Origin of the sequence: Candidatus Brocadia sp., assembly GCA_021646415.1 — a bacterium.
GTDB lineage: Bacteria > Planctomycetota > Brocadiia > Brocadiales > Brocadiaceae > Brocadia.
In genome coordinates this window covers 1-57,671 of record SOEU01000014.1, presented here as the reverse complement: position 1 = coordinate 57,671, position 57,671 = coordinate 1, and the positions used below count along the sequence as shown (strand labels likewise).

Sequence of the window (57,671 nt, the reverse complement as noted above, 5' to 3'; positions counted from 1 at the left end):
CACGAATGGTAAGTTCTTGTTCTATATCAGTCATATGGAAAAGAGTCTTGTTTGTTTTGAAGAAGCGGATTGCGATCTCTTTAGCATCAGCATCAATCTTTTCACTCAATTTACCAGCTACTCGAACCGGAACACCTGTTTTATTATCCCATCGAATTTTAATCGTTGGATCAAGCTGCTTTAATTGATTGATCACGGCTTGTTGCCGGTCTGTTTGGGCATATAAATGAGGAACAGATGTATCGGCCCAGAGGCACAAGACAAAAAATATTGCAATTACAATTGCCATCGAAGTAAAATTTTTCATACATGGTCCTCCTTGCAAAATACTCAAAATATTTTGAACATCACATAAAGCAAAAAAGCCTTGCTGCAAAGATATTTGTTAAAACATCTTCGGCAGTAAGGCTGTCTCATAGGCGGTTCAAACTGTTTAAACCGCTTAAAACGGCTAGCAAGACCCTTTACTTTGCGTCCCCAGATGACTCTGGGGTTGCCTTTATCGATATGTTTTAAAAACTACGTTGTTAGACCACTCGACTATTGAAAAAATGGCTTTTTCTGAAATATATTTTTGTTCATTTCAGTAAATCCCGGTAAAGGCAGAGTTTTATCTGTCATTCCGATAGGAATGCCCTGCACGTTAAGACACTTTGCTTCCACCCAGGGTGACAGGGAAGGGTGTTATGTAATCTGCTGAATGTATGTACAATTTAGGCGCAAATTCGATTCCATAGCAGGTAGGGAAAAGTTTATCTCCTCAATTTGCCAATAAACTAGGGGTTCTCGTCTCTATGGGGTTCTTCATCCATCCACTGCCAAATGAAAAGTGTAACAGGAAAATGTTACACTTTTTCAGATAACAAAGAGGTAACTGGATGCATAAATAAAACTGAAAAACCGGGAGGTCTCATAAAATCAATGGATTAGCTATTACGGCAGGGAGTTCGCGAGAAGCGCTATATTGTTACACTTTTTGCAACATCTCTGTAACATCAATCTATGAAATGTTACATCTTCCTGATTTCCCATGACATAAGCCTCTCTCTACCAACATTCGAATTTTTGTAATTCTGCATTCCCGGACTACCTGTTAAGATGGGCGACACTTTAGTCCTTCCTGCCGGTATTTCTCTCCTTAGGATTTATCTTTCTGGTATCCCTGATTCATGCACCTTGTCTTCCTGTCATTCCGTCTCCAACCACCCGTTGCTCCCTATCATCGCTTTATCACGCTACCCCTCAGCTTGATAGGCTTCCTCTTTGATAGGTCTAGAGGTCTGGGCTTCGCCTTTCCCTAGCAGGCTCGCCGTTACAACAGACCGAATCGAGTTCGTTAACCTACGGACTAGCTCTTCACCGCCCGTTGCTCCCCACCACACCTCACGGTGTCGCAGTTACGGTCGGTTACAGGGCAAAAAGCGTTTTCCCTGAAAGGGACTTTCACCCTTCCGGCATTGTGCACTTTCGGGCGCGCTAGTGGCAATTCATGAATTGCCACTACAGGCAGTATTAACAAGGGGATTTTTGCACAGACTCTAAAGGGTTGCCCTGCAAAGAAAATCCTGACTGCAAGATAATCCGTGAGATTTATATTATCAAGTTATGAGTAGGGTGGATTAAGGCGTTGGTTTTTACGCCAAATCCACCACTACTATTTCCGAAAAGGTTAATTCGCTATCACTTAATCCACCCTACCACTACCTGCTTAAATAAAATGAAAATTCCTATACAACCAAGGTATGGTCGCATGGATTATCCAGGTTAACCAAACACCTTACACTTGAGGAGCGCGAGCCAACCCGGCACCAATGTCAAAAGGATCTAATCCACTTAGGCCATCGGTAATTGCTGTGCCGATCAGCCGGGAGGTCAGGTGCAAAGAGGTAAGCACTCCAGTTTTCTTAATCTTCTCCGCCCATAGTGCAGCCACACCGGCAACATGGGGAGTAGCCATACTGGTTCCGCTCTTCGAACTTAACCCACCTCCAAGCTTAGCAGAAAGAACTCCAACACCCGGGGCAGAGACATTGGCGCCGGTATTCGAGAATGCCGCAACTGTGAAGCCATTGTCTCCCTGGCCAAGGGCAGCGACTGAGATGATGCCCTCGGCTACAGCAGGCGGACTGACCGCAATCTCGAAGTCTGGATTTTCATCCCTTCGACTCTCATTGCCTGCGGCTGCGATGATGATAGTCGCCTGTAAAAAAGCCCCCTGGGCTCGTATAAGCGAAGCGAGTCGTTCGAACAATTGCACGTTTTCCCTGTAGCCCTCCAGTGCTCGGGAGGTTGCCAATTCAGAGGGAAAACCTTGTGTTTCCTTTAACCACTCAACATAGCCCGGAAAGTCCATACCCAGGGACATGGAAATCACATTGGCGCCATTCTCTACGGCCCATTGGATAGCGCTGACGATCTGTTCACTCGATCCACCTTCTGCACCAAGCACCTTACCAATCAGTGCCTTCTTCACCCCCGGTGCAACCCCTATCCGTACGTCATCGACTGTTCTGCCAAAAATGGTGCCGGCACAATGCGTACCATGCCCATGCTGATCACCGTTGCCTTCGGCTGTAAAGTCCTTCTGAACGATGTTCACGCCTGAAAATGCCGGATGTGAACCATCGATTCCCGTATCAAGCACAGCAACTACGACCCCATCGCCGGTAAAAGGCGATGTATCCGCCCCTACGGCTTGTATACCCCAGGCAATTTCACCGGCGGCAGGCCTTGTGGTGGCTTGATCCTCAAAGGGGGTGATTAGCTTCATCGGGAATGAGGGAGCAACAGCGAGGACATCGGCATTGCGAGTTAATGCTAAGATTTTGCCTCGGTCAATCTCCTCGACCTCGACGGACAATCCTGCGGGGATTGATTCGACTCCCCGTGGTTGCGAGAATGGTCCAAGGAATACGTCACGAGTAGCTTCACGAGTGGTCCGTAAGACAATGTGTTTCTCTTTCATAATATTTCTCCTTTCCTTATCTAAAGTGTTTGAAATTTTTCACAACATCGTATTAGACCAAAACTTTAATAAAAGACTTTTGTTTTGAAAAAATTGCGATAAAAACTGACATTAAATTTAGAGACATTTTGTTCTAGGAATTAAGGTCCAGCTTGAACTTTAATTGTATATGCGCCCACACCGGTCGATGAATAATGCCTGATTTCTACAAAATAGTTACCGGGTGTGAGAGTTTTACTGATCCGTGAATTTAAATTGTTTCCTCCAATATGATCATTTCTGCAATCAGGGCTGTTCTGTTATCAGGGCCGAACAGAGACATACGGGTATCTGTTTTTCCTCCTGTCTCTATCGTGTATTGCCCATTGGTAACTACCGTAAACCTGAAGACATCTTTTTCGCCGTTATCTCATAGCGAATAGACCTTGTATGTTCACCGTACGTATCGATTTCGACTCCTACATGTACCTGCACAGAAGCACCTTCGTCGCATAATTCCTGAATATCTTCAAGTCCTGCATTACTAAGATTATTATCTCCTGCAATATAAGCTAAAAAAGCCCAACGTTTTTCCGGGGCACACTTGCCAACCATACTTTGACCTCCTCTTATAATCATCCTTAAATACTCGATCTTTACAAAAGTTGGAGGAATATCATATCCCTCCAACTTCTTGGGCAATATTTAAGTAACAATGCCGTCTACCGCCTCGGATATTTCCATAACTTGCTCAAAACCTACTGTTTTTACATTAGCCAGCTTATTCTGGAAGTCCCGAATAACACTAATTGAAAAATTTTTCCATTGGCTTTCGTTGAGAAGATAGATATCGCCTCTATAATGCAGATGGGCTATCTTGATTCCTCCAGGCCATTGCCAGGAGCGTAAACGGGCCTTTTCTTGTTCTCCTGACACAATATCTCGTGGAGTAAAAGGATTTTCTGCCATGAGTGACTCGATGGGCACAGGTTTGAGTTTATATTCCTCTATAGTTTTTCCTATCAGATCAATGTTTTTAAGCCAAAGAGGTGCCGGTATCCCATATATCCATCGCCTTACCAGGAAAGGATTTATTCCATCCATTGTTTTACCCTCCATAAAGTATATCGCTTACTGAATACAGAAAGAGAAATTATAAATTATGTAATGCCTTTTGACTCTTATTTGCTTATAGATAAACAGATATTGCACTTCCCAATCGTTGGGGGAGGGCGGCCCTTTTTCATACTGTTTCCATCTACCAGAAAATGATTCATTCCATTTAGGGAATTCATCGTTATAAACCCTTTCAGGTGTTTGATGCTTTTTACAGAAGCGTGATGTAAATTCTCATTCTATTCTCCAATCATACAGTTTGCAGTATGTACTTCTATTAGATTGTTAAAAAAGACTGATCCAAGTTTTTCCTCAAGGGTTCGGAAGGTATTAAATGCAGTAATAATCGCAGTTCTTTCTGAAGCGCATAAGAACGGACTTACCCGGTTATAATACCCGGATGAAAAATAATTTGAGCAGCCGCACCAATTCATGCAGTAATCCTTCAGACTACACGATATGCATTCGGTGTTAATTTCTTTGTCAGGGTCTGTTTTGCAAAACATTCGCTCTCTGTTTAACCCATCAGTGATATTGCCAATACAGTGTCCATTTCCCGTGTCTGCGCCGATAAGTCTCTCGCAGGGATAAATATTTCCAGAAGGTGTGAAGGCAAACTCTCCGGTTCCCATTCTGCAGCGTTCAAGCGGTTTGTATCCTTCGCGCAAAATAGCGGCTATCTTGCTGTCAATTAAGCTGATAAAATGGGGATTTTGCTGAAGATAATAATCAATATACTGTCTTGAAATCTGACCATAAATTTCAGGAAGTAATTCAGCTTCTTTTTTCGACCAAGGCGCTGAAAAATCAGGGTTTAAATAGATCCGCTTTAGTCCAAGGGAAGCAAGATATTCCACAACTTGAGGTAAATATTGAAAAGTCTCAGGATGATAAACCGCATTAACAAGAACGGAGGAGAGAACCTCTTTTGCGCGTCTTATCGTGTTCGTGACAACAGTTGAACTTCCCTTACCATTTGGGAAGTACCTAAACGTATCCTGTATAAATGGAGGACCATCGCAACTTAAGCAGAATCCTATATTGTGTTCATTCAAAAAATCAGCTATTTCATCAGAAAAAATTGTCCCATTCGTTACAACGGTAAGCTCTACCAATGTATTATTAAACGATGGATGATTTTCTATCAATTCAGTTATTTTTTTCATGAGTTCAAATTCAAGAAGCGGTTCGCCACCGAAGAAACCGATATCAATCTTTTCTTCAGAAGGGGTATTTTTAAAAACAAAATCAATAATCTTTTTTGCGATGGATAGAGACAGCGTCGTTTCCTTTTTGTCGATGTAACAATAATCGCATCGCATATTACATCGTTGCGTAATGCATAGTGTATATTTCATTGTAAATTCCCTTCCCTGTTGCCAGGTAATTACACGTTATTCAAATGAAAATAAAAAAGCTTTCCTGCAAAGATATTCATTAAAACATCTTCGGCAGTAAGGCTATCTTTTTACCGTGTGCGGTAAGGCCGTCTTTTGTAGCTACGTCCCTGTATATTCAAAAAGACCCTAAGACACTTCGCTGCCGCCCAGAGTGATAGGGAAGGGTGTTATTGTATCTACTGAATGTGTGTACAATATAAAGCGCAAATTCGATTCCATAGCAGGTTGAGAAAAGTTTACCTCCTCAATTTGCCAATAAATAAAGGGTTCTCGTCTCCATAGGGATACTTCCGTCCATCCGCTGCCAGATGGAAGGTGTAACAGGAAATGTTACACTTTTTCAGATAAAAAAGAGGTAACCGGATGAATAAATAAAACTGAAATGCCGGGAGGACTTATAAAATCAATGGATTAGCCATTACGGGAAGGGGTTCGCAAGACGCACTATATTGTTACACTTTTTGCAACATCTCTGTAACATCAATCTGTAAAATGTTATATCTTCCTGATTTTTCAAATACGTATAAATAGAAATATTTTTGAAACTTAACCGATAGCTCGATGGCCGTACCAAGCTCTGCACCTCTTATATTACTTATCTCACCAAATACAACCCTCTCTTCCTCACTCCTTGCAGCAACTATCGCCTCCTCGTAATCTAGTCCATCAGGAAGGAATATAAGCCTTTTGTTATCCCTCTTTTCATCTCTGCCCGCCTGGATGTGCCTTGCTCGCACCTCCCACCACATCTTAAGCAGGTGATAGGGTCGCGTGGCATCCCCCGCATGGGTTGCATCGTCCCAAATCCCCCTCCCTTCGTGCATGGCCGCTCTTTCGGCCTCCAGAAAAGCGTCATGGTAACCACGTGCATAGCCATACTTTTGAAAGTAAGGGCTGTATCCCCATCGAACCGCCTCTAAGTTATAGTTTTCATTTTCCGTAATCACATAAGTCAAAGGACGATTAAAGAAATCGATGATTTTATAATCAGCCTCATATTCAAGCTTTGCTCTATTCCCTCTATCCTGAAACCATTTTCTTGTCCATTCAACTGTTTTGGCACCAAAACGGGTTACAGGCTTTAAGGGTTTACTGTTTTTGGTCTCTTCAGTATCAGTACAGGGAGTTCTCAGGCTGGTAAGACTTCTATCAAGTTTTACCTTCACTGTATCTCCGTCTATTACCTCAATGACTTCATAATTGCCACTCAGTTTTAATCCCATCGTAAAAAACCTCCTTCTATTCAAAATGACAACAAAGTCTTTCCAAAAACGCACGGTGTATGCGTTCGCATATATATTGAACTGCTTGCATATTGTTCAAGGTTCTACTTTCCCGCCTTATCCATCAACCAACACATTAAGCTCCATTGAAAGGCACTCAGCCAAGCAATTATTATTGCAGTGAAAAAGTAATCCATCAGCCACCATGACTCAAAGAGTCCAGGCCGATAGATTGCAACTAATGCAAATGCAACCCAGTGACCAAAGCAGTATCCACAGGATATCAACTCTCCGAAAAAGGCATTTCTCCTTTTTACCCATTCCCGCAACGGCAAAAAGAGCTTTGTCTCCGTTATCGTAAAAGAGATCGAGGCGGTAATAAATGATAAATAAATTACCTTTTCTATCATGGACTCTTGTTCTTCAATTCACAAGAAAACGAGAGGTTGAACAATTGCGAAGTTGTAAAAATAAAATTGTCAATTCTCCTCTTCTCAGTTTCTCATGCTCTGGGTTTTTCTCTGCGTGCGCTGCGCCTTTGCGGTGAACTATTATTTTGACAAGCACCCGCTTCTACAATGAACCACAGGTCTCAACATATACTTTTTCAACCAAATGTTGATTATCATAATTCTCCTCCATAATTACAATTTTTCTTTATACTCTGTGTGAACGATTATCTCTTATAAATATCTTACCAATAAACCACAAGCAACCAACTATTATCAAAGCTCCAAATATATAAGCGCCTATGAATATATTCCTCCTCATAACATCAACTTCGTTGCCGGTCAGTGGTTTAAATAAATCAGGTTCTTCGATAATGAGTAAAGAAGCACGTATGAAGATACCTATAATGATAACTACGCAGAATCCCAATACGAAGGGCTGAAAAATACTTGAATACGGAGGCAGATACCAGCAATCAGCATGTTGCCAAAAAACCCGATAATCAGCCTTGCTATTATTCTTTGTAAATTCCTCCCAGAGTGAGGTGTACAAACCATTGCTCTTTTGAAGAGCAGTCGTAACAGTCACCATCAAGCCTACCATAAGGATAGGAAATAACTTGATGAGATCTGGCAGATCAGCAGGAATCCGTCCAAACGGCGATTCAAGCGAACTAAGTCTGGAATCTAATTTATCTTTGCTAGCTTGCAATTTTGTCATATCATTATTCATCTTATCCAATTCTTCTTTTTGCACTCTTACGGCCTCTTTTAGCCTTTCAACAAGCATGTTAATCTTATTTTCCAGCAACCCAAATGACTTTTTTACTTCATTTTGAAGTTCTTGGGCTACATCTAACTTACCTCGTGGGCCTGAATAATTACGCCAAAAATTCGGGTTTTCTTTTTCAACTCTATCGATATACTTTTGAATATCCTCAATTCCTTGCTGGGTTATATTCTGCAAATCAATATCTCCAACCATGTCAGATGTTATTTTTGCTTGCTTGATTGGTTCCTCGATTTCTTCCCTAATGTTATTGAGCAAATTATTAAACCACATCTCAATATACCAGTGTACACCGTCATTAAATGTAGTAATATCAGATGGCAAGAAAAAATCCCCAATCTTTATAGATCCAGACTGCTGTACATTAGGTGGCATATTAGCAATAGGTTGCTGGATAATAAATGATTGTTGTACAGAGGCTGACTGCTGGATGTGTGTTGATCGATTAGATGTGTTAGAAGATGACTCAGAATGAAAGACATTCCAGAGATCTGACAATATTCCTCTCAGATGTTGAGGAAAATCCTTTATTTTATTTTCAATATGAGCATGATTTGTCTTGATATTTTGGCTCAGGTTTGTAATACGCTCAGACTGGCCTGATAATTGATCAAACTGTATTTTCTTATTGTCTAATGATTTTTTTAATCTGGGCTCTTGCTTTTTGTATTCAAAATAAGGTTCCACTACATAGAAATGGGCAATGAGGGCAAACAGGAGACCCGCACCAAGAAGGCGGTTTACCTTGTTCTTACTCGACCTCAAATCATCCAATAGTACATCATACAATTGTGGCATAGCTTATTCTCTTGATCGAGACACTTCACGAGTTCCATTTAATGGATTCACCTGCACTGAATCTGCCGTCCCAATTTCCCTTCTATAAAGAGAGGACTTCGTCGTGAGCGCTCTGTCGAACGATCAAGGGGTGTGTAACCTTTGTTTTCCCTCAAAATCCTCAATAAGTCGCGCAGCACGTGCTCACTATGGTATCCAACCACCACTCTAAAAGACTATCGTCCAACCCTGCCGCGCCACCTGTTCCCTGGTATAGGAAACGCCGTCGATCTTGAGTCCTTGATTATCGAGCAACGTAATAATACCGCCGGCATTCGACAATTGTGCGCCTTCGCCAGATAGCATGACAAGCGTAGTGGCGCCGGGATTAAGCTCCTGGGCGGCAAGAATAGTCTTACGCTTATTCTTGTCGGCAATTGACCAGTCCTTAAGGTCAATCGTATCTGGAGTTGTGTTCAACAGCGTCACCCGTTCGCGACCCACCTCATCTCCCTTGGGGTTAACCATCGCCGCCACAATACGAATGCGCCCGTCGGGTTCCTCTTCAATCGGCGGGACAGGCGTGAGCCGATGACCGGTAACATCGTCCGTATGCCATGCTTGCGACTGGAAGGCCAGGAATACCCCCACCCACTGCTCCGGGAACAACAATTCTCCGCCGCTCCCAATCATGGCAGGAAAATGCAAGAGTAACCCACCGTCCTGCCACACACCGTCCTGCTCAATGAAACTACCGACGTTACCCTGATTCATGTGAATATCATGTATGCCGTTTCCTGGCAAAAAACCGAAATACCGGTCGCGCTGGTTGTTTTCGGGTCCCCAACGTTCACCGAAGGCGTAGACGGTTGCGTCTTCATCGTCAATCGCACGCTGAATATAGGCATCGAGCTTTTCGTTGAGATCGTTGTCGGGGCCTGGCACGCTATACGGCAAAGGGCGCATCTGCGTGCGATGAAATAGGTTGCCGCGAATGAAATCCAGCGCAATTCCTCCTGGTCGGCGCGGAATTTCGGAAAATCCGTGACTCAGCTCCGATAAGCCAACCATGAGAGGATGTCGAAAATCTTCTACAATCAGGTACAGGAGCTCGGATGGCGCCAATTGCGACTTGACGTTTACGGCAACGCGATACTGTGTCGCTCCCGCCACAACGTTGATCTGATAGTGCGGACTCGGTCCGGTTCCGGGGCGACTGTCGATCACCCGCCCTTTCATTACACCGTAGTTCTTGAGTGGCATTTTTACGTCTCCTATTGGTTAATTTGGTGTTAAAACCAAGACTATAACAAAGAAAGTTCGCTGAATAAACACTCAAATCTTTTATTCATTTCATCCTCTTTGAATAGCTTTAATTTCATGATAGTTACCCTTCGGCTTATGGATGAATAACCGAGGCTAAACAAATCACCAATTTCTTTATTCGTATACCATCCGGTACTCCATAAAAGATAGATCAATAAGTCGCGATTAAACTTATTTGAATCACTTATCCTTGGTGATTGTAAAAAATCATTTACATCACATTTTAATACCTTTGCAGCTTTATTGAGAATGGTTTTGGGGTTCTTTCCCCTGAGAACTTGCCGCTTTTCCGCTCCTGGACCAAAATCCTCTTCCCTTGGACTCTGAAGAGAAGCCACAAAGGATATATAAATATCAGTTGCTCTTTGAAACAGTTTCTCAGCGAAGCGGCCGAACGATTAGGATAAGCCGCCTCCAAAAGTGTTGGCGCTTTTGGAGGTCAATCTTCACTAATTCTTTATAACTTTTCATTGTCTTTTTTTTGAACTCGCAACCCGCAACCCGTACCCCGCAACCCGCAACTATCTTTAATTTTAATATTTACACCCTCACAATCTGCGCCCATCTGTGAAAATCGGCGTCTAATTAATTACATTTTCCCAGTATAAGCCTTCTGATTACTCTGATTAATCTGCTCATTTAGATCGGGATTCAGGACTTTTCTATTATAATCCGCCCACACCTTCCATCTTTTATCGTCTTTACAATCAAACCCGCGACAGGGTACAGGACGATGTTCATGAACCGAACAATGGAAGGTCTCCTTATCTAAATGAACACAGTAGCCATCGGTATCATGGGCGATCAGATAGGGACGGCCGAATTCCCAACGGACAACCCTCTCCTCAACATCCTGCCTGGACAGGGCAAAGGGCAGTTTGCAGCAGTTCGCTTTACAGATGTCAAGCCTGCCCTGGCAATCGGCACGCGCCTCATGTTCAAAACTATATTTATCACATTCAGAGGCTTGATACATCAGGCCCATACCGCTTTCAGTAAACTTTCGTACGAGTCGTTCGGCTATCTGCTTTTTCCGTTCATCCAGTTCCTCAATTGAGAGCAACCCTTTTTCATTGAGGAGTTCAATCAGGGCGTAAAGGAAAGATGTGGATTCCAGGGTCTTCTTTGTATTATCGTTGATGCGGATATGGGTATACAGGAGGCCCGCTGAGAGTTCTTCGGTTATTTTTGATAGGAACTCCATTAATTTCCCATTTGATGATTCCATTTTTCAACTTTTATCCTTTCTTTTAGACAGGATTCGCAGGATTTCTACAGATCAATAATCTCTTCCAAAACACTTTAGCATACCGCAGAGACGCAAAGTTCGCAAAGATTCTTACTAAGAACAAAATACGATCTTTCTCTCTTTTCATTATTCTCTCTGCGTCCTTTGTGCCTTTGTGGTGGACTATTCTCTTAACAAACATCCGCTTCTGCAATGAGCCACCGGCCTTAACATATACTTCTTTCTCCAGATATTCATTACCATCATTTACCTCCTTATTTAGCACATTGTTTTTTGAGCAGTTTTGAAATGTAGCAAGACTTGTCCTCACACCGATCCATCTTTTAAACTTAAGATTTAATATACGGCCTCTTGGTCCTTCCTGATTTTAATCTCAGAAGTAACAAAAACTTTAATAATACAAAATTTGATGCAAATTCCGTGTTTATTTTTTTGTTTTGTCATTTTAAAAGATTTGACCCTCATCCCTTCGACCCTCATCCCTTCTATTCTTCCCTGCCACACCTCCATAGAAAGCTTTAAGACACAGCAGAGTCCCTTCGCTCCGGCAAGGTTGTGTTGTCCTTGCCATCTCCACTACTATACGGACTCATCCGTCACCCTCTTGTCTGTCTGCCCATTTCGCCGTGGGACTTATAGGGCTTACCTTCGTTCCTGATATTTCTATCAGGGACAAGGAGGGTTTCCCCAGTTGCTACTGCTCCTTTCTATCCGTGTCGCCGCTGATACCCCGCCATCGTTCTTTTCGCTATTAGCCAATGTTGGTAAGAGAATTCTGTCTTCACCTAATATTAACAGGCTCGACCAATGGAGTTACACTTTTCCGAGGCTACATCTACGTTCGCGTAAGTTACGACCCGGATATTCGCTCACCGGCCTTACGCCGACTTTGTCGATGGGCTTCAGAAGGCAATGTTTCCATCGCCCCCTGCCATCCAAGCTACATGGCTCTGGCTTTTACCATGACGGGTCTTTCACCCGTTAGAAAGCAGTACCCTTCCCTGGGCACGCTAATTTTTAAGATGCGACCCCTTTGCCATCCTTTGCAGCGGAGTCTCCGCAAGTACTAATACTTGATACGTTCTATCGAACCAAAGTACGGTCAGATGGATCCGCTGTCCAAAGGTCACTGAACAGGCCTTGTCTGCTTGAGGTAACTACCCGATTATTTACAAAGACGCGATCGCTTGGAAATCTGCTGTCCGACAGCCCAATAGTAACTCTGATACGTGGACCACTACAGTCTATAACGCCACCGATGGTATGCCAGATGAAAACTGAAGTGCGGGGAGCAACCAATTGAAACGCGGGTTCCGCTGCAGCATGAGGTCTTCCTTTTGCAAACCAGCCAAACGCAAAGGTGCTCGGCCCAACTCTTCTGGCAATTATGCTTGATGTTATCAGCGGTGGCGGCTGGAGAGGTCCTTCTTTACCAGCATCGGTGTCCAGTGCAGAGGATACCACGCGAACTAAACTGCCATCCTGACATGTCACCGTAAACGTGCGTTCGGAAAAAAGTCGATAACCCTTATCCTTCTTATCATTTCGTGGGTTCTCGCTAAATGCAGCGTCTGTGACTCTGGCTAGACCAGCTAGTCTAAGTTGACAAGCCAGAGCAGCCGAAGGCAAAAGTGTTAAACAAGGGGCAGGGATGCCAATGCGCGTCCCGATGGGTGCAATGAAGCTTTTGACAACAACCTTTATATCTTGAGTAACTGGTGTTGGTTTCGGCCTTACGGGGGGAGGAGCTTCCGCTACGCGGATATCGACGGCACGAAGCGTGGCATCACCCGGCGAACCTATGCCACCTGTGGCTCGCACTGATCGGATGTTACGCCCAAGACCTTTCTCCCGGAGGACTGACGCACCGGCAGAGGCGCGGAGACACGAAAGGGTCTCGTTGAATGCAGGATCGCCATCCGAGCTCGCTAGGCCAAGCACATCGATGGTAGCGTTAGACGGGATTTTTGTTGCAACCTCCTCCAATCTATCCTTCTCACCTAGTGCGAATTCATCACAATCAACGTTAAATAAGAACCGGGCACCCTTCGGTTCATCCGAGACAAGCGTGCAGGCCGCTGGCGGGGTCGTGCCGATCGCGGTCTTTCCGCAGGTACGTTGGAGGTGACCGTCGCGACGGGCTTGCCGCTGCTGAATGACATGAGTCAATTCGTGCGCAAGCAACCGTTGCCCCACGCTCGGCCCCGGTGCATACTGCCCCGCCCCAAACACGACGCTATTGCCCACCGTGAAGGCACGCGCATTCACGGCTTGCGCAACGCTTGCCGCTCGTGCACCGGTGTGAAGCATAACCTGGCTAAAGTCATAGCCGAAACGCGGCTCGAAGAAGGCGCGTACCGACTCTGGCAACGGCTGCCCGCTGCCCCTTAAGGCGTTAAGGTTCGTTTCAATATCAGGGGTAACTCCAGATGTGCTGTTGGAAGGCCTTTTAGTCTGAAGTAGTTCCCCCTTTTCCTCTACTTGACGTTGAATCAAAGGTGTTATCTTGAAAGGAAGAGGTTTTGCTTGAATAAGTTCTTCTTCCCTACACGAGGGACCCTGTGAGAAGGGTCAGCCAGGCTTTGTTTGGATGGATGTAGCGTATGGCATATGGCTTATAGCATATGGCTTATTGCCTATAGCCGAGCATGAATGACCATGAGCTGTAAAGCGAAGCGGGCTATATGCAATATGCTGTTTATCAGGCATCCTCATGACTTGCTCCGCCACGCGGTCAGCTTCCTGCTCGTAAATGTCGTTCGGCTGACCGATTTTGAGCTTTGCCTGAATAACGCCTGATTTGAATAATCTCTGTACCGCCTGATTGCCGATGATTCTTTGGAGAAATATAACTTGGTCAACGGGAGAATTCATAGACGGAGAAACATCGACTTTTCGCGCTTTGGAAACCGAATTTACATGCTTGCTTGCTTCGGGCTTTTTGGCCGCTGTCCGTATACTTTCACTCATTGTTATCTCCTCTCTGTTTCATTCCTTAACCAAATAATTCAAATTTCTGTTTATGATCTTCTTTGCATACAATAGATCAATGCTTCAGGGCATTTCGCACTTCCCTCTTCAACAAGATCACATTGTATAATGACAAACTCTCTCTTTTCCGTATTTATTTTTTTGTTTTGTCATTTTAAAAGAATTGACCCCATTCCCCACCCCTCTAATCAAGGTGTGACCTCAATTTCCCACCCCTGCCTTGCTGACCACTCCAAGGTTTCTTTTGCCAATTCTCACCACAATATTCAAGAAAGACTTTGTCTTCGTCTCATAGTTCACCAAAGTACAAAACGCCATAGACTTCTAAGTCTGCCCGCATCCGAGCCCGAAGCAGGGAGAGTTGACGAATTGAGAGATGGCCTCGTTTCTCGATACGGTTTTCATCAGAGAGCTTCTTCAATATCTCGTAGAGCTTTGAAGGTTTCAAGGCTTCATCTGGACAAATAAGATTGTCTTTCGCGGTCAGATATAATCTCCTGGTATTGTCACCAAGAACCATACCATTCCCATTTTCGTAGTACCATTTTGTGAGGGCCACATAGAGCTTCATCCGTTCATCTTGGGTAAGGGGTCCTTTTAGTTCCTCTGCATGCCATTCTTTAATTCTTGTAGACCGAGCCACTCCAGTTATTTCCCAAAGCTCGGCATATGACCTCATCCGACCATCTGCGGTTTTTTGTTTGACCTGACGCCGGAAGCTATGAGTAAGATAGAATCCCACAAGGCCCAGGAACACTGTGACAATAACATTCAGTAGTCCAACAAATTCTCCAACTGCCATCTTTTCCGCTCCTGGACCAAAATCCTCTTCCCTTGGACTCTGAAGAGAAGCCACAAAGGATATATAAATATCAGTTGCTCTTTGAAACAGTTTCTCAGGGAAGCGGCCGAACGATTAGGATAAGCCGCCTCCAAAAGCGTTGGCGCTTTTGGAGGTCGATCTTCACTAATTCTTTATAACTTTTCATTGTCGCTGTCGCTTTTTTTGAACTCGCAACCCGCAACCCGTACCCCGCAACCCGCAACTATCTTTAATTTTAATATTTACACCCTCACAATCTGCGCCCATCTGCGAAAATCTGCGGCTAATTAATTACATTTTCCCCGTATAAGCCTTCTCATTACTCTGGTTAATCTGCTCATTTAAATCGGGATTCAGGACTTTTCTATTATAATCCGCCCACACCTTCTATCTTTTATCGTCTCTACAATCAAACCCGCGACAGGGTACAGGACGACGTTCATGGACTGTACATTGAAAGGTCTTCTTATCTAAGTGAACACAGTAGCCATCGGTATCATGGGCGATCAGATAGGGCCTACCAAATTCCCAGCGTACGATCCGCTCCTCAACATCCTGCCTGGACAGGGCAAAGGGTAGTTGGCAGCAGGTCGCTTTGCAGACTTCCAATCGGCTCTGGCAATCGATACAGGCCTCGTGTTCAAAACTATATTTATCATACTCAGGGTCCTGATACATCAGGCCCATACCGCTTTCTGTAAACTTTCGTACGAGTCGTTCGGCTATCTGCTTTTTCCGTTCATCCAGTTCCTCGGTTGCGATCAGTCCCTTCTCACTGAGCAATTCGATCAGGGCATAGAGAAATGAACTCGACTCCAGGACCTTCTTCGTGTTGTCGTTAATGCGACAGTGGGTGTAAAGAAGACCAGATGAAAGGTCATCCTCTATTGAAGAGATTATTTGCCAGATATTGTCCACAGATTCCATATGACTCTCGATTCCTCTCAAATGTCGAATTTTGCTGCACAAACTTCTCAGTCGCCCGGATCCCTTGCAAATACCACCACACCGTTTGCCGGAAGGACAACGGTTGCGGATGCAGGCAGATTGTTTACGCCGGGACCGTCTGCAAAAACGCTTCCTCCGTTGCCCGCAACCCAGGGATTGACCCAATTCTCGTACACATCGCTGTTGAAGACTTCAAGCCATTGTCCGGCCTGCGGGAATCCCAGGTTATACGACCAGAAAGTCGACTCATTCAGGCTGCAAACTACAACAACATCGCGCCCCCGCCCTTCTATCCATCGGTGAAAGGCAATGACGCGATCGACCTCGTGGACATAGAACACATTGATCGCCTCGCTGCGGAGCGCCGGATGCTTTCGGCGGAGCCAGACAATCTCTTTCATGAACTGGAAGAAGTCCTTCATCGTCTTTTCGGTCTCGAGCCCCTTCCAGTAGATGAGAAGGCCGGGATGCGCCCCGTCATTGTCGGTCCAGAACTTGTCCTCCAGGAACTCCTGTCCCATGAAGAGCATGGGAATGCCGGGCGAGGTCATCAGTAGACCTGACGCTACCCGGGAGCGGCTTGTCGCAAACCATGAGCGAGCATTGGTTGCATCAGCGAGCGCCGGAATACGGGGCTTCCGGTCGTCATGCTCCACATCCACCGCGTCATGGCTCTCAAGGTACTCCACAACTTGCCAACGAAACGGAAAACCAGAGGGATGATTCCGAAGCGCCGCCGCCAGATCATTAAGCCGTACAGACGCATTTCGGCCCCCCGCAGCCTGGCTGATCATAGCGCGGATTACGTCCCTCAAGCTGTCGTGCCAGTTGGCGTCGAAGCCCAGTCCGGCGGGGGGAGCAAGCACGCTCTTGAAGCGATCCGTATGCCAGAACTCTGAGATATGTGGCCTCCTGGTGTCGACCTCCCGCGCCTTTTCAGCAAGCCTCTGCGCAAAGAACCAGCCTCCGTGCTCGTCAATCACCGTCACCTGATCGTAGCGCAGGCCGTCGACCTTATACTCCTGTAAGAAAAACCTAGCGTTATTGATCAGAAAGCCCTGCACATCCTCATTCCAGAAGGCAAAGACCGGGCCGCCGGCATGCTCTTTATCGATGAAATAGAGGCTGTTGTTGTCATTACCTCTGGGCGCTTCGTCAAAGAACCACAGCCCGCCCGTCTGGCCTTTCACCGCGCCGCCCGCATGATTGTAAACCACATCGAAGATGACCGCCAGACCGTAGAGATGGCAGACGTCGATCAGCGCCTTCAGCTGATCCACCTGTGTCCGTATTTCAGCGAGCGTCAGTTCCTGTGCGTTACGATCTCTCAGCAGCGTGTTGATCTTGTCCAGATAGTGCTGAAGCTCCTGTGGGCTGCTTTCCGCGTAATCCATCTCCGGCGAAAACAGATCGACACCGTCGTATCCCCTGCTTATAGGGCTCGCGAATTCATGGATCGGCAACAGCTCGACCGCGTTGACCCCCAGGTCTCTCAGGTGCGTCACACGGTCAACCACATCCAGGTACTGTCCCCCTCTCGTTCCTCGGCGGTCTCGACCTGCTTGATCCACGGCGAAAAAAGTACCAATATGCAGCTCGTAGATGATAAGGTCGTTGAATGCCGGAGGTCTGAAATCTCCTACACGCCAGTTATAGCTATCCGACCTTCGGATAATGCAGTTGCAGGCCGGATAGGCTAACGTGCCGGGATGTGTGTCGGGGGTGGTCAATTCACGTGCGTATGGGTCACGTTTGAAGTTCTCCCGTCCGGGGCCCCCCACCACATAAAAGAGGTATTGATCGCCCTCCTGCGCTCCTCTGAGAAATCCGGTCCAGTAGCCATTGCCGTCTTTCCGCAGGAGGAGATCCGCATCGGCCTTGTTCCACAGATCGGTAGCGCCAAATCGGCCATTCACATATACCGCCTGCGCCCGGGGCGCCCATACGCGAAATGAGACGCCGTCCGCGACGAGATTGGCGCCCATCATCGTCTCAAGTGAAATATGGTCCTGGGTAATTTTCATCATCATCATTACTCCTCCGTTTTTTGTGTATCTGCAGAAATTTCATTATGTTTAGAGGAATTATTTCTCTTAACCTCAGGCGTTTTTATTGTTAATGTTGATCGACATTTCATAAATAGTCCTGTCCCTATTTATTCGAATTCCAATTCCAGGGTCTTCTTTGTATTATCATTAATACGGGTATGGATATACAGGAGGCCCGAAGAGAGTTCATCGTTTATTTTTGACAGGAACTCCGTTAATTTGCCATTTGATGATTCCATTTTTCAGCTTTTATCCTTTCTTTTAGACAGGATTAACAGGATTTCTATGGATCAACAATTTCTTCGAAACAGTTTAGCTCACCACAGAGACGCAAAGTTCGCAAAGGTTTTTGCTAAGAACAGAACATGATCTTTCTCACTTTTCATTATTCTCTCTGCGTCCTTTGTGCCTTTGCGGTGGACTACTCTCTTAACAAACATCCGCTTCTGCAGTGCGCCACCGGCCGTAACATATACTTCTTTGTCCAGATATTCATTACCATCATTTACCTCCTCATTTCAATCTTTGTTTTTGAGCATTTTGAAATGTAGCAAGACTTACTCTCGACCGGACCCATTAAACTTATTATTTAAGATGCGACCATAAATCTTCTCAGGCGTTTTAGCCGTTATTCTAGCCCTTTCACTCATCTTTTATTTTTATACGTTCCCTATCCCACTTTGTAAAGGAATGAAGTACTATCCTCCCGATTTTTGTGAAAGGAGTTACCTTCGACGTCTAGCAAAATTCGCAATCTAAAGCGCACTCCCATCTGTCTTTCTCTTAGCTCTCCCTTGTTCATGCCTAGGGATTGGGCGGCTTGTAACCCTTAGGCAGATTCAAATTATCCGGTCGCGCACCTTATTTTGTTTCTATATTCGCAGCATCATCAAGAAGGCCTTTTCTCTCCGCAGCAGTAAGTCCCGGAAGGTTCGCGCCGGTTCTTGAGGCTACCGAACAGCTAAAACTCCCGGTTTGGGCATGGCCTAATTCATGGGCAATCACTTGTTTAAGATTAAGAGCGCTGCCCCATTTTCTGACGACCCCATTCTGCGTAACCACCGATTCATGAACCCATATTGTTTTTCTGGTAGGATCCGTCACAGCCCCTCCAACTAATCGGGTTTCCTTTCCCGGATAATACACGCCACCTGTGGGCGTTTCAATAACCGTCGCATCATCACAAAGCCGAATTTTGTATCCCGTTTTTTGACCGCCTAGTTCACCGAAAATGATTTCAATTTGTCGTTGTACCATGGCCTCCACGGCCGCTGCTCCACCTCCTCTAACAGGACCTTTAGGAGGGCCTTTTTTCAGCCACGAACGTATTCCAAAAAGCGCACCGATTATCGATAAAACCCCAAAGGTTCTTCTTTTCCAGCGGTCTTCTTCACTCAGGTTGAGGGGCTTACCTGTTATAAGGGAGCGGTCGGTAAAACTTTCAATGAATTCCCCAATGCTAAGAATATCGAGGATGGAAATGCCTAATTTCTTAAAGAAATCTCCTATACCCGATAATTTTGATTCACCAAACCGGTTAATTAAAGACCTGACAAAACCGGCCACTAATATTGCGGTGCCGATAATTTTAAAAGCAGCCCAGAAGACAGTAGCAAATGCGGCTCCAACTGCAAGCTCGGCCGCACCCGCAATAATTGCACAGACAGCCGCTACGGCTGCAACGGCAGCTAGAGCAATACCTAAAGCTATTAGAATCCCCTTAAGCCATCCCGGCAGTGTGATGGTCTTTAAATCCTCAGGGGCCGATTCCGCTTCCTTTTCGATTGCTGTGGTTAATTGGGGAGTTGGAATGTCTTCCTCCTTTTCCCCTCTACGTTTCTTTTCCTCTTCAAGCTTTTTCCTTATATCAACTTCGCTTCTCAACCGTTCATCCAGTAGTCCGGCCAGATAGCCAACAATATGTTCATATTGCTCCTGGTCGGAAAGGTTAAAACGCAGAAATGCCGGTCCGGTTTTTTCGGTTATCACCTTCAATGAGCAGGGATCCCTCGGATTTTTTGGCTTAAGGATTTCCTTCTCATAGAAATCGGCCGCAAAAAATATTTCAAGTGTTTTTCCACCTACCACCGTCTGGCTCCCGATAATACCGTGTCTCCTGAATAATTCTTCTTTGAACTTTTCGGTTCCGTATTTCCCATCCAACGACCATCGGACGTTACAAAAATCACCGGATAAAGAAATCGCCTTTTTCGGTGAAATGTCCGGGTTTGCACTCAGTTTATCGAAAGGCAAGTATTTGTTGGCCTTAATAATCAGCACAGCTCTGTCGCCAGACACGGTTTGTATCTCAACGCGCCGTTCGTGTTCCAGGATAAATTCATAAGGCAATTTCTCTCTGCCCTTTGGGGTTTGCCTATCATGCACAACTTCGGAAGTCTTAATTATATTTGTTCTCGATTCGATCGAAATTTCCCCTTTGTCCTTAAAGGTGGCTGAATTTTGATATTCGTGAGTAGATATAACTCCAAATTCACCCTTACCGGCCGGTACATTTTTACGGCGGATAATAGGGTGTGAATGATTGTCTTTCTGCTGTACTACATGTGTAAGTTCATGGGCAATCAGCTTTTTCCCGGATTCAGTCTCCGGTGAATACTGCCCCCCACTAAACACCACATCCCGTCCTACCGTATAAACCAATGCATTGACCGCTTTGGCAGATTCTCCGGCATTGGAATCAGTGTGGATTCGTACTTGACTGAAATCCTGTCCAAATCTCGGCTCAAAGAAAGCTCTAACGGACTCAGGTAAAGAGTGACCGCCGCTCCTTATGCTGTTGATTTGGGATTCAGCAGAGGGAGTAACTTCTGGAGTATTGCCAGAAACTCCTTTGGTCTGGAGTAATGTTTCTTCTTCCCCGCACGCGGGGCCTTTGGAAAACGGCCAGCCGGGCTTTGTTTGGATGGATGTAGCGTATGGCGTATAGCTTATAGCATATGGCTTATTGCCTATAGCCGAGCATGAATGACCATAAGCTAAAGAGCGAAGCGGGCTATATGCAATATGCTGTTTTTCCGGCATTCGCATCACTTGCTCCGCAACCCTGTCCGCCTCCTGCTCATAAATATCATTCGGCGGGCCGATTTTCAGCTTTGCCTGGATATGTCCGCCGACTCCTTTTAACAATCTCTGAACCGCCTGATTGCCGATGGTTCTCTGGAGAAAAAAGATTTGGTCAACGGGGGAATTCACAGACGAAGAAACAGCAACTTTTCGCGCTTTGGAAACCGAATTTACATGCTTGCTTGCTTCAGGCTTTTTGGCCGCTGTCCGTATACTTTCACTCATTGTTATCTCCTCTCGGTTTCATTCCTTACTATTATTCATTTGATCTTGTCTTTTTTTTCCCCAATTCTTTTATTTTTTCCTGGAGTTCCTTGACAGTCTTCTCGGTCTCCTGGAGACGAGTAAGAAGTTCTTCTTTTCCCGGAACTTCGGCAGCAGGCACATAAAAGAGAACCTTTCCAGTCCTGTCCGTTACCAGATCGACCTTCATCCCTGGTTCAATTTTTTCGATAGACATAGCCCTTGTTGCAATATCCATGATACGATCAGGGGTCATAGTGATTGTCCGGTTGTAAACAACCTTGTGCTCTGCCAGGACTTTCTTTGCATCTCCTTCACTCATTTTGTGGACTTTGGCCATTTTTGTAAAAGCTTCGGCACGGGGCGATACTCCTTCGCCAATCGCCATTTTAGATAACTGTTCCAACAGTTGGCAAATCACAATAAAGGGATTGTTAAGAAATTCAGCAATAGGTGGATAGAATGAACCCAGATAGTATTGCCAAAACATAGGAGTCTGTACATACCGACGCTCGTCATTGATATTGATCATACCTTGACTGATTGTAGTTATTGCACACTTTGTACTTTCGAAATCAATGCTTCCCAGAACTACGTAAGGTTCACCCTCACAACAGCACGTAGGACATGGATAGGGCTGTCCACAAAAGGAATCCTGTACCTTCTTTATACACGCTACTTTTTGCTCATTGGTCTTATCACCTTGTAAACATCCGACAATATCCTTTACCAGTCCATCCTTTGGAAATACGGCATGACAGGGGGGTGTCTTAAATAACTTTACACAAAAGCCTTCACGAGTCCTGGAATATTCACATACCTTCTCCTCACATCCCCCGCCAGGGGTGTATACCGGAACGGGATCGGTGGGAACCTCGTTGTACTTGATGGCTACGTAATACTTGCATTCCTTATCTTTATCTTTTTTCATCCCGGCACAGGGGTCTTTTTCTGGTGGAGCCAGGCAAATGTCTTCTTTTTTAAGATCTATCTCAAAATTTTCACAAACCACGATTTCATTGCCACAACAATCCAGGGCCATGCCAGGGGTAATAATAATTTTTGATGATTCCGGACTGGTTGCCTGAATCCCCAGCCCACAAACTACTCCCCATCCGTGGAGCATGCGGTTAAGTAACTTCTGCTTCTCATTGTGATATTGCTGTTCTTCCCTGAAGTCCCTGTCGGTCATGAGCATACCGTGAAAATAACGGGTCCGTTTGAAATTATTGTAATCACAATGCTTGTCTTTTAATTTATCTTTGCTCATCTCTTCCTCCTTTGGTATCTTTATTTATTGGCGGGCACAGCCCGCCCTACCTATTGTTTGTCTATATTACGATGCAAGCACAATATATTGGGACTTCGGCAAAATTGTTTATAATCACTTTTATTTTTGACTTTTACTACCGCTTTTTCCCTTTTGCAGCAGTTTCGGTAGGTTTTTGTTTCACTGAAAACCAGCTAACAAAATCGCCACCCTGAGTACCATTTCCTGAAGGGAGCATCCCGCCAATAAAATTTCCATCCAGGGCTTTTTTATTTTCAAAATCCATAATATGGTCGCCGCGGAGTATGACAAAAAATTCTGCACCGGCCTGAATCGTGGAGAATCCTTTGAACACATCGTTAATCCATTTTTCATTCACTCTAAAGATAGCCGTCTTTGAGCAGGAATCGTATGCTATGGACTCAGCAGGAGGTATATATTTACATTCATAATAACCTGTATCTGGATCCACATGTTTGACACAAAATAAAAAAGTTTTATCGTTGAGTGTATCCGCCTTCATATCACGGTCAAAGGTCACCTGCAATCCGTAGTTTTCCATAATATTTTCAAAAGTTGCCCATTCCATTGAACCGTCAAACGGTTTTGGCCAGTTAATCCCGATAATATGAGGCAAGTCTCCATGAAAACAGTTAATCAAGTCGTAAAGCAAGGAGTTATTGTAAACAAGTTTTCTGTGGGAACAGGTATCTGGTTCTCCTAAAAGATTGCCATCTTGATCTACTCTTACGGTCGCCAGGATAATGCAGTGGGTATCAGAACATTCCGGACACCCCTCACGGAGTTTATCACAAATATATTTATGCAATGGCTTTTTCTTTTCTTCTTCTGTTTGCGGACAGAAGGGTGTTCGCGGCTCTTCTTCTTTATATGGGACAACTCTTATCTTAAAACTGTCCCTAATACGGTTAAATTCACCCTTTTCCTTCTGATCACATGATATGGGTGGAAGACTTATCGGCTCTGTCTTGCACTCATAATATTCAAGACAGATAAAAAATTTTTCTTCTGCCCCTTCTGTCTTCGGTTCCTCTTTATGACGCTCTGATTCCTCTGGTTTAAGTGGAACTTCCCGCTCTTCACAAACCAAGATTTCCCTGCCGCAGCAATCTATGGCTAAGCCCGGAGTCACCACTACCTTTTTGTCATCGTATCCTTTGCTAAGGTCGCTCGGATCGATTGGCTTTCGTTTTACATCCAGTCCGCAGACCACTCCCCAACCAAGGATCATCCTGTTGATAAGCCATCTCTTTTCGTTGAAGTAGCACTGCTCTGAGAAAAAATCCCGAACGGTCATTAACTTGCCGTAGTAATAGTTATTCCGCTCAAAATAGGGAATCTCACAGACACTACACCGTTTTTTATCTTCTTTTGCCATATCGGACCCTCCATTCTCTTTTTATTGTTGGGATTAAACAACAGAGACACAGAGGAAAAAACCCACTGCAAATTCTGTGGCTCATTCTTTCTATTGAGCACGGACAAACAAGTTTGTCCGTGTCACCCTTTTATATTGAAATTTCTAACGTCTAAATTAAGCTTTCCGATGGGACTTATTTTTATAAAAATATCGTATTATAGTAACGTAATAAATAAGTATACATGCAAGTGTCATTGCGAGGGCGATAGCTCGAAGCAATCGTTCGACTGAGCTCGCGACGAAGTCTCCAAGGCTTGGATTGCTTCGCGGAGTTTACACTGAGCAAAGCGAATGTGCTCGCAATGACAACTTTCTTTTTGCGTTCACTATAGTAAGGGCAGATGGCAACGTGCCCTGCAGTGGAATTCCCAAGCGTTAAATTAGGCCTTCGGCGACTTCTTTTCATTAACAACAATGTAGTGGCAATTCATGAATTGCCGCTACATTGCAGGTTTGAAATCCCTATACGTTAAATTAGCTCGGTGTCCTTTTCTATTCTTACATGTCGTTCAACTCTTCCACCTTTTTCTCCACCCATTACCACAATGCCCGATCCAACAGTGGCATCGACTCCAATATGTATAGGTTGATAGTCGGCCATCCTGGTACTTATCCCTACATAAGTGCCCACACCTAGTCTCATTTCTTTGATAATACGTAGGTTATAGGCTGTATGTGCAGGTTTTTCTTCTTCTATAATCCGTTTCAAACTTTTTTCGTAACGAATTACCTCTTCAGGGGAAAGATCCAGCACGATGGTAAAACGATGGGCCATTGGCAAAAAGGCGTCTTCTGGTACTTGCACCACAGCTCGAAGAGCTACCCTGCCGAGGATAGAATCGTCTCCCAGGCAAAACCCACGAATAGGAGTTTGGATGAGTAAACTATCGATACCTAATTTAAATACCCCCTTTCTCACTCAAAATCATTGGTTTTCCAATCCTTGAATGTTCTAAAATTAATGGTCTTTTTCCGGTGTATATCTCTATAAGTCTTTCAATGCCAAATGGTGTACCCTTGAGCTTATAAAGTGTAGATGCCTCACGAATGAACTGACGTTTTTTGTCATCAGGCCAATCTTCTTCCATTGCTATGTTTAGCCACGATCCAAGCCATGTAAGGAAGTTCTGTGGTGCAGTATCAGGATCGAAATACCGAAAGATATTATTTATTACCGTCTCACGGTCATAAAATACTGTTTCAAAAATCGACAGGAACCTCTCTAAAAACTCCCGGCTGGATGGGTCTTCCTGGTATACAGCCGGCAGATAACGGAGATATGAGATGCGGGGATAGGAGACCCTCATCTGTGTTACCACCGGCCTAACCTTTTCATCAAAGGTTGATAGGACTAGTTTCAACCAGAGGTATCGTCCTGTTGCTTTCTTGAAAAGCATATCTTTCGGGTTCTTCTCCGGTTTGCTCCAGGTTCCTATTGCAGCATCAATACCCTCTGCTTTTTCTTGTATTGATTTCTTCGAATCAGACAGGAAGCTATCAATTTTTCCTTTTAATTCCGGATCATCCGTTGAATAATAATATATCTCCAGGGTAGACTCAGGTGGTATATCCGCCTCCAGGGCCAATCTATGCCACTGACATCCCTGGATTCCACTATCCAGTGTCTTTGAGTAATAAAATCCTTTCTCCTTTGTAAACATTTGCTGTGTGCTTAATAAGGCAATCCCTTGATTAGTGCTTACATAAAGATTTCCTTTTGAATCAAAAGCAAGTCCGGTAATTTGACCTTTAAAGTCAGGGAGGGAAATTTTCCCTATATAGCTTCCATCAGGGTCAAATTGATGAATCGTACCGGTGTTTTTATCTGTAATACATATATTGCCCTTTCTGTCGATGACAATAATGCAGGGATCAAAATCTTTGGATATGCCCGTAAGGTCTCCAATTGGTCCTGAACATTTTCCCTGTTCTGTAAATATAAAAAAGTCCTTCCGTGCCCTGTCGATTACATAAAGATTATTCTCTTTGCCTGCTGCCAAACCGACAGGGTCTTTCAAACATGATTCGTCAAAATGTTTTTCAACAACTTGTCCATTGCCATCATATGTAAGAATTTTAAAGGTTTGCTTCTCTTTTTTATCAAGGACAGAGAGATGTCCCTGGTCATCCAATCCCATATCAATCGGCCATTCGAGATTGTCTATCATATATTTGATCTGAAAGTTTTCCCTTGAGAAGGCCTGTATCCTCCTATTTCCGGCATCAAGAACCCATAGCGTAAATTTATCAATAATTACTCTTTTGGGGTTTTTAAAACTTCCTGGGTCAGAACCACAGCCACCGATATAAGGGATAGATTCTAACCTCTGAGTCCCAGAATCATAGCGATAAAATCGGCAGGTTTCTCCATCTATAAAATAGACCTGTCCGCATTCATCAACTGCCAGCCCATCTGGATTCTTTATTCCATTTATCCCCTGAATCCACTGGTCAAATGTGAGCATGGAATAAAGGGTTACACCCCCACCTTTTAGCGTATCTAGACGATACAACAGACCGCTTTTCCATTGTTCCCGGGTTTTGAATATCTGCGTCTTGAATTCCTGCACTGCCATCATTTTCCTCTTTAATGATTATCTATAAAATTACCACGTCGTCATTCCCACGAAACCTGTCCTCGTGGAAACGGGGAGTGGGAATCCAGTAAAATCAAAATATTCTGGATTCCTGCTTCCGCAGGAATGACAAACAAAGAGTTTATAATTAGATTCTATTCATATAATTTCCACTTCATGAATACCGGAATATACCAACGCAACCGGAGGAATCTCGATAATGCCCTCGGCTTCCTGATATTGCCCCCCGGCACTAAGGGAAACATCGATTGCGTAATCCACACCTTCTACTTTGTCTATTATCTGGTATATCTCTGATGGATAGACTGAGCGGCCAAAGGGCCATTCATTTTGATCCTGACTCCTTTTTAAAGGATTTAAAAAATCTCTAAGTGCCTTCTGGATACGATTTGATACCTCCGTTGGACTACTTTTTTTCTTTATGCGAACTTTACCTACAACAGAAACCTTTACATATTCTGGTCCGATAACATATACATCGGTTGTTACCAGACGGTGGATATTCAGATGGTTCAAAACAGTTTGAATAAATCCCCCTCCCGGCACAGGAGTAATTGTATCCTCCCTCACGCAGGGAACCACAACGACAGTAACCGAACCCGGGAAATTTGAGATACATGGATAATCAGGGTTATAATTGGGTATCGCCTTTGCTCTTGCTACCCTCAATCCAGGAGTTGAAAGAGCTAACTCTTCATAATCGGCTGAGGTAATAGCACGATAAGGAATCCTAAAATCCTTCTTAGCCCTTGTCTTTGCGTATTCAATGGATTCGGCAGCCTTACCCCCTGTTGCCTCTTTCAAGTTTTCTCCCGTAATCCCCATAAGCCCTACGATCTGAAAATTTTGTCCCTTCGGGATATTCCCTTTTTGGCCCAAAGTAGTTTTATAAGAGGCTCTGATTCTCTGCGATTTGAAGGGAATTCTACCATTTAAGCCATTGCCAAAGATAATCTCCCCTTTTTCTGAATCAAACATGTAGTGCAGGTCATCTGGACCTGAGGACTCAAAATCTTCCACCGCTTTACAATCCTCCCATTCACCATCTTCTCTCTGAACCTGAATTGTTTGACTTCCTTTAGCCACATTGATTTTCTTTAACACTATTTTTTGTTCCGGATTTCCACTACCTGTCCCCAGGTCCTCTTCTTTTACTGTCTCAATCTGAATGGCTGAAATTGTATTAAGGAGTATTTGTTCAATCCGGGGTGATATCTCATAGTGCCCGCTGACAAGTCTGCAGCGTATCCAATAGAGACTATCTTTCTTATCCATAGAAGGTGGCCCAATAAGAACGATTCTTCCACTCCCGGTTAAAGCCAATGTGGTGTCTTTTTTGATACTCAGGGCATCCCATCTTCCACCATCCCAATATTCCCATTTCAGGTCTACTGAGAGAATTATTTTTGATTGTTCATCTCCATGACTTCCCACAGAACAGATACCTTCATCAGGAAGAACAAAAATAATTTGAATCTCTTTTTCTCCCGGAAGAGGATTATTAAATCCTAATTCTAGTGTTGCCCCTTCTACTGGTGTTTCACCGAAGGGAGCGAAATAAATCCCGTCTTTCTTATTTGCCTCAGTATTATCGATGGTCTTTGAATCGTATTTAGTAATTATTGATTTGAGATTTAACTGTATTAATGTGAAATCCTCCTCAGTCTCAAACACTATTTTTTCTTCACTCACCCCGGTAACCACCTGAGTACCTGCTTTAATAGTTTCCTCTTGCGTGATCTTTTCAAATGTAATATCTACTCCGGCTGGCCGGGCAGGAAGTGGTTGAAATCCTACAAGTTTGAGAAATTTTTCATAATTTTTCTCTGTCACCCGGTTCAACTGGTATATCTGCATCTCTGCCAGCCAGGAAAAGAGATCAATAAAGGTAATTCCCGGGTCGTGGACATTGTGGTCGGTCCACTCAGGTGTATATCGGGCTATTAGCGAACGTGCCTCCTGGGCTAATTCATCAAAGGTTTTATCATCCAGATTGGGAATAGGTAGACCCATAATCTCTTTGTCCTCCATGTATTAAAACAAACGTATTAAATATCCTTACATTGTCATTGCGAGCGACTGAAAGGAGCGTGGCAACCTTATTAGATTGCTTCGTCGTCCCGTTAAATCGGGACTTCTCACAATGACACTTTACTTAATACATTTGTGTTAGTTGAATGTTTATCCTGTGTGTTCCAGTAGCTACCAGATAGTCCTGCTCAATCTCCACGACATCTGCACCGGTAGTTCCGTTATAAGTAAATGTGAGGTTTTCCACATGATCAACACCTTCAATATTTTCTAAGAATGCATAGATATCGGAGGCTGAGACATCCCGTCCAAAGTCCCAGCCGTTCCCTTCCGGACCGCCTGTTAATGGATGGAAGAATTCGTCCAGTTTTGCCCGGACTTGTCGCTCTACTTCGGAAGCAACATCTATCGATACAACAAATACATCCGCTGAAACGTCAATCTCCACATAGGAAGGCCCCTTTACATGGATACGTTGCATGGAGGCAAGCGTATTGGCACAGTGGGCTTCGAGATATTTACGTACTTTTCTCCTTAATTCCATGGATGGAAATGGCTTATCTTCAAGGGAATCTGGAACAATGATTACCGTGACCCAACCGACCTCTGTCTCCATTCTATTGTTGATGTTAGGAAGGCATCTGACTTTGACCACTTTTCTCGATGCCTCCTTTGCCAGCCACTCGAAATCCTCCGCAGTTACTGCCCGGCTTCGATGGCTTATCATTGCTGGCCCTATCTCCAGCATCTGATCAAGCGTTGCTGTATCTGCACCTCCATCAGCAACCACAGGATTTGATGCCTTGTCAACGCCAGGAACAGCTGATTTGAGCGTCTTAATCTCCCCCGCCTTTACATTTCCCTGCTTCCCACCGCCTGCCTGATATGAAAATGCCTTAATATTGTTATCCCCACCCGGGGGTATCATGCCGTTGGTCCCATCACCAAACTGGATTTGTCCCGTGGCACGATCAAGGGTGTAATGCCGATCCTTTTCCCCGGAATCAAAGAAGTCTGGAACTTCTTTCCATAAAACCCAGGTTTCGGTCACATTCCCTCTTTCATCCTTTACCTCAAATATTGCATTCTCTCCCAATGAGATAATGAGGTCTTGCTTCTCCTCTTCTGAAATGGTCTCACGCACCCTTATCGCCTGTCCTTCCAAAACAGGAAATTTTTGAAATGAAAAGATCTGATTAGGTTCTCCGTCGCTTGAGCCAAGGATCTCATCCTTAATGGTTCCTGCCTGCAATGCCCACGTTGTATTGAGATAGATGCCATCCAAAAGAGGAGACTCTTCATATTCACCTTCGGTGAGGCTTCCTTTTATCCAGTAGAGATAACTACCAAATCTGGACTGGGCGGAAAGATCTTCAGTCCCTATAAATTCCAGGATATCCGCCATAATCAAGCCCTCAGTGTCGTCAAGATAACTTAATACCTTCCAATCCGTCTTGGCGCTATATGTCCATTCCAATTTTGGCTTCATCTCCTCAGTAAAGGGGAGTTCCTTAGCGGCAAAGAATATGCGAATTGGTCCACCTGTTAATGGCCTATCAAATCCCAAATAGAGACTCCGTTGCGTATCCTCCAAAGGAACGAATGGTTGAAAGAATTTCCCCTGTGTCAGCGCATTTAATGTTCTATCCTGGAAATCCAAATTATTATAAGTAAGACAATATTGAAGTTCTTTAGTTGTATCGAAAGAATAATTAATAGTAAGACCTCGAATAATAGGGAGATTATATTTACGCTCTACCTCTGTTTTAAATTTTTTCGTTACCCTATCCGTAGGGTCTGACGAAGGCTGAACTTCCTTAACGATATACTCTTCCCTACCGTAATCTCCTCCTACAATTTTTGATCGAACCCAATAGTTCTTTTGACCACCAACCTCAGTTTCTTCTATATCGTTTGGGCAGTAAAATCCGATGGATAAATCGTCTCCTGGATTTAAAAACCTATCAGTGTCATCCTTTATAATCGTGATAGACTGCCAACCTTTCCCATTCCAATATTCCCAGGAGAGCTTGGGGTCAGGAGGCGGAGTAAGATCTTTGGATTTATCTATAATATCTTTGGATGTATCTAAATGAGTCAATGAGAAAGACAGTGTAATCACTGCTCCCTTCTTAGATAAGGCTTCCTGACTCCCGATATAAAAGGCGTCGTAGAGTTTTGGCTGCTTCCCAAATGGGTAAACCTTGTAAACAGTGTCTGTTTTTTTGATTACATCATCTATTTGACACTGAAAGGTATCTTTATAGGATAGTTTTACCTTTTTAAGATTAAACTCTATATCCCCTATGCTTGCTTCTTTTTCGATTTTTCCATCTCTTACGACAATAACTTCATCATCCTTTCTGAATCCTTCAACAGAATCTAAGCCTATATCTGGAGGGGTAGCAGACATTATAGAAATAACTGGACCTGGGCATTCAATTACCGTAGCTTCTATAGGAATTAAAGTCCAGTCTAAAGGCACATCATTGAAAAATCCTGCATCAGGTGCAATATTATTGCTCGGTTTAGTTTTCAAAAAGATATTATCAAATGTGGGAAGCTTTATAGATGAACCCGCCGTTAATGCATCGCTTAGCCTGCATCTGATCCAGCGAGTCTTTATCTCTCCAAAGGTCTGATCCCCTATATCTCGTTTAGTAGTCTTTTTGAAAACATCTCCCAGTTTATCTTCCTTAATCTCTCCTTCCACCGTTTTTAAAAGAGAAATCTCTCCGCTTTGCGCCAAACCCTGAGCTTCGTCGCCTTGAACCTGTAGCTCAATCCAACCTTCCTTTTTGTTGTCTTTATCCTCCCCCCAGTACTCCCAAATAAGATTCAAGCTGGTATTTCCCATTTCAGTTCCGGGCGCTAATGTGACTTCTAAGATAATTTCACCTTTACTTTTTATATTAAAAAGATCCTTATGGCCTAGATAGAGGCTATGTTCCTGAATATTCTTGCCTTCGAAGAGGTTAAATTTCGTTACTTTTTCAACAGATGTACCAGCAGGGTAGGAAACTGACAGCTTATCAGTAATTTTGACAATATTTCCTGAAATACCCGAGATAACGACATATTCTGGCTTACTCTCAGCATCGGAAGACGTACCATCACTACTACACAAAAAAGATATATCCTTGCTGTTTTTTTTATCTACGCCACTAATCTTTAAGATATCGCCTTCTTTCAAATCAGTCACATGGTCTAACTGGAAGTCTTTAGCACCGGCTGAAGGAGATGAGGCTATTTTGTAAGTAATCTGATTTTGTTTTTTTTGATCTTCATTGAGAAAACCTGGTGGTGGCGCGTAGATGGCATCATTCAATGGGTCTACACTGATAATCTGTATTAACTGACTTGGCGTAGCCCAGAGATTTCTTTCTGTCTCAAAAGGAAGCTCCTCATGTTCTTCTGTTTTATCTGTGGCAGCCTGTGTCCTCGCAGGGATCAGGATTTCCTTATCTGTTCCCTTGGCAAGTTTAAAGGTAAGCGGTGCCCTTGCAGATTGTGCAGGAAGGAGCTTGATCCCCAACATATCCAGGAAGGCCACAAGGTTCTTGTGTGGTACCTGGTTAAGACGGTTGATTACGCTTTCAGAGATATGGGAAAAGATCTTAAGTAAGGCAATACCAGGGTCTTTTTCATCGGAGGCAGGCCACTCTGGAGTATAATGAGGGATCATCCTCTTAAGCGTGTTCAGCAGATTGCTGAACTTTCTGGCATCTATTTTGGGCGGTTCGATTTTCACGATTCTATCCTTCTTTCAAGTAAAATGGGTAGACAAGGTTAAACCGATTATTGGTAACACGCACGCGATAGTCAATACTGACTGACAATTTTCCTTCGGATGCTTGTTTGTCAGAGGTCTCCACCTTGATTAGCTCAATCCTCGGTTCCCAGAGGGTAAGGGCCTCTCGCACGCTGTTTTCCACCAGGGTCATAGTAGTCGTATTAATGGGCGCAAAAACGAGATCATGGATCCCACATCCAAAATCCGGCCTCATGACACGCTCACCTTTTGAGGTTGAAAGTATGATCCAGATCGATTCTTTGATATCCTGCTCGTATTCGGACATGGCAATTTTCCCTGTCGCGGTATCGACCTTAACAGGAAATTTCCAACCCCTTCCTAAGAATTCTTTAGCCATTGTTCCCTCTATGGTTTCTTAATAAAAATATTTTTACATTTTTGGCAAAAACAATTTAGCGTCGATCCTTGTGTAGGGGCGGGGTAACCCCGCCCCTACAGTTCGCAGGACAGCAACATAAATGTCGCGCGACATTTTCCGACTCGTCCGGGTTATGTTATTTACATTTATACCTCTTAGTAGAGTAAGGGCTGTCCAAAAAGTCCAAAAATCCATTTCTGCATACAACCTGTAGGTGCAATTCATGAATTGCACCCTACTCATTCTTATATTACCTCCCCTTTATCCCCTCCTTGCGAAGGAGGGGAATTAGGGGTGGTTTCTCTGGTTATGGCTCGACCACACTGTGTTTTCCTAAGAATCATCCGATGAAAACTGTCGGGCACCCCATAACAATTGCATTGGGAGGCCCGCCTTCTACGATCATATCTCCCTGACGGGCAGCTGGAAGATTATTGATAAGCACTGTTACACTACCCACAGCAATTACTCCTCCTACATGTGGCACTACCCCTGTCACCAACGGACATGCATGAATATCCAATGTTGCCCTCCAGGCCGGCATCCCTCCAATGAGGACATTAAAACTCCCTGGCCCCGGACTCAAGGGAGTACCGTGACTCGTCATATCTCCTACTCGTGCAGCGAGGGGCATAGTTAGCTCGCTCCTTTCAGTCGCTAATTAATCTTCACCGGCAATCCCTGAATGGTTAAAACGGCATTGGATTTAAGTGTCAAGGATGTAGTGCCTTCTATCTCTACCACAGTGGCTTTGATCTTAAGCTGTAAGGCACTTTCCATAGTTATGGAGTTCTGCACAGAATCGATAGTAATTTTATTGCTCCCGGTCTTGTCTACGATTTCAATTTTTTCCTGGCCGGCAGCATCATCCAGGACAATTTTATGTCCCGCATTTGTGTGGATCTCGATCTTCTCCTGCATTGCCGTATTGTCATCATTAAAGATAATTTCATGACCACTTCGTGAGCGTATCTTTCGAATATTATTCTGACCATTGGCATTGGTCTCGGGTGGAGTATCTACACCATTCCATAAAGCCCCAATAACATATGGATGATTTATGTCACCGTGTTCAAAAGCCACAAGCACTTCATCGTTTACCTCAGGATAAAAGACCGTACCCCTTCCATTTCCGGCCATTGGTGCTGCTACCCTTGCCCAATAGCTTTCATCGTTTATCCCCCGCCAAGGGAAATTAACCTTTACCCTACCCAATCCATCGGGATCGTGATTGCTCATAACAATACCTATCACTACTCCATATACATACTGGTCGTTCCGTTCTTCCTGTCTCTCTAATAAATCACTCAGACTCATTACATACTCCTTCTCACATCAAGCGTTGTTTTGTAGCCCCCTTCACCAATAGAATGCCGCGCTCTTGTTATATAATAAACGCCGCTGAACCTTATACTGATTTTTTCAATTTTAACTGTCATCCCTGGCCTTAGCTGAGGATTCCCAGCGCATTCCAAAGTCCCTTGAATAAAACCGTTATTCCTTCTCTTCAATTCTGCTATAGCAAGGTTCTTGGCCTCTTCCCTGGAACGCACAACCCGTCCTTCCATTCTGACCTTAACCTTTTGGCCCTGAGATTGTTCCACAATTCGGTCGAAATCGGGAATACCTACACTACTTTTAATATCGCTGATACTTGCGATTTCTGAAATGCCCTCTTTGTCTTTATCGCTCCATGCAGTAACCCGCACTTCGTTGACCAATGTCGCCGTGGTCATTCTTGGGTTGAAACTTATGAAGTTCTGCCTGAATCTGAATTCAAAGGTCACTTCCTCAGGCTTGTCGTCCTTAGGCGCTCTAAAGTAGAGGGTCTTGTCTCTGACAAAAAACTCAAATCCTATCTCATCCGCAAGTCTTTTTACGAATGAGTAATCCTTTTCATTCTTTCTCCGTTCAACCTTTGGATGTGGTATATTAGTTGGTTCGATACCTCCTGAATCCAGGTTATTGTTCCTAGCGATATCTTTAACCACTTTTGAATAAGTCACATTCGTGTCGCTAAACTCTACCTCTGTCTTTTGAAGATCATGAGAAAGATCGTATCCCTCTATACTGAGTGTTGGAATACCTGTCGAGAGAAAACCGGGCGAAAGGGCCTTAATCCTTCCCCTGATTAATGCTTGTTTTCCGGGTGTTGAGGCATATCCAAAAGAGATAACAACCTCATTGCCCGGTGTGATGCGCTTATCATCGAGCCACTTAAATATCTGTTTATCAATATCAATCGTTTCATTTAAAGACAGCGTAAACATCGCTGGACTTTCCAGATTTTCATCAAGGTCTACGCTCGTAAAGGTATCTATTGGAAGAGTCTCATTTGCCAGCTTCACCCTAAAAACTGGCGCATAAATATCAAAACCCGATATTGCATCTGCCATTTATCACTCCAGTGGGGGAATGACTAATTCCATGCCCGGTTCAAGCGATCTGGGGTTATCAATTCTATTTTTGTCCGCAATAGGTCTCCACATAAAGGGGGTTCCGTATTCTCTCTGAGAGATAATCCATAGACTATCTCCCTGTAATGTCATATAAACTTTGGTTTTATCCGGTGATTGAAGAATCCGTTCGCGCTCGTTGAGTCCGATTTTGTATTCTTTTAGGGTGATATTGAGTCTGGCCCTAACAGGAATTCCGTCAGAGCGGAACATAGTGAATCTTTTGGTCACCCTTTCCAGCACACAGTCAAATGGTTCTGCTGGTATACCCCAGATGAAGCGCAGGGGTGGAGGGGCATGAAGCTTAGGATCGATATTCATGAGGTTAGAAAGTTGGTCAGTAAATTCTCTAACATCTGTTCCTTTTTCATATGTATCGTAGAATACCTCCACAGAAATACTGCCGGAATTACCCTTTACATATTGCAGATAAGGAGACTCAAGTCCAGGAATAGCAATCTCTGTAAAAGAATTACTCTTTTCTATAGAATATTCGGGAGGAAAATAGAGTATCTCTATCTCTGTATCTTTTTGCTGTCCATCAAGCACCCGAATAAATCCTTTTTTTGGTTTCATCTATAATCCCCTCCTCTCCCTTTCAATCCTGATCCTTCGTTCGATATTCTGATAGACCTGATCAGAAATACGGTTAATATCGAGATGTTGCTTTATAGCTTTATCCATATCCGTTGGAAAATGCTTAGAGAAAGATGTGTCTTGAACTGCCTCTTTTGTCTCGACAACAATCTTTTTAATCTCCTCAACCTCTTGCTCTATCTTCCGCTGATTATGAAAGTAAAGGTTTTGCCCCAACGGTATCCCCGCACCTTTTTCCTCTCCCCTGAAGAGAAGGGAAACTTTATTTCCTCCCCTTTTTTCTTGATGGGGTGGAATTATGTGGAGGGTGATAATATTTTCGTTTTCCTTTGTATCTCTTTCAGACACAAATTTTTCACTGCCAGTTTTAAAAGCAGTTTTAGGATAAGATTTTATAATCTGAATAGACACTGCATTTTTTAAGACATTGTGATTTAAAAATTTACTGTACTTATAAGATATTGTGGGCATATCACTACGAAAAAACACTCCTTGCCTGCCAGATAGTCTCCCCTCGCCCCCAACGCTCAGGGGAAATTCCAGCGAAGCAATCTCATTCCTTGAGACCCTATCTCCATTTCTCACATATAAGTCCTGCCTCCCCCTTACCAGGCCATCTGCCCTTTGAAGGGGGAAAGGATAAAGGTGTGGGGGGAGTAGCTTATGCCGAGATAAATAGGACATGCAATTACTTAATACCCATGCCCCCCGTTGTGTCTCGATGTGATCAACATGATAAAGATATTTCTGCTTCAATCGGCCAATGGTTTTAAAATAAATTTTTAAATACATCCTGTAATGATTGCTGATGGATTCTATGCGATTGATGTTTGTAATCTTGTTTACAATGCCGGCACCAAACAATCTGAGGAAAATCAATACAGGTAGATTAACTGATTTTCTGAAGATGGTATATTTACGGGCAATTTGTTTAGAAAAATTAAAACCGCTAAGGTAAGTGGCTGATAGCTTTGATGAATCGCATTGCAAGATATGTGATTTCAAATTTGTTTTTTTATGTCTATTCATGGTCTTTTATCCCTAACCCGAGCGAGTCGGAAAAGACAAAATCCGAAGCACGAAATTTGTGAGTCAACCCTGACAGGGTTTTAAACCCTGTCAGGGTTAATTTTATTCATATTTTTGCTAAAAATATCAAAATATTTTTTATAAGATACCTAAAGCCATCATAATGGGCACACACCGACAAATTCCGGTAGAATTGCTACACCGTTCAAGTCAGCTACAAATTGTTCCAGACAATGGGCTATGGGTCCCTCTGCATGTCTAAGACCATAATAGACGTGCCCCACCTCGTGGATCAGGGTAAGAGCCCGGTTATCAATGGAGGCGCCCCAAAATAGTCTACATAGACGGATCCGTTGAATCCCAGGGATAGTCCGAGCCCAATCACCGGCAGTACACGTAGGGCCTAGACAGACATATCTCAACCGCCCGCTATCAAGGGTGTTACGAATGTTAGTGTACCATCTGATAATAATCTCGACAGTGCGAGGCCCAGTGCGAGTCCATATGTTTTGGTTGTCGGGATCCAAATGCCAACGATTGCGTAGCGCCAATGCAACCACATCAGCAATCAGTGGCGGTTCTCCGGCTTGTACGCGGCCTCGAATGTGAGTTAGTTCATCTATGACATGATTGAGCATTTCAATCGCCCGAGCGTCTGCCTCTTCCAGTACGCCCACGGGATCATCTGTTCCAATGGCAGTAAAAATTGGATACGTACGTGGAAATCTCTCACAGCTCACGCGACCGGCTTCCACCCGGCGCTGAATACGCATAGAATAAAACACCCTTGAACTCGTGTGCCTTTGCTGCACTACATGTGTTAATTCATGTGCAAGTAATTTCTTCCCCTCTGTCGCTGATGGATTGTATCTCCCCGCATTGAAGAATACATCCCTTCCGATGGTAAATGCCTCTGCATTCAGTTCATTGGATTTCCTTGCTGCATAACTGTCGGTATGAAGTCTTACATGGCTGAAATCATATCCAAACTTTTGTTCCATAAATGAGCTGGTATTATTGTCGAGGTTCTGTCCCGAACCCTTATTGGACATTATCTCGCTTATTACATTTTGTTCACTACTATTTGCTGAAGGCTTATAACTGATTGCTGACGGCTGATGACTCAACGCAGGGCTTTCCATCTTCATGATACTCATCGAAATCCTTTCTGCCTCTTCCTCACCTTTACACCTTGCGCAACTTCCACCGCAGGAACACTTACGGCTTATGGTTAATGGCGTATGGCTGATAGTCTGCAGAAAATAGGACTGTCCAGCATTATCATTCTGAGAGAGTGGGACGGGCGAAGAAGCCCGTGTTTTTTGAGATTCTTCGCTACGCTCAGAATGACCTGTATAGGAGCGCTTGTTCTGAATGGCCGGGCTTAGCACACTTGCAGTAAGGCGATTTCCATAATTACTTTGCATAAAAGATACTGCACAGGATTCATTACCGAGAGCTTTTGCCTGGAATAAGGCCAACGATGCAGTTTCAGCGGATATTCGAGAATTGCGTATCCTATTGCATACACCGCATGAACCGCAGGATGATGTCTCTTTACCTTTATTTAGCTGTTTAGCAGTATTGTTTCTTTGCGAAACCGTCTTGCTGTTTTCAATCTTATTCGTTAAAGTCTTTTCGTACATTTTTATTCCCTTGTTGCCTAAAACGTAGATTGCTTCGCCTCGCAATGACAGTACAAATAATCAACACCAACAAATAGTCGATATTTGGTGGGCAAAGCCCACTCTACACATTAACTTACAGCTTGATTGCATGGCTATCCCTTCTTGATCCCATGATGCGCCAGCTCAATTGTCTCAAAGGCAACGGTATTACTGTCGGCCTTGAGATCGGGTCCAGTCCACTTCACCGGAAACGCATCTGAGAAATTCCAGCGCCATTTATCTTCACCAGTAACATCCATCAAAACGATTGATCCATTTTTTCTTTCGAACTTTCCATTCACCACTTCCTGATGCCATCTCCACATCTCGTCCAGATCGGTAATCCCCCGCTTGAGGGTAATATGCTGATATTTCGTCCTTTTTGGCAATTGATGAACAAAATCATTAACACCGCCCTCTTCAAACGACTCAGTCTCAGTTTCCAACTGAAGACCGGTTACCTCGGATACCTGAGCAACCGTAATTCCTCCGATTTCTATCCGAAATCGAAAGGAAGTATAAGGATATGGTTTTTCTCCTGTTGGCATAACTTCTCCTTCATGCAGTGTATAGCAAAAATGGCCCACTTCATTCTAAGGCTTATTGCTATAGTAAGCGTCAAAAGTAAGTGACATTTGCATGTATATTTATTTAATTCGTTCATAATAGCTTTACTTTATACATCCATATGCCTTCGGCTATCAGCCATAAGCCAATTATTCCACCTCAAGTATACTCTTTTCCTTCTCTCCGCTGAGCTGTCTGTTGATCTTAGATATCTCCTCTACCCACCTCTGTCTATCTCTATGTTCCATATTCATAATCACCTCATGAGACCAGTGGAAATGATATGCGATAAAGGCTACCTCCTCGTAGAGTCTGTCGAGGGGGTAGCCAATTATTCCCCCAGAGGCTCACCCTCAAACTCAAACTGATGTTCGCATTTGGGACATGTAGCCTTTGTTTTATTTGTGCCATTTTCATTGATCCTTCTGTAGAACTCCTGCAGGTATGAGAGATCAGAGGCAAAGAGACTCTCGATTGTCTTTGTATTAATGGTCTGCAAGCTTCCTAACCTGGTAATGACCCTTGAAAGCAGAATCACGGTGAGGTAAGCAGGATTTGATTGCACCCTTGGGTCCTTCATGGGCAAAATCTCATCAGCCGCCGTGGCAAGGCGCATGACGCCCTTTTTATTGAGATTGCCTTCTTCATCCACATACCCTTTCGGTAAGGTAAACTCATACTCTGTTTGAAAAGCCATAAAACCTCCTTAACTCTTTTACTTGACTCGTTTAAAGCCTTCGTGAACGATTTCCAGTGTCTCAATGGCAACCTCGTTCCCCTTGGCGCTGAAATCCGGGGGGTCGTATTTGCTGGGCCATGCCCTTTCAATATCCCAACGGGCCTTATCGGCGCCTGCTTCGTCAATCAGGATAATAGAGACGTTCTTCCTTGCCCCTTCTGCACCAGTATCTATAATCTGTCGTCTCCAGTTGTAGAGATCCATAGAATCCGTAATACCCCATTTCAGGGTGATATTCCCATATTTGGTCAATCCTGATAGTTTACGAAACCTTGTCGGTTCATCCCCCTCTCTGTACTCGACAGGGTCGGTGGTGGTATCTGCAAAGCTACACTCGCTGAACCCAGCCTGGCTGATTCCATCGATCTCAACACGGAATCTAAATTGTCTGTATGGGTCTTGTCTTGGCATATTTAACCTCCTTTTTATTATTAATATTTTTATGATTTATCATCTTACTTATGCTTATTGCATTGACAGTTACTCGGTCACTTCTGATCCGCCCGGAAACTGAGCGATGCGGAATATCACAAACTCTGCCGGTTTTACCGGTGCAATGCCGATAATACATATCAGCCGTCCATTATCAATATCATCCTGCGTCATAGTGGTCCTGTCACATTTGACAAAGAACGCCTCCTCAGGCTTTGTTCCCATAAGGGCGCCATCCCTCCAGACCCTGGTCAGGAATTCAGTGATAGTCGCTTTAACCCTGCCCCAGAGCTTTTCATTGTTGGGTTCAAAGACAACCCATTGTGTTCCTTCTTCTATGGATTCTTCAAGGTAAATAAATAGGCGGCGGACATTTACATACTTCCACAAGGTATCACTGGAAAGCGTCCTTGCACCCCAAACACGAATGCCACGGCCGGGGAAAGACCGGATGCAGTTTATACCCAGTGGATTCAAGATATCTTGCTCACCTTTGGTAATAGCCAGTTTTATTTCCAGAGCACCTCGTATAATTTCATTAGCAGGAGCTTTATGCACCCCTCTTTCTATATCACTACGTGCGTATATGCCGGCGATATAACCACTTGGAGGAATGAAATCCTGAACGAGTTTTAATTTATTATCCTCTATGGTCTCTATGGGAACTTTTATCCATGGATAATATAAGGCTGCGTATCCTTTATCAGAAACCACCTCATCTTTTTGATCCTGTATTGCGTCCATATCAGCGTCTTTCACTGGGTCAAGGACGCAAAAGCGGTCTTTCATATTTTCGCAATGACTAATCATGGCAGTTTGAACAGTTTGCGAGGTAATGCCAGGAATGCAAACAATGTTTATCTCATCAACTTCATTAAAAGCTTGCAACCCTGTTCTATTTCCAGGACCACCATCGGTTCCAACATAGTCGCCATCTTGCACGCCATCTTTTACCCGTACAACATAACAACGGCTTCCCCCGTTAGCAAAAAAACCATATACAGCTGGGGGCAGGAAAGGTGAGTTGGTCGCATTATATCTTCCAAAGCTTTTCACAAATTGGCCCCAACTTGTTACAAGAGTCGGTTTATCAAGCAGACTATCATTGTCAAAACTACCATCAACTACATGCTCTGTCATACCCACAAACCCCACCGTACTCGTGCTAACCCCCTCTATCGGCTTTGCGCCGATTTCAATCTCCTCTACATAGACACCTGGCGATAAATACTCTGGCATGATAGTTCCTCCTTTCCAAAAATTTAGATTTTACGGGAAGGTAATAATCCCCGTGAATATTGTCTTACCTTCCTCTATGGTTGTATTAATAGACTTAGTATTTCCGTCTTTGTTAATCTCGATGGTAATGTTCTCCTTTTTAATTCCTTTAAAATAAAGGACAAATTCCCCCCTTTCATCTGTTTTGGTTTCTATAGTCTTGCCCAATACCTTTACATCCGCATTAACAACTGGATTTGCGTTTGAGACCAATCCCCTGACAAGGGTTGCATTACTGGGAAAAGGATAGGGTGGTACGGGCTTAAGGATAATTTCAACAACAGGATTCCTGGTATCAGGAAGCGGCACACTTACCACCTTTTCTTCTGCAAAATATACATCTGACTCAACGCTAACTGTATAATTTCCTGCAGCCAAATCGTTAAATAGATAATATCCGCTCAAGTTCCTAACGGCCTTTACGTCTCCTTCTTCTAAAGTCACCTTGATATAGCCGATAGCTTCTTTCTCTGTATAATCATCAGTCAGCCTGACTGCCAGAGAAAGATTCGTAGATATAACATCCCCAGGATAAGCGGTAAATTTATTGGTTACATAAGGAACAGTAAAAGCCATTTTATCTCCTCTCTTACTTAGGTATCATATAAGCGTGGTTCATTTCTTTAGAGATTACTCTCTGCATTCCCATCTCGCGTATTGAGTCTATTCTTACCGGTGTGACTAAGTAACCAACTGAAGCCCTGTAAGATCTATTCGGAAAAGCAGTCCAGAGTTTGGTCAAGTCTTCAAGCGACACAGGATTTAATGTAATTCGTAGTTCCTCATCTGTTCCAGCCAGACCTCCCTGAAGAACTGAGCCGCTCAAAATGGCATTATCATAAAAAATGCGCATTGCCCTGCCCAATATCCTATGTTCTTCAAGCGTACGCTCTGTCCTGTCCGGAATCACGGTTGAAGCATACGTCGTCAGCAGATACTGGAGGTCTAGTGTGAGGGGTGGATACCGAAGTTGTGTCGGGCTTATTTCATGCATCTCCTGATTTTTCAAATGCGGATTCTCCACCACGCTATATAAAAAAAGGGTCAGCCGAATATTTTGACCTTCCACATCAGCAGGAGAGAGCAAGACTATAGAGTCAGGTGGGATCAGATCACTCATGTTATCCCTCAAGAGTCTGATCAATGTCTCCCCCACATCGGCAATTGCTGTGTATTCGCTCATGGTTATTATTTGCTCTCCTTCTTCTCAACAGTCAATGCCCCGGCTGGTTCAATCTTATAGATTGAACCATACACTTGAACGATAGCCAGACGTAGAGAAATACCAAACGTTTCGGTTCAATCGAGAACGATTAAATCAGCACTGGGCAAATTTGTCGTGCTGAATTTATTTCAGCACCTGCTCGCCTTTTTGCAACATTCAGTCGTGTCGCGGCCTTGTGAACTTCTTCATGTTCTATGGTGCAAGGCTTAGTGCACTCTTTGTTGAATATTTTGTATTCCGCCACACCTGTTGACAAATTGCAATCTGTAATACCTTCGGTTCCCAACAATCCCGATTCTTCCATTATTCTTAGCTCCGTTTCTTATATGCTCCAGCCAGCCTCGTTCCATATCCGCCCCAATTTCTGATATTCACGTCTCGCCGCTTGCACGAGGTATGGCATCCGAATAACACCACCATCTTCTGCGGCAAAGAATGCCGCTGCAAGCGCAATGTTCTTAATGTTCCCTCCAGGCAACTTGATCTCGCGGGCGAGAACACTAAAGTCTATATCATTACCAAGTGGGGCTTCGCCCGGGAAGACAACTTTCCAGATGCGCCCCCGATGTTCCTCATCCGGGAACGGGAATTCGACGATAATCTGTATACGTCTCACAAACGCCTCATCCATATTCTGCCGGAGGTTTGTTGCCAGAATAGCAATCCCATCGTATTCCTCCATCTTCTGTAAAAGATAACCGATCTCGATATTGGCATAGCGATCGTGGGCATCCTTGACCTCGGAGCGTTTGCCAAAGAGCGCATCGGCCTCGTCGAAAAAGAGGATGGCATTGCTGGTTTGTGCCTCGGTAAAGATTTTATCCAGGTTCTTTTCGGTCTCGCCAATGTATTTGCTGACCACTTGAGAGAGATCGATTTTGTAAAGATCGAGTCCAAGTTCGTGAGCAATAATCCCGGCTGCCATAGTTTTACCTGTACCGGAAGGCCCGCTAAAGAGCGCATTTAATCCTTTGCCGAGAGAAAGTTTGCGATCAAAACCCCACTCACCATAAACAATGTGACGATAAGTAGCCTGATTACAAATTTCCCTGAGCTGGGCCAGTTGGTCAGACGGCAGCACGATGTCATCCCAGGTGTACCTGGGCTCAATCTTTCGCGCCAGGGTACTCAGTTTCTGATTCGATTGAGCACGGCAGGCAGCGTAAAGATCTGTCATTGTAATTTGCCTATCCTCGGGTGAGCGCCAGCACGTCAGATTTTGTGCTGTAACCAGGGCGTCTTGAATCTGACCCGGAGTGAACCGAAACTTGCCGGCCAATGCGCCTATATCCACATCGCTGGCAAGCTGGTAATGCCCATTTAAGCTATTCTCCCAAACGTGTTTCCTGCCTTCATAATTGGGAATCGGTAATTCTATGTCGATAAAAAGAGGTTCGTCAGGCTCACTTAAGGTATGTTTGCTCAAAAGACCTTGTGGTTTCCATGATCGGCTTCCGGCGAGAAATGTTAATCGAGAAAACGTTTGGGTTACTTCAAGCAATAACTTCACCTGCGACTGATATTTACTATCATCGGTAAGCAAATGTTCAAAATTTTCCAGGTACAGTATTGCTGGTTGAAGCACTGCCTCCCGACCAAGCAACCACATCGTCTCATCAAAAGGCAACTGCCAGCCAAGTATCTTCTCTGCGTCAGCAATAATTAAAGGGAGTCCGAGATCATGGCAGACAACTTCAGCTAAAGGCTGTTTTCCAGACCCATAGGGTCCGTAAAAGTAGAATACTACGTTTTGTCTGGCCGACCTCGTTTCGCTGAAATGTGAGCGAACGAAACCTCGCATCCGGTTTAGTATATCTTCTGACACAACTGCCTGATCTAATGCATTCCGGGGAGAGACCAGCCGTGCTATGTGTCCAAGTCGAGCATCTATCTGCCCGAAACCGAGAAGGAAGTTTACGATTCGATCGTCCAGCTTAAGAAGGCGTGAAAGAAGTGGCACAGGGCCTTCCTGCAAACTATTTGTTATCTCCAGAAGCCGATATTTCAGCAGCGGCGATTGCGGATCAAACGCCAACCTTGCAGCCAGTTTCTCTTGCATCGTATTGCAAAGCAGATTCAATATTAAATCAACACTCGGTTTCTTGCGCGTCACATCATCTTGCAGGTAGGCATACAATTTCTCATACTTGCGATCCACTTCCGGTGCCAGACAAATGAGCAGGCACTGCTCTTCAAAGGGGGTAAGGTGGAAAAGTTGTGTGAGGTGTGGCAACGACAAATAAATTACCTCTTTAAGGTTAGCTTCCCGCCGCTTCTCGATTTGGGATTCGAGTTGGCATAAAGCATCCCCTAACGATCGTGTCACCGAATCGTCGGCGCTCTTTAGGGGTGAGCCATGCCTTCCCCTTACTGCCAATTGGCTATCATCACCTGCGAGTAATACGGCAATCTCTTGTTCCGAGAGCACCATCCCTTTGAATTGATCCAATGGGTTCGTTAGTTGCGAGTTCCGTTGTTTGATCACCTGTAAATGAATGAGTAAGTCCAGGCGCTTTAATTCATCCGAGAGATGATCCCAACTTGTGGCGTAAGCAACTTTGGTGTCAATCGCACTTTGGCTATCAGCTGTTAATTCTGACATGACTTTTTCACAAACTAAACAAAATGCAGCATGCCTTAAAATAAAAAAGCCTTACTGCAAAGATATTCATTGTAAAATTCTTCGGCAGTAAGGCTGTCTCATAAGCGGTTTAAACCGCTTAAACGGCTAGCAAGACCCTTTCCTTTGCGTCCCCTGATCGCTCAGGGTTTGCCTTTATCGTAATGTTTGTGTGCTACTCTAATTTATCTTCCTTCTGCTATACTGTTTTCAATACCATGCCGACTCCTCTATTCATCTTCCCCGTCCGCGGGGATAGGCCCAAACGTCTGTACATATTGATCGATGGACTCCTGAAGGATCTTGAAAAAGACATTCGCGTAAAATGGACTGACAATGATCCTGCTGTGGAAGTGTTCTTTACCATCGTTCGGATAGAACTGACCGAAGTCAATCAGAAACTCAAAGGCATTTTGACCGATTTTGAAGTAGTTAGCATATCGCCCTTCAGGCATATCTTCATTCTGGGAGTTCTCACAATCATAATTCATTAACACCTCGGTAAGTAAAGTTTTCTATTATATTCATCCCTACAGAGCTTGAGTCTATCGCTGCAACGTGAATCATCCTGACATCAAGGCAAGCAAGTTCAATACCAACCCAAGCTCGCAGAGGTTATTCTTCTCCAATCGCTGATAGTTAAGGGATTTTTCTCGTGAGTTGATCTTCTCTGCACTTCACTTTCACGGACGAAGTGTAGCAGAAAGTGTTACACTTGATTGAACCGAAAAGAAAAGGATGGCAAGTTCAAAAGAAGAAAAAAGGAAGGCAAAAGGTCAAAAAACAGATAAAATCAACGGATTTGTCAGAGAAAATACGAGAATCGAAAGGTATTTATCCTGTAACACCATAATGTAACTTTTCTGTAACATCCATGAAGAAGATGTTACATTTTCTCGTTTTATAGCAACTGCATGTTATTAACATTTATCCTTTATACAAATCTCACCGGTGGTTTTTCGTGTATTCTCTTTCATGATATGGTACTTTGCCATCTTCCGGTAGAGGGTCATCCTTGACCAGTGGAGTTTTTGGGCTGCCTTGCTCTTATTCCAATTGGTGGACATGAGAGTGGAAAGTAAAAGGTCCAGCTCGCTCCGGGGAAGACCTCCAGTTTCCCCGATTCTTCTGCGGAACTGCTCAGGCAGATCCGAAAGAGATATCCGCCGTGACGAGAGGTTGACATAAGTAGCCTCTAAAAGGTTCTTCAGTTCCCGAACGTTACCTGGCCAATCATAGCAGAGCAAATATTCCAGGGCATCTTTTGCGAGGCATTCAACCTCCCGTCCGAACCTACGGTTTAATTCCCTGATGTAAAAACCGAGCAAGAAAGGAATGTCCTCCTTCCGATCTCTTAACGGAGGCAGGTGGATTCTGGCCACATTGAGCCGAAAGTAAAGATCTTTTCTAAACTTATCTTCCTCCACCAATTGATCCAGGTCCTGATTGGTAGCAGCGATGATCCTGATATCCAGCGGGATACTTCCCTTACCCCCCACGCGCTGGACCTCCTTGCTTTCGATGGCTCTCAGGATCTTTGCCTGGTGGTATAGACTCATATCACCAATCTCATCGAAAAAAACGGTACCTCCCTCGGCATGTTTCAGCTTGCCCTCCTTTAAGGAGTCCGCCCCCGTGAAGGCTCCTCTTTCATAACCAAACAGCTCACTTTCTAAAAGGCTGTCAGGTATGGCAGTACAGTTAATACAGACAAAAGGCTTTTTACTCCTCGGGCTATTCCTGTGGATCAGTTCAGCCGCTAACTCCTTGCCTGTGCCCGTCTCTCCGGTAATAAGGACGTTGCTATCGGTCGAGGCAGCCTTCCCGATGTATGTCTTTATCTCCCGCATCTGCACATTCTCACCTATCATCTTTTGGCTATCAATGAGGCAAGGTGATGTTACTCCATACTCTCCAGATGACTCCCGAAGAAAGAAGCCAGAGAGGCATCGGTTGACACTCACCGTTAGTTCCTCAAAAGAAAAGGGTTGTTTAAAATAATCGTTGATTCCTGTCTTGAGTGCTGCGATGGCCTGATCTTCAGAACTGTGTGCTGCAATCATGATAAGTGGGATATTACTGCCCGAATGTCGGATTTGTTGTGCCACATCCAATCCATCCCGGCTATCGTCCAGAGAAGACCCCACAATGACGAGATCCGGGCTATTTCTTTGAAAGGATCGGAAGGCATCTCCTTTGTCTGACGTTTCGATGACCTCACATCCGTTGCCAAGCAACAGCTTTTTCAAGTTTTTGTTCAAGACATCATTTCTTTCCAAGACCAGGATTTTTGGTTTTTTCATAGATCACGTTTCCTTAATATCGATATGATAATCATATTTTAAGAGAATCAGACTCTTGAAGCATTTTTCTGAATATCAAAATGAAGTTTCGCCTATTCTTCGGTCATTTTTCCCATTTTTTATCTCCTTAAAAATAAAAAAGCCTTACTGCAAAGATGTCCATTGAAACATCTTCGGCAGTAAGGCTGTCTTTTTTCCTGGCAAGGTGTCCCTTTAACCACATCCTTGTATGTTAAAGACCCTTTACTTTGCGCCCCTGATCACTCAGGGTTTGCCCTTATCGTGATGTTGCGATAGCTGATTAATAACCTGTCCGCTCAATTATAGTATTCTAAGGATGAAACCGAACATATCCTCGCTGGCAAAGCCTTATCCCGCTGATCATTGCAAGGATATTTTTCCGAAGCAATCGTCCGGCTCACGACGAAGTCTCATCGGCAGAGATTGCATTGTCGTTTCACTCCTCGCAATGACATTTTTAAGTGTTATTCGTTTTCCCCACCCCCTCCGGGTATAGCCCCGAATATCTGTTTATACCGTTCGACTGACTCCTGAAGTAATTTTAAAAAGACATTTGCGTAAAAGGGACTGCTGACAATCCTGGTGTGGAAACATTCCCGCTCTCCCTCTTTATACGATTGACCAAAATCGATCACAAACTCAAAGGCGTTTTGTCCAACCTTGAAGGAATTGGCGTATTGCCCGTGAAGCTGGTTTTTGTCCAGAAAATCATTTCGGTCATGTTTCATTACCACTCCTACGCTAATATTCACATCGATAAATAATTCTTGATATTTTTGATTGTGCCAACGGTCAACTTTCCTTTTGCATATGGCCGTTAACAGAAAATTATTGTTCGGCCTGGACTGTAATTGTGTACGGACCCATACCTGCAGAAGAATAGTGTCTGACTTGCACAAAGTAGGTACCGGTTTCTAATATTGTGCTTATCTGTGAATTTAAATTTCCCTGAAAATCGTCATTTTTCTGCAATCAGGGTTGTCGTATCGCCCGGATCAAAATCCCAGTTAAATTCACTGCCAAAACTTATGGAGGCATCCAGTCCCGAATCGTCCCCCGCCAGAAGCCCAAGGGCTTTAGCATTGATTCTCGTAAGCCAAACGAGTTGTTATCCTTGTCGTTATTATTAAGGTATGGTGTTGGGGAACTCTGGTTATGAGGGTTGTTACTGGTTCGATTCATAAGCAAATCAAAGTGTGGAATAGGCTGAAGACTGGCCACTGCCTCTCCGTCCAGATCTGACAATCCGTCTTGTTCAAGGACTGTGCGGAACTGGGAATACGTAACAGTAATCTTTTCAGAGAGGGTTGAGACAAGGACACCATGGCTGAGAGGTTTATAGGAAATGCTTAAATTCGCAACAATATCATCTCTTAACAGATCAGACCTGAGTCTGCCATCTGCCTCAAGACCGTCGATTGCTTCCTGTGGCATTCCAGATTCTGGTCTGAAGTTAAATTGAATAGCATGGGCAAAATTCAGAGTAAATAAAGACCGAAAGCCGTCAGATAAAACTATTGTCGAAGACGCATGTATCATAATCCTCTTTTTCACTTTTCCAAATCCCCCGTGTTACCGATGATAAATCACTGAATTTTTTTCAGATCGGGATGCAGGGCAAGTTTTTCTAACTTCTGAACACCGTTGGCAAAATTTTGTATTTGTTGAATATCGGGGAAAGTTCGGGCATTAAATTCCAGGTTCCGCATTGAAATACCTTGTTTTACATCCCTGAGGGTTGGACGTGTTTCTCCCGTTGCAGTAAAACTCTCGACATTAATTTCCAATACAGTGGAAACACCATGTTCGTCAGGGAGTGCAACAAATCATATTTTTTTTGTGCATCAGTTGTAATTGCCTCAAGTTTTTGAGTATCAAACGTCAGAATTTCCTCATCCATTTAACTCTATTACTATTGCAACTATCAGAAATTATCTTCTTTTTTAGTGGAGCAACTGCAATACCAGATTTGCCTTTATAAAGTATTCTCCTCCTATTGCCGATAATAAAGGGCTTTTACAGGGAATTGATTTTTTCTTCATCTCACAAAAAAGAAAAAGTGTAACAGGTAAATGTTGCACTTTTTTTCTAAAACGAAGACTGGAATATAGTATTATATACTCTATGAAAATAATAAATCGCAGAGAATTAATAACTTAAATAATACAAGACATAAGTATCAATATACTAAATGAGGTGCAACAGAAAAGTGTAACATGAATGTAACATTGAAAAGAAAATGTTACAATTTCACTCTGAAGATGGAGCTATTTTTATCTCTCTGTTTTCCCTTTTTGACAGTCTGTTAACTTTCCAAAGTAATTCTGCTAATTTTACCATGCAATTTTTCAGATGAAAACGGATATATCGTAATAATTTATCAAGAATCCTGGGAAATCTATATAATGGCTTAGGGAAAAGAGGAGATGAATATGACAATACCGAGGAGTTTGGTTTCAATCATCGAAAGAGAAGATATGTGATTTAGCGCAACAGGAGTTAAAAAACAAGTGTAGAATTTTTGAAAATAAATACCATCTTTCTTCAGATGAATTTGATAAACTTTTTCAAGAAGGAAAGATGGGAGATGAAGAAGACTTTTTTCATTAAAGGGGATTGATACTGGTCGAGTATTGGTAAGCATTGTAACTTCGCACAACTGTCGAATATCGGACTTTTCGAATCAAATATGAATCAGGCTCAACACAAGGTATTGACATCTTTTTTGCCAGATTTATAAAAAAAATTTTATCCACACAAAACATAGAAAAACCCAAAATATTATACACTGATATGAACAGGAGTTACAAAGGCAAAAAAACACTAATTTTCGAGGCCTTGGATTCAGATTCTATTCCCATTATTGCACTCCTTTAATTTCTAAGCTGGGCTTCTGGAATTCGTAGAGCATACTTCAGATAATCCTGGTTTTCAAAAGGGAAATACCGGATAGGGATCAGATGACCATGTTCCATACCCTTATCCGTTAGTTGTACCATGTTCTGCTTCTTCGAAAGCATGCCTTCCCGGTCCATACGTTCCAAACCTTCCTCTATAACTGCTAAAGAGTCGAGCCCGAAACGATCGACCATTGCTTCATAATGAAATCTTAATTTCTTGGTAAGGCTCATAAATACCCAGCGCCGGATTTGATCTTTCTTACTAAGTGAAATGGAAAGGATATTATCGTTGCTTTTTACATATTTATTCAGATCTTCCGTGTTTCTTAGATAATAACCGTCAACAAAAGACTGGGCTGACACACCAAATCCGAGTATCTCGCCACCATCCCAGTAGTTCCTATGTTGGACGCATTCGTACCTGTAGCTTATTCCGAAATGGGCTGCATGAATACGCAGGTATTCCCGCTCCAGCAAACGGTTGATTGCTCTTTGATAATGGACTATCCGAAGATAGGCTGGAAGGGGCAACGCATTCTTACAGACCATCCTCATAAAAAAACCGGTCTTAGCCTGAAGGGTAAAAGGGTAAACGGAGATATGGGGGACAGATAATTCAACCAGCGCATCCACACTCTGCACAACCGAAGCAGTATTCTCTCCCGGGAGACCAAACAGGATGTCACAATTGATATTGTTGATACCTGCGGACCTGGTTGACTCCAAAAGGCCAGACAAAGTATCATTGGTTCCTTCTCGCCCCATGGCTGTAAGTATACTATCATCAACGTTCTGAACGCCAAAACTGAGACGATTAACTCCGATTTCTTTAAAAAACCCTAATTTTTCCTGCGTTGTAGAGGATGGGTTACATTCCACAGTAACCTCAGGAATTGTCCTGAGATCCCAAAAACGTGTCAAGATCATGACTAGTACTTCCCACTGCTTCAACGATAATATGGATGGAGTGCCTCCTCCAATATAAAGTGAATTCACTACTACCTGCGTACCTTCATAGGCTGACCAGCGGGCACTGATCTCCCGTTCCAGTGCATTAAGATAACGGAGTCTTTCCTCTTCGCTCGTTCCTGTCACGGAAACATAAAAACAGAAGTCACATTTCGATTTACAAAAGGGAATATGAATATACAAATCCACGCCTCTGTTGAGGTGGTGAACACTGGAAGGCTGTTTCTTGTCGGTAGTTATTGTGAACATCCTTTCTTTGTTACCGGATATTAACTTTTTATACAATCCTTTGATAGTAGCCTATATTTTAATAATTAATAATTTTTACTGTAACACTATAGTATCAATGGCAAAAAAATGTCTTCATTTGGAAGATTAATTTTTCTAGAAACAGTTTAGTTTTTTGAAAGATGAGTTGTGCTTTTTAAGTCCCTCTGGGGACGTGAGGCAATAGGCAGGCAATTTATTGCCTGTATTTTTATCAAAGAGAAATACAGTCCCGTAGGGACGATTGGGACGATTTTGTATCCATAATCTTCATTCGCCCCAACAGGGCTTATTTTTATCTTTCTCTTAACACAGGCAATAAATTGCCTGCCTATGAGCAATTTGCCCCTCCGGGGCGAAATCAGCACAAGGCTTTGCCTTGATAGTTTTTCAAAAAACGAAAGTGTTACTTTTTCTAAATGAGTGATCGAGTTTCTCTTGCAATGTTGGTACAAGTTCAACAGGATACGGCCAGTATGTATGGTAAATTGTAGGGTAGAAATCCTTACGGACCTCAAAGTGGTATCCCCATTTCTTATGGGTCTTAAAAATTTCTGTCCCGGGAAATATCTGTAAAAAATTGTGGTAGTATTCATCAACATTTATCCTGCGGATAAAATTCAGTGTTTCAATCGCATCAACAAGGGATTCTCCGGGAAGACCAAAAATTGTCCCTGCTGCAACATGAAATCCAATTTTCTTTGCAATTCGGACAGCAGTTACAATCCTCTCTAAGAAATCCTTCTCTGCTGCATAATCGTCTTTAGAACCATCTGAGTTGCGAACTTTTTTTATCAAGTTTAGGACTCTGGGATTTCCGGACTCCAGTCCAAATTTCAGGAGCCTAAATCCTGCAGAATACATACATTGGAGAATATCTTCAGTCAAATGTTCTATTCGGGTTTCGCAACCGAACAAGATATGTTTTGGTTGATTTTTTGAAATAAGATTACATATTTTTTTCGTTCGATCTGGGTGAAGAGCAAAAATATCTTCGTTGAGCAGCATAATACGCCTTCCTTTCATCCCTGATCTGTGCAATGCCGAATCTATAAAATCAATCTCGCTCAGAACTCTTTCATTTGAGTGGAATGCATAACTACGTTCCACCATAGCTGTAGGGTTACAAAAGGTGCAGTGAAAAACACAGCCCCGACTCGTGCTTATTCCAACATCTATCCCAGCCTCACCAGGAATAAATTCCGATAGATAGGGAGAGGGAAAACAGTCAAGATTATTGACAGCATATTTCTTTACACCAGGATTGAAAACGATTTCACTATTTTTACGATAAGTAATTGCTGGTTTATCGTACCAAGTTTGACCTGATAAATGAGTTGTAACCACATCCAGAAAGTTTATTTCGCTATAGCCCCGGAAGCAAATATCGATAGCCTGACAATTTCTTAACACTAATTCATCCGAGTATGTAGCAGTTAAACCTCCAACCACTATTAAAATGTGCGGATTCAGAGCTTTAACAGATAATGCAGCCCATCGTATTGCATAATAGTTCGTATCATCACATGAGAAACCAAGAATTTTAATCCTGTCAGCAACAACTGTTCTGGCAAAATCTTCCGGTGTTACAGAATCAAGCACATACTGTTTTGACTCGATATTACCCTGTTGTAAAAATGCTTGAAGATAGCCACATCCTAGATGGTAATGAGAACTTAATAATCTTTGAAATTTATTTGAAGTTGATTGTATGAGCCAGACTAAACCGACTACAGGTTTCTTTTTCTTTGTATTCATAGCGGAAGGCCATATTTTTTCACTAATTCCAATTTTTCTCTTATCATGCCTGTTTTATAGTGGTAGAAGGCAGAAAAGATTTTTGGATTTGATTTAATCATCTCTTGAATATCAGGGGTTAGAACACTTTTGCTCATTCTTTCAGACTTTTTTTTGTAATGATCGAAATCAACAAGCAAAATATCGGGATCAAATTCTTTTTTATATAGTCCCGAGGTATTTAGCTCTGATTGAGGTAATGGACTTAGTATACTCATCTGTGGTTTAACCCCCCTTTCAAGACAATAGATGATTAAATATATGGTTTCTCTAAATTCATCAATGGTTTCAAAGGGGAATCCTAAGATAAAAGAGGCTGCAACTTCAAAGTACTTGGCAGCTTTCCCTATTAACAGTTCAACATTATCTATCTTAAATCCTTTACCGGCCTTATTTCTAATACGGCTAGACCCCGATTCAATTCCAAGAAAAATCTTTTTACAGCCTGCCTGCTGCATGAAAGCCATTAAATCATCGTCCAAAAGGTCTATTCTACACATACAACTCCACTCGATGGATAATTTTCTTTCTATTATTTCAGCGCAAAAACGAAGGACCCGGCCTCTATTAAGAATAAAAGTATCATCTAATATTGAAAATTTGTTTCTTCCGTAATTATTTATTAAAAATAGAATTTCTTTAATAACTGATTCGATTGAGCGCTGTGCAATCTTTTTATCCCAATTGGGAGAAATATCGCAAAATAAACATTGATAAGGACATCCCCTCGAAGTCAATATGGAAGAATTTATATATTTCTCCATATTAAGTTTATGGTAGGCAGGAAGAGGTATCGTATCAATATCCATTTTTCTTGCTCTGGGTGGATTCACTACAATACCATTGTTGCTGCGAAATGTTAACCCTGCAATAGACTCCAATTTCCGATGTCCCCGATGTGCTTCAAGAATCTCCACTATTGTCTCTTCACCTTCACCACGGACGACAGCATCTATTTCAGGGAAAGATTGAAGGATCTCTTTTGCTGTCCCGCCAGGTCCAGATCCTCCAAGGACAATAAATATTCCTGGTTTGTGTCTTTTAAAATTCCTCAGCCCCTGAAGCAGAAAAGGTAACATATTCGACATACAGCTAATGCCTAGTATGTCCGCAGAAGTGCATTTCAGAAAATTTAAAATATTTATGGGATGATAAGGATTTTCTTCAAATTCTACTTGATAATCATGGAAATCAACCGAATATCCGGCAGCTTCTAATGCTGACGTCAGATATAATGTTCCCATCGGAATACATGCAAATGGCTTTGTTGAAGGTTCACGATGAAGAAAGAAATTAACAATTGAAATGTCATGGCACTTCATTGGCGGGTTAACTTTTCTATTTCAAGCCCTAAAGAGTTTAAATATTCTAATTTTTGTTCAAAAAGTTTATCTTCGAACACATAAAACCCTGGGAAAATATCCGGATGTTTACGAACAAGGTCTACCAGTATGTCAGGTTTACCATTCACCAATTCATTTCCATTTGGTAAATAAAAACGACTAGATACAACACTAGATTGCAGGTCTTCTCTAAAGATAAGCCTATACTTTTTTTCGTTATACAAACGGCTAAGGGGAAGTGGGGACAGGAGAGCCATACTTACGTCACAATTAAATTCTTTAAGATAGAAAAGAAGAAAAACAGAGTCTTTCAAATCTTTCATTGACTCAAAAGGAAACCCCCAGATTAAATTTATCCTTACAATGAATTTATTGTGCGCTTTTTTTACTACTTGAATAAGCCTATCAATATCAATAGGTTTTGAAATTCTGCGCAAGACATTATTTGAACCGGACTCAACGCCGAGAAAAATCCGATAACAACCGGACTTTTCGAATATTTCGATCATTTCATCCGATAGCAAATCAACTCTGCAATAGGCGCTCCATTGAATTGTTAAACCCCTATCGCGATAGGCCTTACAAAAATCAAAAACCCTTCTCTTGTTAAGGATAAAGGTATCATCTAAAATAACGACTTTCATAAACCCATACTGTTTTTCTAAGAGTTCCAGCTCTTTTATCACGAGATCTAAAGAGCGATACGTGGTATCATGTCCCCAATAGGCAGATACATCACAAAAATTGCAAGGAAAGGGACAACCTCTTGCCGTTTGGATGCCAACTGTTTCATAAGAGTTCATGTCAACCTGATCATAACCAGGGAAAGGAAGATCATTCAAATTCTCTATTCGCTTCCGGGGTCTTGTGATATGATATGTACCATTCTCTTTACTCAAGAGAAGTCCTTCTACACTTTCAAGTGATTTTTTACCCTCTAAAGCTTTTAGGAGTTCAGGAAAGGTTCTCTCACCTTCTCCTCTTACAATTACGTCTATGTGAGGAAATTCAGCCATTAAACTTTCAGCAACTCCTGAAGGCCCAATTCCACCGAGCACAATCGTTTTGTCAGGATAGCTCTCTTTGAAAATCTTTGTACTATTTACCACTAACGGTAATAAATTACTCATACAACTGATGGCTAAAACATCGGCATCATCCTCTACAAACTTTAAAAAATTGAATGTATTAAGCGGATCATTTAATTTCTCCAACTGATAATCTCGAAATTTGATGTCGAAGTTTGCATTTTTAGCTGCGGAAAGGAGATACAAACATCCCTGAGGTACTCTGGCACCATCGTACTCTGTACTAGTTTTTACAGCGCAATTTATGAGGGTTGTTTTCATTTAACGTATCCTATTGAATTACTAATTTATGGTTAGCATTAATGTTTTAAAGTGGGATGCACACTTGACGGTAACCTGCTCCAATATAATGTATTTTCGAGCACTGTTTTCCCGATTATCTTTAGACAAACGTATCTATGGAAGAGGATCAGCCACCACGGCCTGTTGCGCTAAACGCAAAAAAACTTGCCATGATGGACGAAGCTCCTCCGATTAAACCGTAAGATAAACTCATTAGGTGGCTGTTAAGATGTTCACAATCGATTGCCTCTTGATGGGGTTCCAACATCCATCGTTAAAAGAGAGATGTCACTTTGTATATTCTGGATAAAATCTCATGAGTTGCTTCCCACTCTTTTTGATCGGCGTGACTACATGCCGGTACCTGTTGGCCGAAAATTCATTCATATTGAGAAATCGAGGATTCCTGGAAATCTATATTTTTCAGTGCAGTTGACAAATCCTTAACAATCACACTTGGTTTTTCAAAAGAGTTTCTTGTCCTTTCTATTAATATTCCTGCATCGATCAGTTCTTTTTTTACCTTCCTGATTTCTGCTTCCAGATCAATTTCCTTTCCGATAAGGTACACATTTTTAAGATCATCCATGATCTCTCTTTCCGCCTTCGAATTTCTAATTCCATCAAGAATTATACGTGCCGATTTGTTAATAACTGATACTTTAGACTCTGATTCATTGACTGCAACGAGATCTTCCCCCATTGCCCTCATCTCAATATTAAATGGAACGTTATAATATTCTCTTTCGGGACGCTCTTTTTCACTCATAATCTTCCTCCTTACCTTATTTTGTTAAAATGGAAGTTAAGCCATGCCGCCGAGAACACTCTCGGCATACATGGCCGGCTTTTTATACGTCATGTAATTGACTCATTGTCAACAAATTATTTTGTAATTCCAGTAACATACCTATCGATATACTTTACGGTGCATTTGGTTCTTATTTCCATTCTTAACCCGACCTTCGCAATTCGAGGGTGTATAAGCTGCTAAGCCAGTAAATTCAAGAGGTTGTGTAAAAAGGTCGGCACTACAAGCCGTTTTGGAAACAGTTTAGTTTTTTGAAAGATGAGTTGTGCTTTTTAAGTCCCTATAGGGACGTGAGGCAATAGGCAGGCAATTTATTGCCTGTATTTTTATCAAAGAGAAATACAGTCCCGTAGGGACG

The 57,671-nt window shown here is 43.1% G+C and carries 49 protein-coding genes, 1 pseudogene and 3 riboswitches (1 of these 53 running past the window's edge); all 50 genes and pseudogenes read right to left on the bottom strand.

Annotated elements, in window-relative coordinates:
* Positions 1-307, bottom strand: partial view of a hypothetical protein gene (locus E3K36_11890; GenBank protein ID MCF6155927.1) — the beginning only. Its footprint begins 1,619 nt before the window's first position; only the first 307 of its 1,926 coding nucleotides appear in the window; it begins with the start codon at positions 305-307; the stop codon falls past the left edge of the window.
* 88 nt (positions 308-395) lie between these two features.
* A riboswitch (cyclic di-GMP riboswitch) is annotated at positions 396-508 on the bottom strand.
* A gap of 1,269 nt (positions 509-1,777) precedes the next feature.
* The gene (locus E3K36_11885; GenBank protein ID MCF6155926.1) at positions 1,778-2,965 is read right to left on the bottom strand and encodes a peptidase S8; all 1,188 of its coding nucleotides are present in this window, start codon (positions 2,963-2,965) and stop codon (positions 1,778-1,780) included.
* Positions 2,966-3,337: 372 nt separating this feature from the next.
* The gene (locus tag E3K36_11880) at positions 3,338-3,559 is read right to left on the bottom strand and encodes a hypothetical protein (GenBank protein ID MCF6155925.1); all 222 of its coding nucleotides are present in this window, start codon (positions 3,557-3,559) and stop codon (positions 3,338-3,340) included.
* Positions 3,560-3,649: 90 nt separating this feature from the next.
* Positions 3,650-4,048, bottom strand: coding sequence for a hypothetical protein (locus E3K36_11875; protein ID MCF6155924.1), 399 nt, complete (start codon positions 4,046-4,048; stop codon positions 3,650-3,652).
* Positions 4,049-4,299: 251 nt separating this feature from the next.
* Positions 4,300-5,418, bottom strand: a complete 1,119-nt coding sequence (locus tag E3K36_11870) for a radical SAM protein (GenBank protein MCF6155923.1) — start codon at positions 5,416-5,418, stop codon at positions 4,300-4,302.
* 494 nt (positions 5,419-5,912) lie between these two features.
* Complete coding sequence (locus tag E3K36_11865; GenBank protein MCF6155922.1) at positions 5,913-6,683, bottom strand: hypothetical protein; 771 nt, start codon at positions 6,681-6,683, stop codon at positions 5,913-5,915.
* Positions 6,684-6,787: 104 nt separating this feature from the next.
* The gene (locus E3K36_11860; GenBank protein MCF6155921.1) at positions 6,788-7,093 is read right to left on the bottom strand and encodes a DUF1360 domain-containing protein; all 306 of its coding nucleotides are present in this window, start codon (positions 7,091-7,093) and stop codon (positions 6,788-6,790) included.
* A 247-nt stretch (positions 7,094-7,340) separates the two neighbouring features.
* A complete protein-coding gene (locus E3K36_11855; protein MCF6155920.1) occupies positions 7,341-8,720 on the bottom strand; it encodes a hypothetical protein in 1,380 nt (459 codons plus the stop codon).
* Positions 8,721-8,927: 207 nt separating this feature from the next.
* Positions 8,928-9,962, bottom strand: coding sequence for a DUF2278 family protein (locus E3K36_11850; protein MCF6155919.1), 1,035 nt, complete (start codon positions 9,960-9,962; stop codon positions 8,928-8,930).
* Between the two features lie 41 nt (positions 9,963-10,003).
* Positions 10,004-10,363: a hypothetical protein gene (locus E3K36_11845; GenBank protein MCF6155918.1), complete on the bottom strand. Its 360-nt coding sequence runs from the start codon at positions 10,361-10,363 to the stop codon at positions 10,004-10,006.
* Between the two features lie 251 nt (positions 10,364-10,614).
* Positions 10,615-11,229, bottom strand: a complete 615-nt coding sequence (locus E3K36_11840) for a YkgJ family cysteine cluster protein (protein MCF6155917.1) — start codon at positions 11,227-11,229, stop codon at positions 10,615-10,617.
* Positions 11,230-12,357: 1,128 nt separating this feature from the next.
* A complete protein-coding gene (locus E3K36_11835) occupies positions 12,358-13,806 on the bottom strand; it encodes a DUF4157 domain-containing protein (GenBank protein ID MCF6155916.1) in 1,449 nt (482 codons plus the stop codon).
* A gap of 39 nt (positions 13,807-13,845) precedes the next feature.
* Complete coding sequence (locus E3K36_11830) at positions 13,846-14,244, bottom strand: hypothetical protein (GenBank protein MCF6155915.1); 399 nt, start codon at positions 14,242-14,244, stop codon at positions 13,846-13,848.
* Between the two features lie 310 nt (positions 14,245-14,554).
* On the bottom strand, positions 14,555-15,067 hold the full coding sequence (locus E3K36_11825) for a hypothetical protein (protein MCF6155914.1): 513 nt from the start codon (positions 15,065-15,067) through the stop codon (positions 14,555-14,557).
* Positions 15,068-15,475: 408 nt separating this feature from the next.
* On the bottom strand, positions 15,476-16,015 hold the full coding sequence (locus tag E3K36_11820; GenBank protein MCF6155913.1) for a YkgJ family cysteine cluster protein: 540 nt from the start codon (positions 16,013-16,015) through the stop codon (positions 15,476-15,478).
* A gap of 47 nt (positions 16,016-16,062) precedes the next feature.
* Positions 16,063-18,060: a 1,4-alpha-glucan branching protein gene (locus tag E3K36_11815; protein ID MCF6155912.1), complete on the bottom strand. Its 1,998-nt coding sequence runs from the start codon at positions 18,058-18,060 to the stop codon at positions 16,063-16,065.
* A gap of 885 nt (positions 18,061-18,945) precedes the next feature.
* On the bottom strand, positions 18,946-21,393 hold the full coding sequence (locus tag E3K36_11810) for a DUF4157 domain-containing protein (GenBank protein MCF6155911.1): 2,448 nt from the start codon (positions 21,391-21,393) through the stop codon (positions 18,946-18,948).
* Positions 21,394-21,424: 31 nt separating this feature from the next.
* A complete protein-coding gene (locus E3K36_11805) occupies positions 21,425-22,681 on the bottom strand; it encodes a hypothetical protein (GenBank protein ID MCF6155910.1) in 1,257 nt (418 codons plus the stop codon).
* Between the two features lie 1,213 nt (positions 22,682-23,894).
* A pseudogene (locus tag E3K36_11800) lies at positions 23,895-24,080 on the bottom strand (hypothetical protein).
* A 511-nt stretch (positions 24,081-24,591) separates the two neighbouring features.
* Positions 24,592-25,041 (bottom strand): hypothetical protein, encoded by a 450-nt coding sequence (locus tag E3K36_11795; protein MCF6155909.1) that lies wholly within the window; start codon positions 25,039-25,041, stop codon positions 24,592-24,594.
* Entirely contained in the window at positions 25,022-26,701 is a 1,680-nt protein-coding gene (locus E3K36_11790; GenBank protein ID MCF6155908.1) for a hypothetical protein, read from the bottom strand. The genes E3K36_11795 and E3K36_11790 overlap by 20 nt, the downstream gene beginning before the upstream one ends.
* Positions 26,702-26,857: 156 nt before the next feature.
* Positions 26,858-28,750: a putative baseplate assembly protein gene (locus E3K36_11785; GenBank protein ID MCF6155907.1), complete on the bottom strand. Its 1,893-nt coding sequence runs from the start codon at positions 28,748-28,750 to the stop codon at positions 26,858-26,860.
* Between the two features lie 124 nt (positions 28,751-28,874).
* The gene (locus E3K36_11780) at positions 28,875-32,501 is read right to left on the bottom strand and encodes a putative baseplate assembly protein (protein ID MCF6155906.1); all 3,627 of its coding nucleotides are present in this window, start codon (positions 32,499-32,501) and stop codon (positions 28,875-28,877) included.
* Positions 32,502-32,505: 4 nt separating this feature from the next.
* Positions 32,506-32,901, bottom strand: a complete 396-nt coding sequence (locus tag E3K36_11775; GenBank protein MCF6155905.1) for a baseplate protein — start codon at positions 32,899-32,901, stop codon at positions 32,506-32,508.
* Positions 32,902-33,262: 361 nt separating this feature from the next.
* Positions 33,263-33,556, bottom strand: a complete 294-nt coding sequence (locus E3K36_11770; GenBank protein ID MCF6155904.1) for a hypothetical protein — start codon at positions 33,554-33,556, stop codon at positions 33,263-33,265.
* Positions 33,557-33,579: 23 nt separating this feature from the next.
* Positions 33,580-34,239 (bottom strand): phage tail protein, encoded by a 660-nt coding sequence (locus tag E3K36_11765; protein ID MCF6155903.1) that lies wholly within the window; start codon positions 34,237-34,239, stop codon positions 33,580-33,582.
* On the bottom strand, positions 34,239-35,318 hold the full coding sequence (locus E3K36_11760; protein MCF6155902.1) for a phage late control D family protein: 1,080 nt from the start codon (positions 35,316-35,318) through the stop codon (positions 34,239-34,241). The genes E3K36_11765 and E3K36_11760 overlap by 1 nt, the downstream gene beginning before the upstream one ends.
* Before the next feature lie 3 nt (positions 35,319-35,321).
* Positions 35,322-35,954 (bottom strand): LysM peptidoglycan-binding domain-containing protein, encoded by a 633-nt coding sequence (locus tag E3K36_11755; GenBank protein ID MCF6155901.1) that lies wholly within the window; start codon positions 35,952-35,954, stop codon positions 35,322-35,324.
* Entirely contained in the window at positions 35,955-37,004 is a 1,050-nt protein-coding gene (locus E3K36_11750) for a hypothetical protein (GenBank protein ID MCF6155900.1), read from the bottom strand.
* 158 nt (positions 37,005-37,162) lie between these two features.
* Positions 37,163-38,431, bottom strand: coding sequence for a DUF4157 domain-containing protein (locus tag E3K36_11745; protein MCF6155899.1), 1,269 nt, complete (start codon positions 38,429-38,431; stop codon positions 37,163-37,165).
* Positions 38,432-38,784: 353 nt separating this feature from the next.
* Entirely contained in the window at positions 38,785-39,219 is a 435-nt protein-coding gene (locus tag E3K36_11740; GenBank protein ID MCF6155898.1) for a phage tail protein, read from the bottom strand.
* A gap of 168 nt (positions 39,220-39,387) precedes the next feature.
* A complete protein-coding gene (locus E3K36_11735) occupies positions 39,388-39,573 on the bottom strand; it encodes a hypothetical protein (GenBank protein ID MCF6155897.1) in 186 nt (61 codons plus the stop codon).
* Entirely contained in the window at positions 39,570-39,935 is a 366-nt protein-coding gene (locus E3K36_11730) for a phage tail assembly protein (GenBank protein MCF6155896.1), read from the bottom strand. The genes E3K36_11735 and E3K36_11730 overlap by 4 nt, the downstream gene beginning before the upstream one ends.
* Before the next feature lie 18 nt (positions 39,936-39,953).
* Entirely contained in the window at positions 39,954-40,388 is a 435-nt protein-coding gene (locus tag E3K36_11725; protein ID MCF6155895.1) for a phage tail protein, read from the bottom strand.
* A 69-nt stretch (positions 40,389-40,457) separates the two neighbouring features.
* A complete protein-coding gene (locus E3K36_11720; GenBank protein ID MCF6155894.1) occupies positions 40,458-41,648 on the bottom strand; it encodes a phage tail sheath family protein in 1,191 nt (396 codons plus the stop codon).
* Between the two features lie 30 nt (positions 41,649-41,678).
* Positions 41,679-42,263: a hypothetical protein gene (locus E3K36_11715; protein MCF6155893.1), complete on the bottom strand. Its 585-nt coding sequence runs from the start codon at positions 42,261-42,263 to the stop codon at positions 41,679-41,681.
* A gap of 13 nt (positions 42,264-42,276) precedes the next feature.
* Positions 42,277-42,870 carry a DUF4255 domain-containing protein gene (locus E3K36_11710; protein ID MCF6155892.1) on the bottom strand — a complete coding sequence of 198 codons (594 nt, stop codon included), beginning with the start codon at positions 42,868-42,870 and terminating at the stop codon, positions 42,277-42,279.
* A 130-nt stretch (positions 42,871-43,000) separates the two neighbouring features.
* Positions 43,001-43,216 carry a hypothetical protein gene (locus E3K36_11705; protein ID MCF6155891.1) on the bottom strand — a complete coding sequence of 72 codons (216 nt, stop codon included), beginning with the start codon at positions 43,214-43,216 and terminating at the stop codon, positions 43,001-43,003.
* Positions 43,217-43,234: 18 nt separating this feature from the next.
* A complete protein-coding gene (locus E3K36_11700; GenBank protein MCF6155890.1) occupies positions 43,235-45,514 on the bottom strand; it encodes an ATP-binding protein in 2,280 nt (759 codons plus the stop codon).
* Between the two features lie 80 nt (positions 45,515-45,594).
* Positions 45,595-45,697, bottom strand: a riboswitch (cyclic di-GMP riboswitch).
* Positions 45,698-45,762: 65 nt separating this feature from the next.
* Entirely contained in the window at positions 45,763-46,023 is a 261-nt protein-coding gene (locus tag E3K36_11695) for a DUF3467 domain-containing protein (GenBank protein ID MCF6155889.1), read from the bottom strand.
* A 429-nt stretch (positions 46,024-46,452) separates the two neighbouring features.
* Positions 46,453-47,835: a sigma-54-dependent Fis family transcriptional regulator gene (locus E3K36_11690; protein ID MCF6155888.1), complete on the bottom strand. Its 1,383-nt coding sequence runs from the start codon at positions 47,833-47,835 to the stop codon at positions 46,453-46,455.
* Between the two features lie 172 nt (positions 47,836-48,007).
* A riboswitch (cyclic di-GMP riboswitch) is annotated at positions 48,008-48,121 on the bottom strand.
* Between the two features lie 199 nt (positions 48,122-48,320).
* Positions 48,321-48,584 carry a DUF3467 domain-containing protein gene (locus E3K36_11685; GenBank protein ID MCF6155887.1) on the bottom strand — a complete coding sequence of 88 codons (264 nt, stop codon included), beginning with the start codon at positions 48,582-48,584 and terminating at the stop codon, positions 48,321-48,323.
* A gap of 298 nt (positions 48,585-48,882) precedes the next feature.
* Complete coding sequence (locus tag E3K36_11680) at positions 48,883-49,410, bottom strand: hypothetical protein (GenBank protein MCF6155886.1); 528 nt, start codon at positions 49,408-49,410, stop codon at positions 48,883-48,885.
* Positions 49,411-49,442: 32 nt separating this feature from the next.
* Complete coding sequence (locus tag E3K36_11675) at positions 49,443-49,643, bottom strand: hypothetical protein (protein ID MCF6155885.1); 201 nt, start codon at positions 49,641-49,643, stop codon at positions 49,443-49,445.
* A gap of 1,086 nt (positions 49,644-50,729) precedes the next feature.
* Positions 50,730-51,974, bottom strand: coding sequence for a coproporphyrinogen III oxidase family protein (locus E3K36_11670; GenBank protein MCF6155884.1), 1,245 nt, complete (start codon positions 51,972-51,974; stop codon positions 50,730-50,732).
* A gap of 146 nt (positions 51,975-52,120) precedes the next feature.
* On the bottom strand, positions 52,121-52,333 hold the full coding sequence (locus tag E3K36_11665; GenBank protein ID MCF6155883.1) for a hypothetical protein: 213 nt from the start codon (positions 52,331-52,333) through the stop codon (positions 52,121-52,123).
* A gap of 49 nt (positions 52,334-52,382) precedes the next feature.
* Entirely contained in the window at positions 52,383-53,750 is a 1,368-nt protein-coding gene (locus E3K36_11660) for a B12-binding domain-containing radical SAM protein (GenBank protein MCF6155882.1), read from the bottom strand.
* Positions 53,747-55,111, bottom strand: coding sequence for a B12-binding domain-containing radical SAM protein (locus E3K36_11655; GenBank protein MCF6155881.1), 1,365 nt, complete (start codon positions 55,109-55,111; stop codon positions 53,747-53,749). The genes E3K36_11660 and E3K36_11655 overlap by 4 nt, the downstream gene beginning before the upstream one ends.
* Positions 55,108-56,481, bottom strand: coding sequence for a B12-binding domain-containing radical SAM protein (locus tag E3K36_11650; GenBank protein MCF6155880.1), 1,374 nt, complete (start codon positions 56,479-56,481; stop codon positions 55,108-55,110). Before E3K36_11650 ends, E3K36_11655 begins: the two co-directional genes overlap by 4 nt.
* A 400-nt stretch (positions 56,482-56,881) precedes the next feature.
* The gene (locus E3K36_11645; GenBank protein ID MCF6155879.1) at positions 56,882-57,271 is read right to left on the bottom strand and encodes a hypothetical protein; all 390 of its coding nucleotides are present in this window, start codon (positions 57,269-57,271) and stop codon (positions 56,882-56,884) included.
* Between the last annotated feature and the right edge of the window lie 400 nt (positions 57,272-57,671).

What these genes read in the sequence shown, in the direction of transcription:
- E3K36_11790 (MCF6155908.1), bottom strand. Translation starts at nt 26,701, where the DNA reads ATGATGGCAGTGCAGGAATTCAAGACGCAGATATTCAAAACCCGGGAA.
- E3K36_11760 (MCF6155902.1), bottom strand. Translation starts at nt 35,318, where the DNA reads ATGGCAGATGCAATATCGGGTTTTGATATTTATGCGCCAGTTTTTAGG.
- E3K36_11885 (MCF6155926.1), bottom strand. Translation starts at nt 2,965, where the DNA reads ATGAAAGAGAAACACATTGTCTTACGGACCACTCGTGAAGCTACTCGT.
- E3K36_11785 (MCF6155907.1), bottom strand. Translation starts at nt 28,750, where the DNA reads ATGGAGGACAAAGAGATTATGGGTCTACCTATTCCCAATCTGGATGAT.
- E3K36_11775 (MCF6155905.1), bottom strand. Translation starts at nt 32,901, where the DNA reads ATGGCTAAAGAATTCTTAGGAAGGGGTTGGAAATTTCCTGTTAAGGTC.
- E3K36_11670 (MCF6155884.1), bottom strand. Translation starts at nt 51,974, where the DNA reads ATGTTCACAATAACTACCGACAAGAAACAGCCTTCCAGTGTTCACCAC.
- E3K36_11770 (MCF6155904.1), bottom strand. Translation starts at nt 33,556, where the DNA reads ATGCCCCTCGCTGCACGAGTAGGAGATATGACGAGTCACGGTACTCCC.
- E3K36_11870 (MCF6155923.1), bottom strand. Translation starts at nt 5,418, where the DNA reads ATGAAATATACACTATGCATTACGCAACGATGTAATATGCGATGCGAT.
- E3K36_11830 (MCF6155915.1), bottom strand. Translation starts at nt 14,244, where the DNA reads ATGAGTGAAAGTATACGGACAGCGGCCAAAAAGCCCGAAGCAAGCAAG.
- E3K36_11730 (MCF6155896.1), bottom strand. Translation starts at nt 39,935, where the DNA reads ATGGCTTTTCAAACAGAGTATGAGTTTACCTTACCGAAAGGGTATGTG.
- E3K36_11725 (MCF6155895.1), bottom strand. Translation starts at nt 40,388, where the DNA reads ATGCCAAGACAAGACCCATACAGACAATTTAGATTCCGTGTTGAGATC.
- E3K36_11825 (MCF6155914.1), bottom strand. Translation starts at nt 15,067, where the DNA reads ATGGCAGTTGGAGAATTTGTTGGACTACTGAATGTTATTGTCACAGTG.
- E3K36_11660 (MCF6155882.1), bottom strand. Translation starts at nt 53,750, where the DNA reads ATGAATACAAAGAAAAAGAAACCTGTAGTCGGTTTAGTCTGGCTCATA.
- E3K36_11750 (MCF6155900.1), bottom strand. Translation starts at nt 37,004, where the DNA reads ATGAATAGACATAAAAAAACAAATTTGAAATCACATATCTTGCAATGC.
- E3K36_11740 (MCF6155898.1), bottom strand. Translation starts at nt 39,219, where the DNA reads ATGCCAACAGGAGAAAAACCATATCCTTATACTTCCTTTCGATTTCGG.
- E3K36_11685 (MCF6155887.1), bottom strand. Translation starts at nt 48,584, where the DNA reads ATGAAACATGACCGAAATGATTTTCTGGACAAAAACCAGCTTCACGGG.
- E3K36_11840 (MCF6155917.1), bottom strand. Translation starts at nt 11,229, where the DNA reads ATGGAGTTCCTATCAAAAATAACCGAAGAACTCTCAGCGGGCCTCCTG.
- E3K36_11690 (MCF6155888.1), bottom strand. Translation starts at nt 47,835, where the DNA reads ATGAAAAAACCAAAAATCCTGGTCTTGGAAAGAAATGATGTCTTGAAC.
- E3K36_11650 (MCF6155880.1), bottom strand. Translation starts at nt 56,481, where the DNA reads ATGAAAACAACCCTCATAAATTGCGCTGTAAAAACTAGTACAGAGTAC.
- E3K36_11865 (MCF6155922.1), bottom strand. Translation starts at nt 6,683, where the DNA reads ATGGGATTAAAACTGAGTGGCAATTATGAAGTCATTGAGGTAATAGAC.
- E3K36_11815 (MCF6155912.1), bottom strand. Translation starts at nt 18,060, where the DNA reads ATGAAAATTACCCAGGACCATATTTCACTTGAGACGATGATGGGCGCC.
- E3K36_11715 (MCF6155893.1), bottom strand. Translation starts at nt 42,263, where the DNA reads ATGGCTTTTACTGTTCCTTATGTAACCAATAAATTTACCGCTTATCCT.
- E3K36_11765 (MCF6155903.1), bottom strand. Translation starts at nt 34,239, where the DNA reads ATGAGTCTGAGTGATTTATTAGAGAGACAGGAAGAACGGAACGACCAG.
- E3K36_11880 (MCF6155925.1), bottom strand. Translation starts at nt 3,559, where the DNA reads ATGGTTGGCAAGTGTGCCCCGGAAAAACGTTGGGCTTTTTTAGCTTAT.
- E3K36_11710 (MCF6155892.1), bottom strand. Translation starts at nt 42,870, where the DNA reads ATGAGCGAATACACAGCAATTGCCGATGTGGGGGAGACATTGATCAGA.
- E3K36_11810 (MCF6155911.1), bottom strand. Translation starts at nt 21,393, where the DNA reads ATGAGTGAAAGTATACGGACAGCGGCCAAAAAGCCTGAAGCAAGCAAG.
- E3K36_11695 (MCF6155889.1), bottom strand. Translation starts at nt 46,023, where the DNA reads ATGAATTATGATTGTGAGAACTCCCAGAATGAAGATATGCCTGAAGGG.
- E3K36_11755 (MCF6155901.1), bottom strand. Translation starts at nt 35,954, where the DNA reads ATGAAACCAAAAAAAGGATTTATTCGGGTGCTTGATGGACAGCAAAAA.
- E3K36_11700 (MCF6155890.1), bottom strand. Translation starts at nt 45,514, where the DNA reads ATGTCAGAATTAACAGCTGATAGCCAAAGTGCGATTGACACCAAAGTT.
- E3K36_11860 (MCF6155921.1), bottom strand. Translation starts at nt 7,093, where the DNA reads ATGATAGAAAAGGTAATTTATTTATCATTTATTACCGCCTCGATCTCT.
- E3K36_11875 (MCF6155924.1), bottom strand. Translation starts at nt 4,048, where the DNA reads ATGGATGGAATAAATCCTTTCCTGGTAAGGCGATGGATATATGGGATA.
- E3K36_11645 (MCF6155879.1), bottom strand. Translation starts at nt 57,271, where the DNA reads ATGAGTGAAAAAGAGCGTCCCGAAAGAGAATATTATAACGTTCCATTT.
- E3K36_11850 (MCF6155919.1), bottom strand. Translation starts at nt 9,962, where the DNA reads ATGCCACTCAAGAACTACGGTGTAATGAAAGGGCGGGTGATCGACAGT.
- E3K36_11655 (MCF6155881.1), bottom strand. Translation starts at nt 55,111, where the DNA reads ATGAAGTGCCATGACATTTCAATTGTTAATTTCTTTCTTCATCGTGAA.
- E3K36_11855 (MCF6155920.1), bottom strand. Translation starts at nt 8,720, where the DNA reads ATGCCACAATTGTATGATGTACTATTGGATGATTTGAGGTCGAGTAAG.
- E3K36_11745 (MCF6155899.1), bottom strand. Translation starts at nt 38,431, where the DNA reads ATGCAAAGTAATTATGGAAATCGCCTTACTGCAAGTGTGCTAAGCCCG.
- E3K36_11805 (MCF6155910.1), bottom strand. Translation starts at nt 22,681, where the DNA reads ATGAGCAAAGATAAATTAAAAGACAAGCATTGTGATTACAATAATTTC.
- E3K36_11720 (MCF6155894.1), bottom strand. Translation starts at nt 41,648, where the DNA reads ATGCCAGAGTATTTATCGCCAGGTGTCTATGTAGAGGAGATTGAAATC.
- E3K36_11705 (MCF6155891.1), bottom strand. Translation starts at nt 43,216, where the DNA reads ATGGAAGAATCGGGATTGTTGGGAACCGAAGGTATTACAGATTGCAAT.
- E3K36_11820 (MCF6155913.1), bottom strand. Translation starts at nt 16,015, where the DNA reads ATGGAATCTGTGGACAATATCTGGCAAATAATCTCTTCAATAGAGGAT.